This window comes from Anaeromassilibacillus sp. SJQ-1, assembly GCF_046693725.1.
Lineage (GTDB): Bacteria > Bacillota > Clostridia > Oscillospirales > Acutalibacteraceae > Anaeromassilibacillus.
Genome location: NZ_JBKEIV010000005.1, coordinates 1 through 47,323 on the forward strand (window position 1 = coordinate 1; position 47,323 = coordinate 47,323).

The following is a 47,323-nucleotide window of genomic DNA, read 5'->3' on the forward strand; positions in this document are numbered from 1 at the left end:
CGAAAAATGTAGAGATCACGGTGAAATATGAAGCGACGTTTGATACGGAGGACGAAACCGATGACCGTGAAGTAAAAACAGCCACGATTTCTCTTGCGGCTCCGGGAGAATATACCCTTGTGACCGGGAACACTGCGCAAGGAAGAGTGGCGAGAAACAACGGGAATGAACCAAAAGAGATTACGATTCCTGCACCGCCTGCGGGCTTTGCGTATGACCCGGCAGGTCAGACGGTTTCTGTTCAGGTAGATGCAGAAGGGAATGTAACACCGGAAGAAATCATCTTTAAGGTGCGTTCAGAAGAAGCGAACGTTGTGATCCGTTATGTCGATCAGGCGTTAGTGGGGAACGATGCGATTGTGGATAGCTATACAGATACGGTGGAAGCTACCATTGGGCAGAAGTATACCTATTCCACAGATACGCCTGTCGTAAAAGATCATCTTCCGGAAGGTTATGAATTTCCAACGCCAGGGGTTTCTGTGAAGATCACATATCTGGACGATTTTAAAGACGAAGATAATACAGTGGATGGCAAGCGTGTAGCATATGTCTCGTTTGTGGTGAAGAAGGCAGAAGGCGGTGATCCTAGCAAAGATTACGATTATTCTGTAACGGTTCAATATAAGGAAGGAGATTCCATTCGACACACAGAAACAGTACCATTTACTGTTAAAGGGGACGTCACTTCTTATACCATTAATGCCGATTTGAGCTGGGTCAAAAAGTACGATAACGACTATGATAGTCAAACTGGCCAGACACAGTCCCGCTATATGTTAGCTAGTGGGCAGAGTGGTAGCCAGTCTGTTACATTAGATCCTGTAGCAGGGACGGCGACGCCAAATCCAGTTGTATTTGAGCTGCAGACGGGGCTTTACAAGTCTGGTGAGGGTTCTCCTGAAAATCCTTATGTTGTTAGCAGTGCAGTTCAGTTTGATAATATCCGCTGGAGTATAAACTCTCATTTTGTACTGGGAGATTCGATCAATTTAGGGAACAATGAAAATCGAGGCTATTTCTCGACAATCGGTTTGGGAGTAACGGATACTCCTTTTACCGGTTCGTTGGATGGGAACGGACATACAATTTCTAATTTAAAGATTGACTATGGAACAGAATATGGGTGGATTGGTTTGTTTGCTGCTAATGAGGGAGAAATAAAAAATTTGGTTATTGAGGACCCATATTCGTCTGGCGCCAGTACCGTGGGTGTAGTTGCCGGTCTCAACAAGGGACTGATCGAGAATTGCCACGTTGTGAATGGAGGAACGGTGGAAGGCTTGGGAAGATCTACCGTGCAGACAAGTGGCCGCATAGGCGGTATTACGGGGGAGAACCAGGGAACCGTGCGCAATTGTTCTTCCTCTGTAGAGGCAGTAGGATATATTAATGTTGGCGGTTTAGTAGGTATTAATTTTGGTACGATTGAAGGGTGCTATTCAACTGGTGGTGTAAATTCTGCGTCATCGACGGCTACGAGCAGTCAGTTAGCTGTTCAGTATGTTGGCGGCCTGGTTGGCAGCAATCAGCGTGGAGCGACCATCGAAAATTGTTACAACAACACGAGCCAAAATGTTGCAGGTTATAGTGGCGTCGGCGGTTTCATTGGTTATAATGCAGGGACCGTAAAGAATTGCTATTCCAGATCGACTGGGAGCGTATCGTCTAATTCAAATGGGATAGCGCATCGTTGCATTGGCGCAATTGACGCGGCGGCAGGAGCTAATCCGATTGCGACAAATGTCTATTATGAGTCCAATTTTACAACTTCAAATCGCAACAAAGGCATTAATAAAACAGCGGCTCAGCTTCAAAGTGGAACTCTGACAGGCATTCAAGGAAATAATGCATGGGTTTGCGAGAGCGGATCTTATCCGAAGTTGGCGTGGGAAGTTGCATAATTTCGAGAATTTTGGTAATCGATTGGAAGGCCCTGGCGGGAATTATATTCCCGCCAGGGTTTTTTACGTCTATTGGGCCGAAGGGCGCCTCGAAGAGAAATGAAGAAGGGAATGCGCCCTCTATTTCCCAAACTTTATGGGAAATAGAGGGCGTTCCTTGTTTTGATGCCGGGCGGCCGGTATAATGGGGCTGGAACCTTAAATGGAAATGGGAGAGGAAAGGCGGGCGTTTATGAAAAAAGGAATTGGGATTTTCTTGTGTTTGACGATGCTTTTAACCGTTTTGGGACCGATGGGGGCGGGAGTTACGGTTGCCAAGGCCGCAGAAGGCGATCTTCCGGAATCCTATTATGTACAGCCTCCGGTGGGGGAATGTTCGTCCTGTGGGGCGCCCCTGTTTGAGCGGGAAGGCGATTGGGCGGAGGACAGCCGGTGTTACGCCTGCTGGGCTTCGGACAGGAATAAATGGAGTATCATTCTTTGGACGCCGCCTCAGCCGTATTGTATGCACTGTGAGAATTCTACCCTGGGGAATACCTCCGGCCTGTGCGACGACTGCATTATGGCGGGATGCGGCGAACATACCCAAACCGTTGTTGTCAAGGATAAAGCGACCGGGGCGCCGTTGAAGGGCGCGACTGTGATGGGAGGGGTGCTGGGACCGGCACAGACGGATGACTCCGGAAAGGTCTCGAAAAGCGACCCGCATATGCACCTCAATGGGACCACGGATGTGCTGGTCTCCTGCGACGGATATCAAAGCCGGAAGCTTCCTGTAACCATCCGGGAACTGGCCGAAACATTGACTGTAGAGCTGGAACCCTTGCCGGAAGTGTTTACCATCCCGATAAATCCACCAACCTTTGTGGCAGAGGCCTATGGTCCGGTTCTGCTGAACGCGGAATTGCAGCTGGAATCGCTTCCGTTTCCCATTAAGGCCGATCACTTGCTTTCCAACGAGGTGACGCTTACGCGGGATAAGCAAACAGGAGACTATAAAGGATCGTTCAAGCTGAATGGGCTGGCGGAAATGCTGTTTCAGGGAAACGTGTCCGTTGCGGGGGAGGTTGTGGCCCGTTGGAACGAGGACCAAGCCCAGTTGGAGCTGGTAAGCTCGGATGTAACAGCTTCCATCAAGCTGTCGCAGGATTTAAGTTTTCTCTTTGGGGGCGTCGATGGCGAGCTTACACCGCAGATTCGGCTGGTAAGTTCCCACGAAGAGGACGGTTCCCTGCGCTTAGTGCCAGCGATCTCCTGCTCGGGGTCCGCCTACGCCTATTTGGGGAAAAAGTTTGAACAGGGGATTACCATAGGAAAGGTAAAATTAAAACTGGGCGCCGAGTTGACCGGCGGCGTCAACTTTACAATGCGGGCGGACTTGGCCAACGGCGAGGATGTCCTACAGGATTTTGTGCAGTTGGGCGGAAACCTGCGTGCGGTGGTAAAGCTATTGGGATTCGAGCGCACTTGGGAAGGATACTACTGGCAGTACTATCCGGTGATTTCTGATGAAGATGGCGATACCTATGAAATGCCCAAGCCTGTGGACCGGTTCCCAGGGCGGAGTGAGACAGGGACGGCTGGAGAGGACAGCCAACAGTTTCATCCGGACGCGGCACCCTCGATCCCCACCGAAGAGGGCGCTCCAGTGGTGGAAGACGCGGGGGATAATGCGGACCCGGTGTTCGTACCAACGGGCAGTGGCTCTGTTTCATCCGGCGGTTATACGGGTCCGGCAGTGCTGTTTTGGCTGGAAGATGCTTCTGATCGCGCGGATATAAACCGTTACCGGCTGGTTTATTCGGTATTTGATGGCCGGCGGTGGAGCGATCCTGTACCGGTTTACGATGACGGAACCGCGGACTTCGCCCCGCGGGCAGTGGTATCCGGCGGCGATGTGTACCTGCTTTGGCAGAATGCTGACCAAGAATTTTCCGGAACTGTCGATTCCTCCGAATACGCGCGTTCGATGGATCTTTATGCTGCGGTGCTTCGGGATGGACAGGTACAGGAAGTGACAAACCTTACAGAAGGAATCGAAGGGTACTGTGGCATGCACAACCTAGCCGTAGTGGATGGAAAGGTTTGCGCCGGTTGGCTGGTAAACGACCGTGGAGATCTTTTGTTCTCAGAAGGGCAAAATCGCAGCTATCAGGCTGTTTATGAGCAGGGGACCTGGCACGTACAGCCGGAAGATGGAATTGCGGATGCGCATTTTGGGGATGGGACGGCGCTACAGATGATGGTTCCGATGGAGCAGCCGGACGATGCGGATGGTATCGAGATCGCAGGGACACGCTTTTACTGCGGAGAGGATGGCTCTATTGCCTGTGAACAGCAGGGCGAGGAGCGGATTCTGGTCCCGGAAGCGAAGACTTCCTCGTTTGACGCAGTGACCAACGGGGAACTGGTATTCCTCTATTGGTTGCACGCAGGAGAAGAGGGCGCATTCCAACTGAATGGTGCATTTTATAGCCCTGAAACAGGAGCCTGTAGCGCTGTTCAGACATATATCAACCATGGAACAGCATTGCATGGGATAGAGGGTGCGATGGATAGCAAAGGAAATGTACTCATGGCCTATCAGTCATCCGAATGGACCGACACACAGCGGCGCTCCTATTCATCCAACGACCTACTGACAGCAGCCATTGCTCCACCGCAGGATATGGCGGGGGGTGGAATTCCGTGGATAGTGCCCACGGTGGGCGGAGGAATTCTTCTGGCGGCAATTGTTGTAGGGATTATTTGGCTGATGCGCCGAAACCACCGGCTGCAAAAGAAACCATATGAGCCGTTTGTGACCAAAGAAAAGTAGGAATGCAGGGAATTGACCCGGCGTTTAGAGACTTAGAAAGTACGTAGCTTTGAAAAGGGAACCGGGGCAAGAGCCCAGGGGACAAACAAAAACGGATATGCGCTTGAAAATACAAACGCATATCCGTTCTTTTTGGTTTTATGGGGAAGCCTCCTGCAATGGAAAGCCCCCTTCTCAATAATGGATGGCGCCAAGCAACTCGTCCATCTTACTGCGCTGGGCCAGCTTACCGGTTCCATAGAGCACAGTGTCCTCAATACGGGCGACCACAAAATACAACTCGCCGTTTTCAACCGTATATTTGCTATACGCAGCCGAATCCACATTTGTCGTTTTTTCGGCGGTCTTAGGTTCCCCGATAAATTCTTTGAGGCCATTGTAAGTGGTCGTGGCAGTTTCCTGATCCGCACAGACAGCAAAATCGATCTGCATATCGATGGTTTCGTCATAGGCTGTGCGTGCGGAAACATCAGGTTTCAGGATCGACACTGGGAGTTTCTACAGTAAATCCAACCGCAGAGGCCTGTGTTTCGAACTCCTCTGCGGTGATGGGAGAACGTGCAGCACATCCGGTACAAAACAACGCGATGAGAACAATCCATCCAAGCATCCGGGCATATATTGTTTTTTTCAATGGTACCCCTCCTAATTTTGAAAATCCATTCTGATACAGGCCGAAAAGCGGGATGTATGCCGGCCTTTTACAAATTAAAAAAAGTCTGCCTTTTATTATACGACTTTTTTCAAATTTGTATAGAGGCAGAGGGATTTTTGTTGGCCTGTTTCGGAAGATAGCGCATAAACTTCGAAAATGAATTTATTCGCCTGCATTTTTGCCCTGTAGGTATTTTCGTAACCACGTGGGGACAGAACAATGTCCGGGAAGTCCTTTTTATAAAAGAACCTTCAGCTCCTAAAACGATGCAATAGTCAAAATTCATTGATTTCATATGGCTTGTTTAAGTATAGATTTACTGGATAATCTGCCCTGCTTGCCTATATTCAGCACAGGCAAATGCGGCAAACCATCTTGATAAGTCACTTTGCTTGCCTGTATTCAGTATAGACTAATGCGGTAGAGTGTCTTAATAATGTCTTAGGTTCGTCCCTTTGGCATGCGGCCGGCTTCTGACGGTTTATTCCTTTCAATGGATTCCCATGTCCGAAAAATTGCCCAAGCAAAACCTGCATAGTCAGGACTTTCCTGCGGATAATAAGGGCATGACACGCTTTTCGAACATGTAACAGAAAGGTCAAAAAAGGTCAAATATAGATAATCAGGAGGGAATCAACTTTGAAGGCCACAGGAATCGTAAGAAGAATCGACGATCTCGGACGTGTCGTCATCCCAAAGGAAATCCGCCGCACTCTGCGCATTCGGGAAGGGGATGCATTGGAAATTTTTACAGATGCACAGGGGGGCGTTATCTTTAAAAAATATTCGCCCGTGGGAGAAATGTCTACCTTTGCTGGGCAGTATGCAGAGGTTCTCAATAAGGTAACCAACCGGCCGGTGGTTGTATGCGACCGTGACCATGTCATTGCTGTCGCTGGCGTCTCAAAGAAGGAATACCTAGAACGCCGTGTATCGCCGGAATTGGAGGAGTATATGCAGAATCGGATGTCCTATCCGAATGGGGAGGCCGGAGAGATTCGTCCCGTGGGAGGGGATCGACCGGACCGCTTGCGTCCTTTACCCGATTATCGCATCAAGCGATGTCAATGGCGCAGTCGTTCTGCTTTCCAGCGATACGCAGGAGCCAGCGGGCGAGACCGATGAAAAACTCGTTCAAGCGGCCGCCTTCTTCCTCGCAAAGCAAATGGAGGAATAAAAGTTGCTTTGGCGGGGATGGCCGCCTCAGGGGGACAGAGAGACATTTGGTCTTGTTTTGCCCCGAGGACCGTCCACCAGCCAGCTGCGACATAGGGAAGCGTTGGATACGTTCGCATAAATGGGGGATGAAGCGCGGATCATCGCAGAAAAACCGCATATCTCCGCCGCGTACCCTTGCATTTTTCCAACAGTTGTGCTACACTATACAAAGTAATATTATGTGAGGATGAAAGAGTGGGGCAACCCACTCTTTTGTTTGCATTATGAGGTGAAACGATTGGCAGCGAAAAAGAAAGGCGGCAATACCGTCGCCCTGGTGCGGCGGCTGGCAGAGCCGATTGCGCGGGATCTGGGGCTGATGCTCTGGGACGTACGCTTTGTCAAGGAGGGTGCAGACTGGTTTCTGCGCATTTTTATCGACAAGCCGGAGGGGATCGGCATCGAGGACTGTGAGGCGATGAGCCGTGCGATCAACGGACCGCTCGATGAGTTGGACCCAGTCGAGCAGTCCTATTGCCTGGAGGTCTGCTCTCCGGGGATGAACCGTGAGCTCACACGCGACGAGCATTTCGCCGCTTATTTGGGCGCGCCGGTGCAGATCAAGCTGATTCGGCCGGATGAGGACGGACAGAGGGAGATCGCCGGGATTTTACAGGATTACCGGGACAATACGATGATTTTGCGGATGGAGGAAGGAGACGAACGTTCCGTAGCCAGGAAGGACGCTTCCAGCGTCCGGCTGTTGGACGACGACTTTGGAGGGATTGAGGAATGAGCGAAGTTTTTGAGGCGTTGAGCCTGCTCGAGAAGGAGCGCGGCATCCCTGTGGACTTTATGGTGGACCGCATCAAAAAGGCCATTGTGACCGCGTGCAAAAACAGCTATGGCAACGAGGACACCGTGATTAATATGGACCCCGAGACGGGCGCGTTTGAGGTTTATCTGCGCAAAACGGTGGTTGAAGATGTGGAAGAGCCGGGCAAGGAGATCCTGCTGGAAAAAGCGCGCGACATCGATCCAACGGCGGCCATCGGGGATACGGTCAGTGTGCACCTCAATACGAAGGAGTTTGGACGGATTGCAGCGCAGACAGCGCGCAATATCATCCGCCAAGGCATCCGCGATGGGGAACGCGGCCAGATGATGCAGGAATTCCAAAGCAAGCACCAGGAACTGGTGACAGCGCTGGTGGAGCGCATCGATCCCAGAACGGGCGCGGCTACCCTTCGGATTGGCAAGGCAGAGGCCGTTTTACCCAAGAGTGAGCAGGTGGGAGGCGAGGAGCTCAAGGAGGGCGACCATGTCAAGGTGTACGTGGTGGACGTCCGGGAGACTGAGAAGGGTCCCCGTGCAATGATTAGCCGTACCCACCCCGACCTGGTCAAGCGCCTGTTTGAGACAGAGGTGCCGGAGATTTACGACGGTACTGTGGAGATCAAAGCGGTTTCCCGCGAAGCGGGGTCCCGCACGAAATTGGCAGTTATTAGCCACAATTCGGATGTCGACGCGGTTGGCGCCTGCATTGGCGCCCGCGGCGCCCGCGTTTCCAGCATTGTCAATGAGCTGGGCGGGGAGAAGATCGACATCGTGGAATACAGCGAAGATCCGGCGAAATTTATCGCTTCTGCACTCTCCCCAGCGACGGTCCTTTCCGTTGTCACGGCGGAGGACGGTTCGCACGCTTGCCGTGTCACGGTGCCGGACAGCCAGCTCTCTTTGGCGATTGGCAATAAGGGCCAGAACGCACGTCTGGCAGCGAAGCTGACCGGCTGGAAGATTGACATCAAGCCGGAAAGCGGCTTTTATGGGGAAGAAGAGCCCGCTGAACCGAAGACAGCCGGTGAGACGCCTGTAACAGCAGAGGCGGAGCCGGCCGAAACGGAAGAGGAATAAGCTTGCCGGTAAAGGAGTCTTCCAAGAGGGGAAAGAACTTTATTCCTTCTATATTGATGGATGTGTAAGGGCACATTCACAGAAAGCTGGAAACGGCACCGCGCGTCCGATGGACGGTTCGCACCCTGCTCGGTGCAAAAGCGCTGGGGAATCCCTGCCCAAGCCGCGGTTGTTTTCATATAGATTCATCAGCGTACGTTTAAGAAATCACAGTCGGGAAGGGCGGTGTGTGCAAATGCATCAAAAGCGAATCCCCCTGCGTATGTGTGCAGGATGCGGAGAAAGCAAGCCGAAAAAGAACTGGTCCGGGTGGTCCGTTCGCCGGAAGGCGAGATTTCCCTGGACCTTACAGGAAAAAAACCTGGGCGCGGCGCTTATGTTTGCAAGAGTGCGGACTGCCTCCGGGCGGCGCGAAAGGCGAGGCGATTGGAACGAGCCTTCTCCTGTCAGATTCCCGCAGAGGTCTATGACCGTATGGAGGAGGAGATCGGAAAATGAATGAAAACAACAAGCGGCTTCTGTCCCTTTTGGGATTGGCGCGGCGGGCAAACCGGCTCTCATTGGGCAACGATCCCGCCGAGGAAGCGCTGCGAAAAGGCCAGGCGCGCCTGGTGCTGCTGGCAGAGGACCTCTCTCAGCACACCGCAGGAGGCGTTCGGTTTGCGGCGGAGGAAGCCGGGGTGGACGTCTTGAAAACGGCGTGCACCATGGATGAAATCAGCATGGCTCTTGGAAAGCGAACCGGAGTTGTTGCAGTGAATGACGCAGGGTTCGCAAAAAAACTGCACGAGCTATGTGAAGCCGAAACCGGCGAACAAGTGGTGAAATGAGGAGGAATTTCGTATATGATGATTAAATATCGCGTTCACGAGGTGGCAAAGGACCTGGGACTCCCCAATAAAGAGGTCATCGACACCTTACAAAAATACACGGGCGAGACCAAAAAACATATGACGGCGTTGACAGAAAACGAGTTGGATGTCGTTTTCGAGGAGTTCACGCAGAAGAACCGCGTGGAGAGCTTTGACGCTTATTTTGCCGATCAGAAGGAGCCGGCAGTGACCGTGACGGCCGAGCAGGAGCCCGCGGCACCGCAACAGCCCACGGCGCCCGCCCGCCCGGCACAGCCGCAGCCGAACCGGAATCAGGCGGCTCCGGCGAAAGCGCCCCAGCAGAATGGAGGCGCACAGGGACAGCAAGGCAATGCGCCGCGCCGTCCTGCCGTGAAGCCGGGAAAGATTACGCCGGTCCGTCCTGCTCCACAGCAGAATGGAGGCCAGCAGGGTCAGCAGCAAGGGCAACAACAGGGAAATGCGCCGCGCCGCCCGGCTGTAAAGCCGGGGAAGATCACGCCGGTTCGCCCCGCTCCGCAGCAACAACAGCAGAAAAAGCCCGGTGCACCCATTCCGCCTCCGCGTCCGATGCAGACCGGCGCACCGAACACCACCAATGTGAAGCGCGGGGAAGGCCGCCTGGTCGATACGCGCGCTTCCCATGTGGAATTGGATAAATACAACGAGAAGTACGACCGCCTGGCCTCGGAGAAGGTCCGGACGGAGAACATTGTGCAAAAGCAGAAGATCACCCAGCGCAGCAGCCAGTATCGCGGCAAGCCGCGCAACGCCCGCCGCGAGACGGAGGCGGAACGTTTGCGCCGCATTGCGATGGAGCGCAAGGCGAAGCCGATCACGGTCACCATACCGGAGGAGATCACAGTCAACGAGCTGGCTCTTCGGTTGAAGGCGACTGCGGCGGAGGTCATCAAAAAGCTGATGGCGAACGGCGTGTTTGCAACCGTCAACGATACCGTTGATTTTGACACGGCTTCCCTGATCGCCATGGAGTTCCATGCAAAGGTAGAAAAAGAAGTCGTTGTTACGATTGAAGAGCGTATCATCGACGACAGTGAGGACGACGAGGCCAATCTGGTCCCGCGTGCGCCAGTCGTGGTGGTGATGGGACACGTGGACCACGGAAAGACGTCCCTGCTCGACGCCATTCGCCATGCGCATGTAACGGACACCGAGGCGGGCGGCATCACGCAGCACATCGGCGCTTACCGCGTCAAGATCGGCGACCGTGATATCACCTTCCTGGATACACCGGGACATGCGGCGTTTACCACGATGCGCGCCCGCGGCGCACAGGTGACGGACATCGCGGTCCTGGTTGTCGCGGCGGACGACGGCATCATGCCGCAGACGATCGAGGCAATCCACCACGCAAAGGCGGCAAATGTTTCGATCATCGTCGCCATCAATAAGATGGATAAGCCGGGCGCCAACCCGGACCATGTGCTCCAGCAGCTCACGGAGTACGAATTGGTTCCGGAGGAGTGGGGCGGCGAGACGCCGTGCATCCGCGTGTCCGCTAAGAAGAAAGAGGGAATCGACGACCTTCTGGAAATGATTACCCTGGTGGCCGATTTGAAGGAACTCAAGGCCAACCCGGACCGAGCAGCCAAGGGCACCGTCGTAGAAGCGCGTTTGGATAAGGGCCGCGGTCCGATCGCTACCGTTCTGGTACAGAACGGTACCCTGCGTACGGGCGATATTATTGTCGCAGGAACTGCAGTGGGGCGTGTCCGTGCGATGACGGACGAAAACGGAAACCGCATCAATGAGGCGGGGCCGTCCGTTCCGGTGGAGATCACCGGCCTGGACGACGTGCCCACGGGCGGCGACACCATGAACGCCGTCTCCGACGAGCGCCTGGCCCGCGAACTGGTGGAACAGCGCCGCAATGAGCAGAAGGAAGAGATGTTCAATTCGCAGACCAAAGTCACGTTGGATAACCTCTTCGACCAGATGCAGCAGGGCGAGATGAAGGAACTGCAGATCATTGTCAAAGCGGATGTGCAGGGCTCTGTGGAGGCAGTGCGCCAGTCGTTGGAGAAGCTCTCCAATGACGAAGTGCGCGTCAAGGTTATTCACGGCGGCGTCGGCGCCATCAACGAGTCCGATGTCATGTTGGCGAATGCATCGAATGCCATTATTGTGGGCTTTAATGTGCGTCCCGATCCGGTGGCCGAGGACAATGCAAAACGCAGCGGCGTGGATATGCGCCTGTACCGCATTATTTACGATTGCATTGAAGAGATGGAGTCCGCGATGAAGGGCATGTTGGCTCCGAAGTTCCGTGAGGTCCAGCTGGGCCGCGGCGAATGCCGCCAGGTTTACAAGATCTCCAATGTCGGCACCGTTATCGGCGGCCATGTCACCAGCGGCAAAATCACCCGCACCGCCGACATCCGCGTGGTGCGCGACGGCATCGTAATCGCAGAGGACAAAGTGTCGTCCCTGAAGCGGTTTAAGGACGATGTGAAGGAAGTGGCCGATGGCTATGACTTCGGTATGACGCTGGAGAAATTTAACGACGTCAAAGAGGGCGACGTATTGGAAGCCTTCACAATGGAAGAATACAAAGAGGATTGACCGAGGATTCCCGGCGATCCAGGACGGCCGGGGGCGCACAGGTGTGCTGAGGCCGCGGAGGTGAAACGATATGCCAAGCCATAGAATGGGACGGACGACGGAGGACATCCGCAGAGAGCTTGACGGCTATTTTCCGAGAGCTCAAGGACCCACGGGTACAGGGGCTGATTAGCATTGTACGCGTGGATGTGTCGAGCGACCTCTCGTATTGTACCGTCTATATCAGCGCGATGGAGGGCATTGATCACGCCAAGCAGGCGATAGTGGGGTTGAAATCTGCCTCTGGTTACATCCGGAGGGAATTGGGGCAGCGCTTGCGCTTGCGCCATGTGCCGGAGATGCATTTCAAGGCCACGGACTCCATTGAATACAGCGCAAATATTTCGAGAATTTTAAACGACCTGCCAGCTTCGAGAGAGGACGGACAGGGGAAAGAAACCTAACAAACTGCCGGGGAACCCCGGGGGGAACGCGGGGCGGCGGGGACGTGTGCGCGGTCTAAAAGACCGCGCCCGGGAATTCCTGTGGAATTTCCCGGCGGGGATTTGGAAGAATCCCCGCACGTCCCCGCTACAAGCGTTTTAAACACCTTTGTTTTGGGGCGATTGTCAGAGGAAGGGCAACGTACGGCCAGCACATTGTGCTGCCTGTTGCCCGGCACAAACCCGCAGGGCAAAGAGTGTATCATGGAAATGGGCGGATGGAAACATCTGCAAACCGAGAGGGGAGTGTAGCAAACGATGATCAGCCTGGATGACGTGGCAGAATTTCTGCGCCGTGCGGACGACATCGTCATTTTGAGCCATCAGTTCCCGGATGGGGATACGTTTGGCTCTGCCGCCGCGCTTTGTATGGCCCTACAAAGCATGGGAAAGCGCGTAAAGACGCGCTGCCGCCATGCGATCAGTGCAAAATATGCCTTTATGTTCCGTGGCGTTAAGAAACAGGAATTTGAACCAAAGACGGTTGTAGCCGTGGATGTCGCGGATATCGATCTGTTGGGAGAGCCCATTCGGGAGGAATACGAGGGACATGTCGACCTTTGTATTGACCATCATGCGGGAAACCGTACTTTTGCGACATATACCTACGTGGACAGTACGGCGGCTGCTACCACGGAGATCATTTATGCACTGATCACCAAGTTGGGTGCAAAAATCACGCCGGAGATTGCGGAAGCCATTTATACGGGGATCACAACGGATACCGGATGTTTCAAATACACCAATGCCACACCGCGCACATATCGTATCGCGGCCTGTATGATGGAGACGGGGATTGACGCGGCTGCCATCAACCGGGAGATGTTCGATACCAAGACCCGTGCCCGCCTCGAGATGGAGCGCCGGGTGTTGGATTCTATGAAATTTTATTTGGACGACCGGTGCGCCGTCGTATACATCATGCGGGAGATGATCGCCGAGTCCGGCGCTTGTGAAGATGATTTGGAAGGACTGGCCGCAATCCCGCGACAGATTGAAGGGGTGCTCGTCGGGGTGACCCTGCGTGAAAAAAAGAGCGGTGAATATAAGGTTTCTCTGCGCACGCAGGAACCCGTCAATGCGGCGCAGATCTGTGCGTTATTTGACGGCGGTGGACATGCCTGTGCAGCAGGATGTACCCTGGCCGGGCCTGCAGAATTGGCCACAGAGCGGATCGTCGCGGCAATCGGTGATTATCTGGATCAAGGCAAGGGGGACGGCCAGTGAACGGCGTCCTTGTTGTGGATAAACCGGCGGACTTTACATCTTTTGACGTGGTTTCCGTGGTGCGCCGCCTCGCGGGGAGAGAAAAGACCGGTCATACTGGCACATTAGATCCCATGGCCACCGGCGTCTTGCCGGTCCTTCTGGGAAAGGCTACACGGGCGGCATCCCTGCTGGAGGATACCAGTAAGGAATACCGTGCAGAATTTGCCCTTGGTTACGCCACCGATACCCAGGACTCCACTGGGGAGGTTCTCGCCAGGAGTGGGACACGCACGACGGAAGCAGCTCTCCTGGCTTCACTTTCTCTTTTCCGTGGAAATATTCTTCAGGAACCTCCGATGTATTCCGCTGTGCGCAAGGATGGCAAGCGGTTGTATGAACTTGCCCGCCAAGGTGTCACAGTCGAGCGGGAAAAACGTCCAGTTACCATTGAAAGGCTGGAATGCGTGCGTTTTGATGAAACTGCTCAGACAGGGATTCTGGAAGTACGTTGTTCCAAAGGGACTTATATTCGTACGCTTTGTGCGGATATTGGGCAGGCGCTCGGGACATTTGGCGTTATGACTGCGTTACGGCGCACATCAGCGTGTGGTTTTTCCCTTGCGGATGCGGTTCCGTTGGAGGCCGTGCGCGCGCTGGCTGAAACGGGGCAGTTAGAGGCTCGGGTGCTCCCGATGGATCAGCTTTTTTTGGAGCGTCCGGCATTGCGTGTGTCTGCCGCCCAGGCGGTTCGCTTCCGCAATGGAGGTTGCCTGGGTCTGGAACGCACTGCATTGGCAAGGCAGAACCCTCCGGACGGCCTGCGGGTGCGGGTGTACAGCCCTGAGCAGGTGTTTTTAGGGCTGGGGATCGTGGATCGCGGGCAGGATACGTTGAAAATACTGAAGTTGTTTGTTTGACGGCGGTTTATCGGTGCGGGCCGTGTGGTCCAGAAGACCCCAAAGGCCGTCGATTGCGGCAAAATCCGGATAGACAGAACGACAAAAGGAACAAATATATGAAAGTATACCATGATCTAACCCCGGGGGCGCCGCGGGCCGCGGTTGCGCTCGGCTGTTTTGACGGCCTGCATCTGGGACACCGGCGTGTGATCGATGCGGCCCGTGCTCCTGGTTTGGCGCCTTCCGTACTGACCTTCGCGGACCCGCTTGAAGAGCTGGGGGGCAAGTCCGGTGGGCAACTGGTTACAAAGCGCCAGAAGCTTCATCTGCTTGAACAAATGGGCGTCCAACAGGTCTATTCCCTGCGTTTTGCATCCATTCGGACCATGAGTCCGGAACAGTTTGTAGATGAGGTTTTGGTGGGAGTCTGTCACGCGAAGAAAGTCTGTTGCGGGTTCAATTTCACTTTTGGGTACAAAGGTGCAGGTAAAGCGGAAACGCTGAAAGCACTCTGTGAGGAACGCGGCATCATCTGCGAGATTGTACCTGCGGTGGAGGTGGATGGAGAACCGGTCAGTTCCACCCGTATCCGTGCGCTTGTTGCACAGGGCGACGTGGCAGCAGCGGAGCGGCTGCTGGGCAGACCCTTTGGTTTTGACTTTGAGATTGTGCGCGGCCGGCAATTGGGCCGCACCATGGGGACGCCCACAATCAACCAGGTCTTTACGGAGGGCTTTGTGTTGCCGCGCTTTGGCGTGTACGCCTCATTGGTCCGTTTAAACGACGGCGATTATTACGGGGTGACAAATGTCGGCGTCAAGCCGACGGTCGGTGCAGACGCCCCCCTGAGCGAGACCTGGATTCCGGACTACCACGGAGAAGAGCTCTATGGCGAGAACATTCGGGTGGATCTGATTGATTTTATCCGGCCAGAGGTCAAATTCAGCGGGATTGCCGAATTGCAGAAAAACATTTTGGAAAACGCGGAAACCGCAAAAAAGATGATTGCCGCATATTTACAAAAGGGAATCCCCATGCTATAATACCCTTAGTTTTGCCCCAGTGTTGGGGGAAAGATATGGCTACCCTATTCCCGGTTGCAGGGGTAAGCCCGGTCGGGTATACCACCGGCCTGCTTCTGTGAGTATGGGCGCATGAAACGGGGATTGTTCCCCAATTTTTAGAAAAGGTGGAAAGGTACATGCTGAAAGAAGAAAAAACAGCGATTATCCAAGAGTATGCGATGCACGAGGGCGACACCGGTTCTCCGGAAGTCCAGATCGCAGTTCTGACCAAGAGAATTAACGACTTGACGGCACATCTGAAGATCCATCAGAAGGACCATCATTCCCGCCGCGGCCTGTTGAAGATGGTTGGCCAGAGAAGAAACCTGCTCAATTACCTCATGCGTGTGGACATTGAGCGCTATCGTGCGATTATTGCCAAGTTGGGCATCCGCAAATAAGAAAAGTTTGGCTGGGGCAGGCGGCATCGTGCCGTCTGCCCTTCTGCACGTTCAGGCGGTGGTGGGCGCTGCTGAAAAAGCGCCCGCTGGACTGCCGGTGATGGCCCAGACCTCAAAATGGGAAGTACAGGACTTAGCCGTGAAACGAACGCCGCGCCCGGCGCGGGGCTGGTTTCATTGCTAAACCTGTTTCCTCCCAAAGAGGCGCAACCGGAAGAAAAGATCTTGCAGGCCAGGGATTTGAGCGGTGGTGCCCGGTGCTTTGTCCGCAAAACCAATGGGGTTGCAGGAAATGACGAGTGAAAAATGGATTTCTGATTCTAGGAGGAGACAAGATGTTTGAAAATTTTAGAACGTTTGAGACGGATTTTGCGGGACGCCCGCTGGTGATTGAAACGGGCAAGATGGCGCAGCTTGCCAATGGCGAATGTTTGGTTCGTTATGGCGAAACAGTGGTGCATGTTGCCGTTACAGCTTCGGCCAAACCGCGTGAAGGCGTGGATTTCTTCCCGCTTTCGGTTGACTTTGAGGAAAAGCTCTATGCGGTCGGCAAGATTCCCGGTTCTTTCCTAAAGCGGGAAGGCCGCCCGAGCGATAAGGCAATTTTGACCTCCCGTGTGATTGACCGCCCCATCCGTCCGCTGTTCCCCAAGGATATGCGCAACGATGTATCGGTTGTCTGCACGGTGATGAGCGTAGACCACGATTGCCAGCCGGAAATCGCTGCCATGGTGGGTACCTCCATCGCGCTGACTATCTCCGATATTCCGTGGAACGGCCCGATTTCGGGTGTATCGGTCGGAATGATCGACGGCGAATATATCATCAACCCGACGGCAGAGCAGCGTGAAAAGAGCCGGATGGCAGTCACGGTTGCCTCTACGGATGAGCGCATCGCAATGATCGAGGCGGGGGCGAAGATTGTCACCGACGAAGAGATGTATAACGGCATTATGGCGGGCCATGAGGCCAACCAGAAGATCATCGAGTTTATCAAGGGCATCCAGAAGGAGATCGGCAAGGAGAAGTTCAGCTATCCGAGCAATGAGCCGGATGAAGAGATGCTCGCCGCCATCAAGGATTTTGCGATGGAGGATGTAAAGTACGCCCTTGATACGGATGACAAGAATGTCCGCGATGAGCGCCTGAAGCCCATCTATGAAAAAGTACACGAGAAATTTGACCCGATCTACCCGGAGCAGGAGGCAAAGATCGAGGAGTGTATGTATCGCACACAGAAATATATTGTACGCCGCTGGCTGTTGGACGAACAGAAGCGCGTGGATGGCCGCCAGATGGACCAGATGCGCCCGCTTGCAGCAGAAGTCGATCTGTTGCCGCGTGTACATGGTTCCGGGATGTTTACCCGCGGGCAAACACAGGTACTCACGGTGGCCACACTCGGCCCGGTGAGCGACCAGCAGATGCTGGATGGCATCGACGAGGAAGAGTTCAAGCGCTATATCCATCAGTATAATTTCCCGTCCTACTCTGTGGGTGAGACAAAGCCCAGCCGCGGTCCGGGCCGCCGTGAAATCGGCCACGGTGCGCTGGCAGAGCGCGCACTGGTTCCGGTAATCCCGCCGGTGGAGGAATTCCCATATGCATACCGCCTGGTCTCCGAAGTGCTTTCCTCCAACGGTTCGACCTCTCAGGCTTCGATCTGCGGTTCCACTCTGGCGTTGATGGCGGCTGGTGTGCCGATTAAGGCGCCGGTGGCCGGTATTTCCTGTGGGCTCATCACCGAGGGCGAGCGCTGGATGACTATGGTGGACATCCAGGGCGTAGAGGACTTCTTCGGCGATATGGACTTCAAAGTTGCAGGCACCAAGGAGGGCATCACCGCCATCCAGATGGACCTGAAGATCAGCGGCCTAACCCCCGAGATGGTGAAGGAAGCATTGGAAAAAACCCACAAGGCGCGCAACTATATCATTGACGAGATCATCCTCAAGTGCATTCCGCAGCCGCGCGAGGAGCTCTCCAAGTATGCTCCGAAGATGATGAGCACCGTAATCCCGGTGGACAAGATCCGTGAGGTGATCGGCTCTGGCGGCAAAGTTATTCAGAAGATCTGCGCAGAGTGCGATGTCAAGATGGATGTGGAAGAGGACGGTCATGTCTTTATTTCCGGCCTGGATAAGGATAACTGCCAGCGTGCACTGACGATTGTCGACACAATTGTCAACGATCCGGAGCCCGGCGCGTTCTATAACGGAAAAGTTACGCGCATCATGGATTTCGGTGCATTCGTAGAGATTGCACCCGGCAAGGAGGGCCTCGTTCACATTTCCCGACTGGATGTAAAGCGCACAGAGAAGGTGACGGATGTCGTCAATGTGGGCGATGAAGTCATGGTCAAGGTTTTAGAGATCGACGACAAGGGCCGGTTGAACTTGTCCCGCCGGGATGCGTTGATTGAAGTGGAGGGAATGGTGCCGGAGAATACCATTTCGGATGCCCCGCGCCGCCCAGAACGCCGCGATGGCGGCCACTTCCACCGCAGAGACGACCGCCCGCGCGCGAGCAATGGTTTTATTGCAAACACCAATAAGAAGCCCAACAAATAAATTTGTTTTTCAAGCATCCGTTCAGGAAAGCCCTGGACGGATGCTTTTTGATTCGTGCGTTACAATACGGCATTACTCCGTCCATGTCGAGACGGGCCAGTCCATACGACATGCCATGGCCAAAAATTTCTTTTCCATTCTCAAATCCGAATGCATTCGCATTTACAAGCCTGAGACCATCCTTGAAGTACAGACGTTCATTGATGAATACATCACTATTTATAACAACGAGTCCATTCCACTCAGCACGAAGCGCTCTCTTTTTGAAAAGCGGCGCCTGTTTGCTCAATTCGCCGTTATCCTACGTTTAGACGTTTTATTTCTGTCTTTTCCTTCTGGAACCGTTCAATTGCTAGGGGGATTGGCTCTCTTCTTACAGGGGACAGAAAAAGGGAAGCATTTTCCGAAATATCTAGGACTAGGAAAACTTTTTGCAATTTTTTTATGGATACTTCGATTTAGCACTTGTAACGGTAGATTGGAATGTCGTATAATAATGATGAATAATATTATCCTCTATATGGGTGGGGATGGTATTTGCAGAAGGAGTGTGAGAGGATGGGCAAGATTAAAAATCATCTTGTTTTATCGGTTGTCTCGTTTCTGCTTGTGTTGACCGTGTTGGGAAGCGGGACCTTTGCATGGTTCATGGATACAGAGCAGACAAGCGCCAATTTCCAGTCGGGGATTTTGGATGTAGAATTGGTGGTCGATCATACGGATGAAACGGTTCCCCTGAATTTTACCAATCTTCGTCCGCTAACCATTGAGCAGCTCCGCGACGAATTTCAGATGGACGAGAATGGTGTTATTACCAATAAGAATGAGGATGGATTTGCAGGAAATCCTTTGTATTTCTTTCAGGTGAATGTGGAAAACAGAGGCTCGCTGCCGATGCAGGTGAAGTTGGCGGTTCGCGAGCAGAAAAAGGACGAGGGTTCCGATCTGCCGTATGGGGATAAAATTCCCAACCTTGTTGATAATGGACATGGCGGTGTAAAGGTTGATGAGGACGAGCCTGAAATTGCCTGTCAAAACGATCTTCGGGAGTTTTTGCATGTCCAGCTTTATCAAACAGAGCTCACGGATAACGGTTATGTACTGACGCCGGTTCTAGAGGAGGCCGACGATGCGGCGGCCCAGAAGAACGATGAAGTTTCCGATGGGACGGTGACCCTGTGGAAGAATGGAAAACCGTTTGATTATGTGGTCCCGGAGGTTCTCCCTGCGGGAGGGAAAACTTCTTATATATTGGCCGCGTGGTTGCCACAGACGGTCGGCAATGAGTGCCAAGGGAAACACTTCCACGGAGCTCTATGTGAATGCGGGACAGGTGGACGAAGGAGCGACCATGACGGCGATGCCGGATTGGAGCGAGCCGGAAAGCACGGTGGAAGCAACGGTCAAAGTCCGCTATGAGCTGGCGGATGGCAAACCTGTCAAAGAGGTAGAACGGGTTATCCAGGAAAAGCCAGGCGAGGTTGTCCTGAAACCGCTTGCCAGTGAGTTGGAGGGGACTGGGTTTCGTCTGACAGATGCGGATGAAACTTACACAGTAAGCTTGTCACCAGAGGGTAAGGTTACTTATCAAGCGAACGATACAGCGGCAACTTTTACGGTAGAAGATACATATGTGGATGATCCCAGCAAAGAATTCGATGATGGCGATGGGACGCAACAAAATCCATATATCATCATGAATGCCCGCCAGTTGGACAATGTGCGCAACCATTTGGATGCCCACTATAAACTTGGCCGTGACATCGATCTGACCGGTTATTATGGCGCGACTTGGGTTGAGCAGGGTTGGACTGAGGAAATGGGTTGGATGCCGATTGGACGGACGGCGTCTCAAACACAGTGCGAAATGTTTAAGGGTAGTTTGGATGGGCAGAATTTCACCATTACCGGACTGAAAATAACCGATTCAAAGCAGCAGGTAGGGCTTTTTGGCCGTGTTGTGAAAGACACAGGCGTAGAAGGAAGCGGTGTTATTTGTAATTTAAATGTACAGGCTCCCGAAGTGTGGGGGTGCACGTCGGAAGGAAACTCTTATGATGGAAAAGTAGGCGTGATTGTTGGCCAGACCAATAATGGTGCAGCCGTTAGAAACTGTACGGTATCCGGCGGCTCTGTAAAAGGCGGAAAGGAAGGGGAGCCTACAAAATCGGTTGGTGGAATTGTTGGTTATCAAGGCTCGGCAAGTGACCAAATAAGCAATTGTACGGTTGAAGATTTGAATGTCACGGTACATATTTTGGATTCTGAATTGAAAAAAGATTCGGATGCTTATGCCAAGCGGTTGATCCTTGGTTATAAGCCCAATTCAGCGAGCTGGCCGACTGCTTGCCTTGGTGCAGGATGGGTAAATGGTGAAGAGAAAACCGTTACCTTTTCGTAACAAGGCATTGAAAAAAGACAGGGCTTATTCTTAATACAAACCAGAAAAGGGACAGATTGCTATATCTGCCCCTTTTTCTTATAAATATTATGGATTGTACGGAATGTGAAATTGAAAAATATTCAAAATCATAGTAGTGACAGGGATACCCTGCAATTTGGTGGGGACTGTCATTTGATATATCCCCATTACAAATAAACAAACGGATATTGATAATAGGGATAACTGTGGTCAAACGGCAGCTGTAAAATGATGGATGATTCCTCTCACTAATTGACTAATGAATATTTTTAATAGGGACAGTCATCGCAAAAGGCAGGTTGTCCCTCTTGCTAATATACTAATGAATGCTTTTAATAGAGACAGTCACCCGAAAAGGTAGGGTATCCCTATCGTTATTAAGCTAATCTGTATGTTTAAAGATTTTTATGATATAAACACATGAACAGCAGAAGGGCGTGTGCAGCCCCCTGTGGTTCGATAAGAGATTGTTTTTGTTTGATGTTTTTAATAGCAGCTGAGATTAAGCAATTATTACAATATTGTTTACTATCTGACAAAATGCGAGAAGGCTCTTTTCCTTTTATCCTTTCTATGCTATATTGTAAAAAATTAAAGGGAGGATTAAGCGATGAAAAAATTTATACAGGAATTTAAAACCTTTGCATTGCGGGGAAACATGATGGACATGGCTGTCGGTGTTATCATTGGCAGCGCCTTTTCCGGAATTGTAACCTCATTGACAGACAATTTTATCAATCCTATTTTGAACCTGGTGACCGGCGGACAAACGTATACGTTGCAGGATGTAGCAGGCTTTGCTTCTGCATTTCTTTCATCGCTGGTCAATTTCCTTATCATGGCATTTGTATTGTTCTGTCTGCTGAAGGGAATCAACAAACTGATAACCTTGGGACATAAAAAAGAAGAAGTGCCTGCTGTGACAGTGAAAAAATGCCCTTACTGTAAAACGGAGATTGCAATCGACGCGACGCGGTGCCCACACTGCACTTCGGAACTCGCAGTGGAAATAGAGAGCAAATAAGTCGATCAAAAGGTTACATAACAAATACGGTTGCCTACCAGGGGGCTACTGGGAGAGAAAACGCCTGATTCCTTACATTGCATGTGATGCAGGAATAGAGCGTTTCGACTTTGTAGGAAGAAATATCTATTGAAAGTGCAATTTTCAAACAAGAAAACCCGGAAAATAGAGATCAAATAAAAGAAGAGAGGGGACCAAAATCTACGAATCTTTGGATTCATAGGAAAGGGGCTCCTCTTTCTGTTTAGAAAAAATCTAAGTTTCCAAAAAACAAGGGTATCCGAAAGTCATTTCGTGACTTTTGGGATACCCTCAGATAATTCATAAATGCTTGTTTGGCCTAACAGGACAATCAAGCGTTCTGTGTTAACCGTATGGAGTCCATGTCCGAACCAAGCTCCATACTGTTGCTAGTTAGGACTTGGTAGTTTGTCTTTAGCTGGTCTTCAGGGGAACAGGTGTATCCCCTCCCTTATCGTTACGGAAAGCAAGCTTCAACAGAATGGGCGCGACAATCGTCGTGGGCAACCACCATGATGATTACGGGGCCAAAGAACACCGAAGACATCAGTCCCAAAGCAGCGCCCTTCGTGGCAACGATCAAGGCAACCTCACCACGGGAAACCATGCCGGCGCCGATCTGTATGGATTCATGGTTCGTGAATTTACACATCTTTGCGCCGAATCCACAGCCAACGATTTTGGTCAGGATTGCGACGATAACCAACAAGACAGAGAACAGAATGATGGAACCCGTCATGTCCGGCAAAGATACCTTTAAGCCGATACTTGCAAAGAAGATCGGGGAAAGGAAGATATAGGAAAGGGTTTCAAATCGCGCCGCAATGTATTTGCTGTGCTCTGTGTTCGAAATAACCATACCGGCGATAAAAGCGCCTGTAATGTCTGCCACACCGAAAAACTGTTCTGCACAGTAGGACAGAAGCAAGCAGAACACAAAAGCCAGGATTACAAACCGCCGCATATCCTTCTGATAACGCGCCTGGAATTTCTTGAACAATACGTAAAACAGGAAACCGCCGCCAGCGGATACAATGAAGAAAGCGACAATTTTGAGCAAAACAACGACGATGTTCACGCTCGAATCGGCCAGACTGGTGACCACTGTCAAAGCGACAATGCCGAGAATGTCGTCAATGATCGCCGCGCCCAAAATCGCATTGCCTGCACGGGTGTTTAATTTTCCCATTTCCTTGAGGGTTTCCACGGAAATGCTGACAGAAGTGGCGGTCAAAATGATACCAATAAAGATGTTTTGCAGGAAAATATTGGCCCCGGGGCCAGCAATCGCCTCATTGTTAAAGAAGTGTGCCAAAGCGAATCCACCGCCGAGTGGAACCAGAACACCGATCAACGCGATAACAAAAGACGCCTTGCCCGTGTTTTTCAGTTCTTGAATATCGGTTTCCAAACCCGCGGTAAACATCAGAACGATGACGCCCACCTCGGACAACTTGGTGATGAAGTCCGTCTCCTGCAACACATTTAACATAGCCGGACCCAGGATCAAACCGGCAGCCAGCGCGCCGACAACCTGCGGCATCTTAAACTTGCGGGTGACCAGGCCAAACAGTTTTGTGCTGAGAAGAATCAGTGCTAAATCGAACAGAAAGCCATACCCTTCCATTTGTCGTGCCTCTTTCCTTCATAATTTTGTCATATCTTTTATTGAATATAGATTATATCCCGAATCAAAAAGCTTGACAATATGGCGAATCGACAAATATTTTGATGGAATTGTAAATTTTTTAACCAGGATACCAACCGGTTACAACTTGTTCCTCGATTGTCATAGGATGATGTTAAAATTGCATTAGGATTTTGGGTAAAACAGGCACCCGTGTCGAAATCTGGCTTTATTCTTGTCAACGGACATGGTATAATAATCTCACGCCGTTCAAAGGAATAAGGGCTATTGCCCGTGATGTGGCTCTACAATTGGGAAGAGAATAGACGCTTCCCGTTGCCGGATCTGAATCGGATGAAACGACGGCACGACTGGTATAAATCCACGGGAAAACTTGAGGGAAAAGAGGACAGAATCGTATGTCGGCAATCACACAGGCAAAGCGAGTGGTCATCAAGGTAGGGACCTCTACCCTGACTTATGAAAATGGAAAGATCAATTTACGGCGAATGGAATCCCTGTGTAAGGTACTCAGCGACCTGCAAAACTCCGGTAGGGAGATCATTCTGGTGACTTCCGGAGCGATCGGCGTTGGGGTTGGAAAGTTGGGTTTGACAGAACGCCCACAGGAGACGGAAAAAAAACAAGCCCTTGCTGCTGTCGGGCAGTGTGAGCTGATGTTCATGTACGACAAGTTTTTCGGAGAACACAACCGCACGGTGGCCCAAGTGCTACTGACCGGGGATGTTGTTTCCAATCCGCATAGCAAGCAAAATGTTGTCAATACATTCCAGGAACTGATTGGGATGCAGATCATCCCGGTTGTCAATGAGAATGATACCGTCGCAGTGGACGAGTTGGTCGGCATGCAAATCGGTGACAACGATACGCTCTCGGCGATTGTGGCCAAATTGACCGACGCGGATTTATTGGTGATTTTGACCGACATTGACGGTCTGTATGATGCGAACCCGCGTGCGGACTCCAATGCGAAACGAATTCCGTTTGTGCGGGAGGTCACGCCGGAGGTTGTTGCATTGGCGGGTGGGACAGGTTCCAACCGGGGCACAGGAGGAATGCGGACCAAGGTGAGCGCAGCTGCCATCGCCAATGAGGCGGGTATTTGCTGTTGTGTGATGAGCGGAGCGAACCCGAAAAACCTGTACCATCTTTTCGATGGCGAGCAGATTGGGACAGTTTTCGGCACAGGAAAACAGTAAAATAAAATTGGGCTTCGTCCCGGAAAAAGAGGTGGACTGGATGACCATTTTGGAGCAAATGGGGCAAAAGGCAAAAGAGGCATCGCGGGCTCTGGCAGTGGCCGGAGCAAAAAAAGATGCAGCTCTTATGAAAATGGCGGATGCCATCGAAGCACATGAGGCAGAAATTCTCGCGGCAAATGAAAAGGATCTCTGCACGGCACGTGAAAGCGGGATGCGTGAAAGCCTGTTGGACCGGCTGGCGCTCTCATCAGCGCGCATCACGGGGATGGCGCAAGGCGTGCGTGGGGTGGCCGCCCAGGAAGATCCGGTTGGGCAGGTTGTAAACGGATTTGTCCGCCCCAATGGACTACAAATTCAGCGCGTGCGGGTACCCCTCGGGGTGATCGGGATCATCTATGAGGCCCGGCCCAACGTGACAGCGGATGCGGCAGCCCTCTGTCTAAAGGCGGGCAATGCTGTGATTCTGCGCGGAGGAAAAGAGGCAATTCATTCGAACACCGCGGTGGCAGAAGTGATGCGAAACGCAGTGGAAGATGCGGGATTGCCCGCGGATTGTATCCAACTGGTACAGGATACCACGCGCGCGTCTTCTATCGAGATGATGGGGTTGACCGATTATCTTGACGTTTTGATCCCGCGCGGCGGCGCGGGGCTGATTCGTTCCGTAGTGGAAAATTCCCATGTGCCGGTGATTCAGACCGGCGTGGGCAATTGCCATGTCTTTGTAGACGCGTCCGCAGACATCGATATGGCAGTCAACATTATATTTAACGCAAAGACTTCCCGCCCGTCGGTCTGCAATGCGATGGAGAAACTGTTCGTCCATAGGGATATTGCCGAGAAAGCGTTGCCTGCCATTAAGGCGCGTCTGGACGAGAAGAAAGTGGAACTGCGCGGTTGCAAACGGACATGTGAAATTTTGGGGGATGCTGTACTTCCTGCGCAGGAGGAGGATTGGAGCTGTGAGTACCTTGACTACATCCTGGCGGTCAAGGTGGTGGATTCCTTTGAAGATGCCCTCGTACACATTGCCCGATACTCATCCGGACACAGCGACGCGATCATCACCAATGACTATACGAATGCCCGTGCGTTTACAGAGCGGGTGGATTCAGCGGCGGTCTATGTCAATGCTTCGACCCGCTTTACAGATGGCGGTGAGTTCGGTTGTGGCGCCGAGATCGGGATTTCTACCCAAAAATTGCATGCCCGCGGTCCGATGGGAGTGCGGGAGTTGACCTCCACCAAGTTTATCATCACAGGGGATGGTCAAATCCGATAAGTACATAAAACAGGCGATTATACGGAGAGGATTCATGAATAATAAACTGGAAAATCGAAAAAACCGGGCGCGAAAGAACCCAAAACCGGAAGGGGTATCAACCGAGGGGACGGAGCAGGAAAAGCTACCTGCAGCGGGAAAACGGCGCAGGGAAAAGATTGCCGACTTTACGGCCGATTACCGCGAAGCCTTTACAGAACGGCCGACGGTTTCTCCGACAGAGGACGATGCGACGGAGATCGATGATTTCTATCCGGATGCGGACGAGGATGACGCATTGTTGACAAAATGGGCGCCCGAGCCGGAGGAAGAGAACACGATTCCTTCGGTGCCAGAACAGCCTGTACGCCGGAAGGGGCGCAGGCGGTATGGGGTTGCAGTGGGCGCTTTGGTTCTTCTGCTGGCGCTGGTGGGCGTGGTATTTATCGCCGGGACCATTGGCAACCGTATTTACACCACGATGACGGACGATTCCCAGTTGCGCGAGTATGACACGTTCCTGACGCCAGTGGTTATGCAGGACCCCGCCCCATTCGAATCCATCGAGGAAGCGGACGAAGATTTCATTCTGAACGCATCCCTGTGGAAAACCATTACGGCGAACAACGGGACAAACTATACCGAGTACGATGAGGCTGGCCGCGCGTTGGTTCCTCTGGGGGATGTAGTGGATGCCTGCCGGGAACTATTCGGCCCCGATTGCCAATTACAGCCCAAAACTCCGGCGGAAGAGACTTTTTTTGAGTACGATTCGGTTCAAAATGAATTCCATGTGGCACTGTACAGCTCTGACAGCAGCTATACCCCTTATACGGAGAGCGAAAACAAAAACGGTGGAAAGGTCCATCTGCGCGTGGGTTATGTATCCCCAAGCGACGAATGGCGAAATCAGACCAGTAGTACCATCGAGGGACCTACGCCTACCAAGTATATGGAGTACGAGTTGACTTTGGACTCCTCCACACAGCAATACTATATCTCAGCAATCCGGTCGTTGGAAGAGGAATGAGTGCACGAAAGAGGGCGTCCCAAAAGTCATGAAATGACGGAAGGATACCCTCTTTTTTTAGAAACGCAGATGTTTTTCCAAACAGAAAGAGGATGCCCCTTTCCTATGAATCCAAAGATTCGTAGTTTGGGGACACCCTCTGGCGGTTGCCATGACGCAAGGTCACAGTGCAATATACAGAAGTGCAAACAGCAGACCGGGATCAGATTTTTCCTCACTGAGAATTAAAATCAGAGCAAGAAGGAGCGTCCGGTCGCTTTCCCGAAACAGCATTTGAAAGATGTCGGTCACAGGATTGGCCGGCCGCACCATGGCTGGCGGGATGGAGGCCGTCTGCTGTGGCCGGGGAACCTGCGCCGGGTGCTGGCCGGCATTCGCGGTTTCTCGTCCAGAAGGGGCCGGTTCTGAAGCCGTGTGAGGATTGGAAGAATCTGGCTGTGTGTGTGGCGTAGATTCTGTATGCGACGCCGACCCTTGACGCGGCGTAGGGTGTTGGCTGTGTGAATTTGTTGCTTCCCGCCGCTCTACAGAACCATTGCGGGCAGGCGGGGAAGGCTGCCGCTGTTGCACTTGTTGGGGATGCGTATCGCTGCGGCGCGGTTCCGGCTGTGTGCCGGATTGGTACTGCATAGCGCGCGCCTGCATTTCGCGAACACGGCGGATGGCATCCTGTTGCATCCGGTTCATCTCGCTGTCGTTGATCGCCATCTCACCACCTCCAAAGGACGCGCGTCGTCGTTCCACAGGGGTTTGCACAGTGTGCAAAAACGATGGCCTGTGGACGATCGGAATACATGGGGTTCAATAATTGCATATTGGCCGCTCGACAGCATTTGGGCCAGCCGGTTTTCCACAGGTTACAGAGGGCACGTATTTGGTAGGTTAGGTTTGGGTGCAGGACAAACCGACGGGAAAAAGACGCACATAAAGCGCTTTTTGGTCCAGAGCCCCAGACCGTCCAGAAATCGGGGAAAACCGGTTGCTAGAGAATACCTTGGCTGCGCAGAATGGGCAACATGCGCATGAGCTGTAGAATTTTGGTTGCCTGGTCCAGTTTTGTCTGGCGTTCGTCACTGAGCATAGGCCGCAATGCGTGTAGAAATCGGGTGCTGTCGTCCTCCTGATTCATACTGGAGAGCAGCGGCGCGAGTTTCATAACGGTTTGAAGCATATCGCCGTCCAATCCCAAACCTGCAAGCGGGTTTCCCTGTGCGGGCGGTTGCGGCGCGGCGGGCGGTTGCGGGGGCGGGGCGCTCTGTGGCTGCGCTTCCGGCGTATCTCCCTGCGGCGCGCCGAACTGGCTGAGAAGGCTCGCTATGGCTGGATTTTGCAGCAGTTCGCTGATCTTTCCGGTTAAGTCATCCATCGCGGTACCTCCTTTCTGGATGGGCCGTACGGCTTGCGCGGGAATTCCGGGCGGTTCAGCCCTTACCGGTCAGTTTTTTCAGGAGCTCCTGCGCTTGTGGGGTGCTCAGCACGCGGTTGGTTGCTTCCTTGTCGTTTAAGATCTGGTTTAGTTTTGCTGTGTCAGCGGGGCTGAGGCTTTTTAATAGATTGTTGAGCATGTTGGCCTGCTCAGCATTTGGCGGATTGACTGCCATCGTTCGACCACTCCTTTTTTGATGACATGCGGATATTGTTTGATTGGTCATCAATAATATATGTCGGTATAAGATAGTATATGAAAGAAATCGGAATGCGGTTCGGCATGTCCGGGAATATCTTACAGGGAAGGGAAAGAATTTATATGCGAATCTTAGTAGTATCGGACACCCATAGGGACCAGTATTCACTGGAACAAGCGGTGCTCCGCCAGCCGAAGGCCGAGGTGGTCATTCATCTGGGCGACGGCGCGGACGAAGCAGAAATGGTTAAAGCAAAATTTCCCGAGAAAACGTTTTTACAGGTTCGTGGCAACTGTGATTGGGGGTGTGACCTGCCGGTTGAGGGAGAGATCACTTTGGAGGGAAAGAAACTTTTTTATACGCATGGGCATGCGTATAATGTAAAATACGGATTGTATAATATTTGCTGTGCAGCCCGAGAAAAAAAGGCAGACATCGTGCTGTTTGGACATACGCATCAGGCCTTAGCAGAATATGACGAGGGCCTGTATATTTTGAATCCGGGAAGCCTGCACGGAAGCTTGGGAACGTACGGGATCATCGACATTACCCCTGCGGGGATTGTGACAAATATTATCCCGATTGGATGAAGGGTTATAATATTGAAAGGAAAAGAGCTTGTTTAAATGGGACGATTGGTTTCAATCGGTCCCTGTACGAGAGGGCCTTTTGGGGATATTTCATCAAGGACAATCTCTGACAGTATGCTGGTTGACAGCGGCAAAAACACATGGTACTCTATACGTAGAAACCAATAAATCCCCCGCGGGAGCGGGAAACATAGATAGAGCTTTACAAAATGAAAGGGGATTATAGGATGAGTGAATACGAAAGATGGCTGGCCCAGAAGTTGGATGACCCCGATTTGACGGCGGAGCTTGAGGCGATCCGCGACCAGCCGGAAGAGATCAACGACCGGTTCTATTGCAACCTGGATTTCGGTACGGCGGGCTTGCGCGGTGTGATCGGCGCGGGCACCAACCGCATGAACGTCTATATTGTGCGCAAGGCCACCCAGGGCCTCGCGGATTACCTGAATGCGCATGTGCGCAATGCAAATGTGGCGATCGCCTATGACAGCCGTATCAAGTCCGATGTGTTTGCGAAGGAGACAGCGGCGGTTTTGGCGGCAAACGGCATTCATGCCCACATTTATCCGTGGCTTTCCCCAGTGCCGACCCTCTCTTTTGCCACGCGCTATCTGAAGTGCGATGCGGGTGTGTGCGTCACAGCGAGCCATAACCCCGCAAAATACAATGGATATAAGGTCTACGGCAGCGATGGCTGCCAGATCACCAGCGAAATGGCCAAGGAAGTTTCCGATGCGATTGCCAAGACGGATGTCTTTGAAGGCGTAAAACGCATGAGCTTTGAGGACGGCGTAAAGGAAGGCCGTATCAGCTATATTAAAGATGAGGTCATCAATGCCTTCTTGCAGGAGGTGTTAAACCAGAGCGTCATCCCGGAGCCCTGCAAAGGATTGAAAGTGGTCTATACCCCGTTGAACGGTTCCGGCCGCGTCTGCGTGACGCGCATCCTCGACATGATCGGCGTGGACGACGTGACCGTCGTACCGGAGCAGGAGATGCCGGACGGCCATTTCACCACCTGCCCGTTCCCGAATCCAGAGGTCAAAGAGGCCCTGCAGAAGGGCTTGGAGCTCTCGGAGAAGGTACAGGCCGACCTGTTGGTTGCAACCGACCCGGACTGCGACCGCTGCGGCATCGCCGTCAACCAGAACGGCGAATATGTGCTGATGAGCGGCAATGAGGTGGGCGTGCTTCTTCTCGACTTCATTGCACAGGCGCGCATCAAAAACGGGAAGATGCCCAAGGACCCGGTGGCTGTCACCACGATCGTCAGCACGGACATGGCGGACGCGGTGGCCAAATCCTACGGCATTGAAATGCGCCGCGTACTGACAGGCTTCAAATATATCGGGGACCAGATTGCTTCTTTGGAGGCGGCGGGACATCCGGAGCGCTATATCTTCGGCTTTGAAGAGAGCTATGGCTACCTCTCCGGCGGTTATGTGCGCGACAAGGACGCGGTGGACGCGAGCATGCTGATTTGCCAGATGGCATACTACTACAAGCAGCAGGGCAAGACTTTGGTCGACGCGATGAACGAGCTGTATGCAAAGCACGGCTATTATAAGAACGGCCTGCTGAACTTCGCCTTTGAGGGAGAGGACGGCATGAAGACTATGAACCGCATCATGGACACCCTGCGCGCCAATGCGCCAGCGGAAATCGCGGGCTATCGGGTCTCCGGCTGGTCCGATTACGAGGCGAGCAAGCGCTATGACGGCGGCGCGGAGAGCGAAATCTCCCTGCCGAAATCCAATGTGCTGGAATACCGGCTGGAAAACGGCAGCAAGGTGATTGTCCGTCCGTCCGGCACGGAGCCGAAGATCAAGATCTATCTGTCTGCCAAGGGCGCAGACCAGGCGGCATCAGAAGAGGTTGTCGGAAAGCTGGAAGCGGCGATCAAGCCGTTGCTCGGCATTTGATCTCGGATGTTCTAGGATTTGCCACTCGATTGTAAAAGCGGAACAGATAAAGAATATAAAAGAAGGAGGCGGATGGGGACATCCGCCTCCTGTTGTTAGGAGGAATTAAGCATGTTAAAACGGCTTTTGGATTGTAATACCACCGATCTGGAGACCATGAATAAAGACCAGATTTTAAAGTCGATTGCCATGAGCGAGGGCCGCATACTGGCGTGTGAAACAATCGGCGCAGTACAGCCCATGTTGGGAAACATCACCAACGCGGAGTTCGTCTGTGCCATGGGTGCGGACGTGGTCATTCTGAACATGTTCGATGTGATCGAGCCCCAAATTTGGGGTCTCCCGAAGGTTGAACCGAAGGATACCATCCGGGAAATCAAGCGTTTGACGGGCCGCTTGGTTGCGGTCAACTTGGAACCGGCGGAACAGTCCTTTTCGGCGGGCTCGGATGAGGACATCTGGAGTTTGACAAACGGCCGCAAAGCCAGCCTGCAAAATGCGAAGACGGCTGCCGCCATGGGGGCGGATATGCTCGTCTTGACGGGGAATCCGGGGATCGGTGTCCAAAACAAAGCGATCACAGAATCCCTTGCAGCCATTGCGCCGGAACTGGGGGACAAGGTAATTCTGGTTGCGGGCAAGATGCACGCATCGGGCATCCTGTCTGAAGCGGGGCGCGGGATCATCACCCGCGAAGATATTTCCGAATTCGCCGACGCGGGCGCCGATGTGATCCTTCTGCCCGCGCCGGGGACTGTGCCGGGCGTGACCATGGAATATATCCGAGAGCTTGTCAGCTATGCGCATTCCCTGGGCTTGTTGACGCTCACCGCGGTGGGGACGTCCCAGGAGGGCGCGGACCAGCAGACCATCCGGCAGATTGCCCTCATGTGCAAGATGACCGGCACCGATATGCATCATCTGGGCGACGCGGGCTATATCGGCATGGCGCTGCCGGAGAATATCATGGCCTATTCCTCTGCAATCAAGGGAATTCGCCACACTTACCGCCGCATGGCGCGCTCGATCAACCGGTAAGAATCAAATAGAGGCGGCGGACCAAAGCGCTGTCTCTGCTTTCGCAAATACAGGAAATGAGATCTCGACCGCTCAATAAGAATTCTGACTCCTATTTAGAAGCTCTTGGGAAACCTGTGGGCCTGTTTCGTAGACGGCGAACAAGAAAAAATGGTTTCTTCGGGAAATCTTCCAGGGTATATACGATGCGAGGAAAAGAGTCGGTTGCGCTCTATGCGGGCGCCCGCTTACGCCGCGCGCGTGAATCCGACCACCCGGCCGTCCCGGTAGGAAAGAGTACCCTGGTCACCCACCTGTAAATCCGTATAGAGCGCTTGCCCGGCAAACAGGGAACGGGTTTCCCCGCCGATGGAGAACAGGATGATATAGTCCGTTTTTACATCCGAGGCGCGCGCTGTATGGGTGAGGCCGGAGGGGGCGGTGTTTTTTTCGATGACCACAGCCTGTGCGCGTTTGAGGTTCCGGCGGTTGTTATGTACAACCATGACAAACGAGAGGACGCTGAAAAGGGCGACGGTTCCCCATAAAATGCAAACAAAGATTCCGAATGGATTCATGGATTCCCCTCCTGAGGACGTCTGACGTTTTTACCGCATGTGGCGGCAGTTTTATGACGATGGGACATTGAAAAAAGCGGGACAGGTTCCACAACAGAACGGCGGCGGTGTAACCCCCGTTGGCCGCCGGTTGTACAAACGAAAATAGGCGTTGTTGTTTTTGGCTCAAAATTTTCTTTTGTTCATTAACAACGAAGAATTTTGACGAAAAGGGACACATGTGATAAATTCTTACGCACAATGTCCATCGTCCCGTATTCCCATTTATATTGAAAAAAGGGCTGCGTCATGTCTCGACGCAGATCCCCGGTCAGAATGCGGACGCACAGCGTCTTTCGCGGACCTCCGGTCGGGGCGCACCTACGGTGAGAGCTATATGGGCAGACGGCTGGGGATTTTGCTTTCTGCTCGGGAGGGGAAGTCCTGTGGAGAGAAAACAGATGTTTTGCAAGAAGGGACGGCATTCCGTATTGCGAGCGGACCTCCGGTCGGGACGCACCTACGGTGAGGTCTATATGGGCAGACGGCTGGGGATTTTGCTTTCTGCTCGGGAGGGGAAGTCCTATGGGAGAAAACAGATGTTTTGCAAGAAGGGACGGCATTCCGTATTGCGAGTGGACCTCCGGTCGGGACGCACCTACGGTGAGGGCTATATGGGCAGACGGCTGGGAATTTTGCTTTCTGCTCGGAAGGGAAAGTCCTATGGGAGAAAACAGATGTTTTGCAAGAAGGGACGGCATTCCGTATTGCGAGCGGACCTCCGGTCGGGACGCGCCTACGGCGAGGACTATATGGGCAGACGGCTGGGGATTTTGCTTTCTTGCCCGGAAGCGGAAATCCTGTGAAAGCAGGCGGACCATGTAAAGAGAAGGAGCGGCCCGTCATATGGGCGGATAGGCCGCTTTTCAGTTGACAGGAATGCGATTGCATGAAAGCGCTATCGCCTTTCTCTGTTAGGCCGGGCGTTGGATTTAATAATGAAAATAGCGCTCCTGGCGGGAAAACCGTCCGGAAGCGCTGTCCAGATGTGCTTTTTTGATATGCAACTCTTGTAGTCTGTACTTGGATTGCGGGGCGGGAGTTCCGAAAGACTGTCGGAAAGGCGGGCGGCATTTGCTAGAAAGCCGCGGCTGTTTCCTCATGAATCATTTGAAATGGGGATAGCCCTATTTTTACTGATTCCAGGAATAATAATAGATGGCGTTATCCTGCAAATCGACCATCCCCACGACGATGTTTTGAAACAAGGGGATATCTTGGTCAAAATGCGCATGGTTCAGCACGGCCCCAGGCTGTTTATACCACGAGGAAAGGATGCAGTAGAAGCCCTGCCGGTTCCCGTTCTCGCCAAAGATGTTCCTTGCCAGTTCTTTGCCGGGGAGCGAACCGATGGCCTGTACCCGTTGCCGCAAGGACTGCGCAACGTCCTCCGGCAGCGGGAGGGGCGACCAGCGCGCCATAGCGCCCTGGGAGAGGAAAGCGTCCAGTTCGCCGGGTGGGAGCGAAAAGGCATAAAGCCGGTATCCGTCGCCCATAGCGCCATAGGTATCCTCCTCGAACAGAACCTCCGTGTGATCTGGCAAGGCCAGGCCAAAGCTGTCCGAGAAGAAGGAGTAGGGGGTCTCTTCCGGCCGGGTCGTTAGGAAGATGGCTATTGCCGCAACGATCAACAGAACGAACCCCAAAAGAATTTTAGGATGTGCAAAACATCCGGTTTTGTTGAGCTTCATAGGTGTAACCCCATCATGGTTTTTGCCTTTGCAGATCGAGTCCTGGTGGCCCTAAAAGAAAGCCTCTTATGTGTTCTCTTCCCAGTTATTCGAAAGAATGGCCTTTCCTTTAAACATCATACCGCTCCAGTGCGGACTGATACCATGCGGCATACTGCTCTTCACCATGGGCACTCAGATGTTCAGGGAGGACGAGTTCGCCGTCTTCAGGGACAGCAAAGCTGGCGCACCAGGGATGTGTCTCAGAAAATGCTCCGCTCCATGGTCGGCCAACGTCCGCTGCGTGATTTCCTGGACAAATAAAAAGGATGTACTCCCGCCCTTGTATAATGGGCTGGTGCCCAAAATAGGAGACAACGGACGGGTTTCCAAGAGAATCCTCTTGGATAAAGTAGCCTTCTATAAAGGGGATGGTGTCCCCCGCTTTTAAGTCTCCTTTGAAGGACTCCGTGATGGTGAGGGTGGAGTGCGTAAATCCCGTTGTTGATCCGTACTCCGGATCATCCTCAATGGGCAGGTAATTTTTCGCATCCGATAGAACGCCTTTTACAATATAGGGAGACCGCTCTACAAGGCTCGCAAAGGTTTCTGGTTCGTTTACGATAAAACCTTCGATCGAATGGAACGGCAAGCTTTGGATATCCATTTCCTCAGCATGAACGCTGGGAATTACGACCATTGCCGTCAACAGAACGGCCATACACAGGGAGATAAAAAGCTTTTTCATCATGTTGATTCCCCTCCTATTCATAGATCGCCTGAAGAGACTCGATGTCGTGGTCGAGGATGACGTAAGCGGCCGTAGCTGTAGTTGGCTGCATGACGGCTGTCTCCGTACAAGACGGATGTTTTAGACCAAGCGCATGACCAAATTCGTGGATAATTGTCTGGGCCTGGATTGCAGAGCTGTAATTTAGAATGGCGTTGGAGTTTAAGGAAACGGTTGCACGTACAATAGAATCTCCCAGTTTCCATTCATGCTATCATCGTCGCCTTCTAAGACTTGGCCGTTTTCGTCCATGGTCATTGCATATCCTAGAGCTTGATAACCTCCAGGAGTAATGATAGAGCCGCACGTCATTCGAATGTCCATCCCCAGGTCCTCGTCCGTGTCCGATACCTCGATGTCCCCAAAGGATACGCCGTCCGCAACATCGTTCCATGATTCAATCTGGGAGACAATCCCATCCATGCTGAGACGGAAATCTTCTTTGTCAACCAGGCTTTTTACTTTGTCGAGGATTTGCACGGAGATGCCGTCTGCGTTTTTCCACTTTCCACCAAAGCTATTGGAAAAGGAGAGCACCTGGAACGTTCTTGACAGCTCGTTGTCGTCCGGATCGATGTCGGCGCTCGTATGCTGCGGGTCCACGGACATACCAAGAGAAGCTTGTCCGGAATTTTGAAATTTTGCTTTCACAGAGAAGTTTAAAACCTTTCTTGCGGGAATGCTGACCCTCGCGGCTGCGCCAAGGTCTTTTCCATTTAAAAGGAACCGGACGGGAATATCCACCGCATCCAAGTTCCCCAGGTTTGCGACGCTCACTTCATATTCGTGGTTGACTCTGGGTTCCACGCTGCTGGGCCCGTTAATGGCATAGGCCCTTACGGAAACGGCGTCCGCCCATTGAAAATCTTTGGAGACCGTGTTGTTCGCGGTGTTGGTCTCTGTCACACCGCTGGGCAGCCAGGCGTCTACCAACAACGTGTGCGTACCGCCAATGCGGTTCTTAAAGTTTAATTTCAGAGTAGCAGTTGTATTTGGCGCCAATGTGACCTGAACGGTTTTGGTGGTCAGAATTTGCGCATCTAAGTAAACCGCATAAGAAAAGCTGGAGATCGTCGTGGAACCGAGATTTTGAATCGTGACCGCAATCGGTACATCTACCATGTTGGGAAATGGCTCTGTATGATTGGTGGCGCGTGGATTGGATACAGCCAGATCGGTTCCTGTTGCCCTTTGCGAAAGAAGGGCGGCTGTCTCCGGAACGGTTTCTTCCAACACCTCAATCCCCATTTCTTCGATTTCCGGAAGAGGTTCTTCGAAATCTTCAGGAAGCTCTTCTTCCGTCATGGTGGATGCAGGAATCTGGATCTCGTTCGGCCTGGCCAGCTGAAAAGGTGAGGCCCGTATCTGTTTCATCATGGGAGTCAATTGTTTTTTCAGAGGTGGTTTCCAAGGGTTCTTGGATAGATTCGTGTTCTGCGCCGGCCTGTCCTGTGAAACAGTCGATGCAGGCGATACACAGAATACAAGCTAAGATTCTTTTCTTTACTTGTGTTTTTATAAAAATTTCCCTTCCTTGCTTTCCAAAATCGTTGCGTTATAAGGTTAAATGGTATATTGGAATCTCCTCCCTAAAATGAATCTTTTGATTTATCCTTTAAGGTTTGAAGGCATAGAAATATAAATGAACCTATAAATCCTAAACTATAATAATATAAAAATAGTTTCTAATAATTCATAACGATTCGATAATCCCAAAGTGGACGACTTTTTAAAATGATTTAAAAATAATTATAGAGAAAATATATTGTATAATTTGTCAAATATACATAAAATTCTTAACAATACGCAAAGAAAGGACCCATCCCATGTCTGAAACACCTCTTTACACCGCGTTGATGGAACACCGCGCCCTGCACCGCGCGGCCTTCCATACACCCGGACATAAAAACAATCCAGCTGCATTGCCGGACGACCTTTTAACGCTCGATTTTACAGAATTGCCGGATACCGACAGCCTTTTTGAGGCCGAAGGGCCCATTCTGCGCGCGGAGCAGGCTGCATCGCGGCTCTTTGGTACAAAGCGCACGTTGTTCTCCGCAGGGGGGTGTTCCCTTTGTATTCAGGCCATGCTGCGCCTGGCCGCGCCAAACGGGGGGAAGATCCTGTGTGGGCGTGTGGTGCACCGCTCCGCGGTGAACGCCATGGCACTGTTGGGCCTGGAACCCGTCTGGGCTCTTCCAGAGGAACTCGCGGATGCGGCTGCCTTGCATCCCGATGCGCGGGCGGTCTACGTGACCAGTCCCAATTATTACGGGGAGTTGACAGACATCCCCGCGCTTTCCGCGGCGTGCCGGGAGCGGGGAATCCCCTGCTCGTGGACAATGCCCACGGCGCGCACCTCTTCTTCACGGAGCCCGTCCTGCATCCAATTGCACTGGGGGCCTCCATGACCGCCTGTTCGGCGCACAAGACGCTCAATGTCTTGACCGGCGGCGCCTGGTTGAACATTGCGGACGAACGATTTGTTCGTGACGCAAAGAATGCAATGGCCCTGTTTGGTTCGACCAGCCCGTCCTATCCGATCATGGCCTCATTGGACTGGTGCCGGGCATGGCTGGAAGAGCATGGCCGGGCGGAGTTTTGTCATTTACAGGCCCGTGTCCGCGAACTTAAAAAGCAGGCGGAGAAATCCGGGCTACATGTTCCTGGAATGGGTTGGTGGGAAGATCCGCGCCGCTGGGACCCAACGCGCATTACGTTGGACGCTTCCTCCGTGGAATTGTCCGGGCTGGAGGCGGCGGAGATCCTCCGGCATGCGGGCTGTGAGCCGGAATATGCGGATAGCCAGTTTGTTGTGTTGATTGTTACGCCATTTAACAGGGAGCGGGACTTTGAACGGTTGGAAATCGGGATTCGCCTGTTGGCAGACCGCGAGGCGAGGAAGGCGGTTCCGCTTCCTAGGGGGCTGGAGAGGAAGCCTGTTCCCCATACGATCGGGATACCGCCCCTCCCTCCTGCGCGGATTTCTCTTCGGGAGGCCGTATTGGCCCCGTCCGAATGGATTTATCTGGAAGAAAGCGCTGGGAGGATTGCAGCAGAACCGGCATGTCCGTGCCCACCGGGGGTGCCCGTTGTAATGCCGGGAGAGGAAATTACAAAAGACGCGATGGACTTTTTGCGCGCCTATGGCTTTTCATCCATAAAAGTGCTAAAATAAGAAAGAAACTTTCTGCATACTTAGGTACAGAAAGGATTCACTTGCCCACAGTGGGCGATTGGCATGCATTTTGAAACCGCAAGGTTCAGAAGCGGTCAAAGAGAACATATCGGCAGAGTTTTAGGAATAACCTTGCCACATGGGCCGCCCGTTTGGGTTGGCCAAGAATCAACGGAGGGATTTTCGATGAAACTGGTACTTGCAATTGTGAGTAAGGATGATAGCAGCATGGTCTCTTCTGCGTTGACACAGGAGGGATTCTCTGTCACAAAATTAGCGACTACAGGCGGTTTTTTGATGGCTGGCAATACGACGTTTATCTCCGGTGTGGAGGACGATCAAGTCGAGAAGGTCATCGACATCATCCGGAAACAGAGCAGCAGGCGTACACAGATTGTACCCAGCACCTCCACGATGGATGCAGGGCTGTACACCTCTGTGCCGATTGAAGTTACAGTCGGCGGCGCGACCATCTTCGTGCTCGACGTGGATCGCTTTGAAAAGGTATGAATTTTGAAGGAATTAGCTGTAGTGAGGGGGTCAAGCAAAGCCTTTCGCGGGCTTTTGCGGAATCCCGCCTACCGCATGCGATGATCTTGGAGGGCCCGGCAGGCTCTGGAAAGGCGGAACTGGCGCGGTGGATCGCCAAAGCAGCGGTGTGTACGGGGGAAGGGGAACGGCCCTGTGGGCGCTGTTCCGGCTGCATGAAGGCAGCGGCAGGTGCCCACCCGGACATTACCATTGCAGGCGGTGGAACAGCAGCGCGCTCTTTCCATGTGGACACGGTGCGGCAAATCCGTTCCGACGCCTATATTAAGCCCAATGAAGCGCCGCTTCGCGTATTCCTTTTGGAAGGAGCGGAGGCGATGTCGGAGCAGGCGCAGAATGCCCTTTTGAAAGTGTTTGAAGAGCCGCCGGAACGGGTAATGTTTATTCTGACCGTGACTTCAGCGGTAAAGCTCCTGCCAACGGTGCGTTCGCGTGCGCAGATCTTCACTTTGGAAGGGGAGGAACAGCCGTCCGATACTGACTTGGCGCTTACTGCGGCGATTTCCCAGGCAATTCCGGCCTCGGGGGAAGTCATGCTATTGGAGCTGACTGCACCGCTGATAAAAGATAAGGAGCGGTTTCGCCGTGTTTTGCAGCAGCTTGCTTTGTTGTTCCGCGATGCGTGTGTTTTGCGCGCCGGCGGGACTTCATGTCTTTCGCACCAACCAGAGGACGCCGAAGCGTTGGCGCATGCATTGACACGCGGCCAGTTGATGCGTCTTTTGGAATATGTTCAGGGCGCGCAGAAGGCACAGAACCAGAATGCCAACGCAGCACTGTTGGTGACGACATTTTGCGCCCGTATACGAACCGCCGCCCACGGGCGAAATGTATAAAAATTGGGCATCCTAATTCGGAAAAGAAAGCCATCGGTCCCGCGATGGTTGGGAGGTTGTATATGGCTGAAGTAATTGGCGTTCGTTTTAAAAACATGGGTAAGGTGTATTACTTTGACCCGGAAGAGTACGAAATAAAAATCGGTGACAATGTGATCGTCGAGACCGCACGCGGCGTGGAGTGCGGCGAGGTTGCAATGGAGCGCAGGGAGATTGCGGAGGAGGATATTGTCCAACCGCTGAAAAAACTCATCCGGCTTGCAACGAAGGACGATATGAAAAAAGTGGCGGAAAACTCCATCAAGGAGAAGACCGCTTTTGACATCTGTGTCAAGAAAATTGCCGCACATAAATTGGAGATGAAGCTGGTCGATGTGGAATACACATTTGACAACAGCAAAATCTTGTTTTACTTTACAGCGGACGGGCGTGTGGATTTCCGAGAACTCGTCAAAGACTTGGCGTCTGTTTTCCGAACCCGCATTGAATTGCGGCAAATCGGTGTGCGCGATGAAGCCAAAATGCTGGGAGGGCTTGGAATTTGCGGCAGGCCATTCTGCTGCTCCTCTTTTTTAAGCGGATTCCAGCCCGTGTCCATCAAGATGGCAAAGGAACAGGGCCTGTCGCTCAACCCTGTGAAGATTTCCGGTACTTGCGGGCGGCTGATGTGTTGTCTGAAATATGAGCAGGAGGCGTATGCGGATCTTTTGCGCCGTACGCCGTCGGTGAACTCTGTGGTAATGACCCCGGCGGGCAAGGGCGTGGTAGTGGACCAAAATATTATCACGGGCAACTTGCAGGTTCGTTTGGATTCCGCTCCAGAGGCTGCGCCACAGACTTTCCAGGTGAAACAGGTTAAACTGTTGCGTGGAAAGGGCGGCGTGGAAAAGAAGGAGCCAGAAGCGGATATAGAGGACGATGAGGAGGTTCTCGATGTGGAAGGCCTCCTGGATCTGGAGGAGGAAAAGCCGGAAAAATCCGAGCAAAAGGAACGCACGGCGGATCGGCGGCCACCGCGGGACCCAAATACGGTGGCACGCCGGGAGCAGTCGCCGAAGGACCGTGAAAAACGTCCCGCGCAGCAGAACAACCGGACAACCGAGCGCCGTGAACGTCCGCAAAAGAAGGAAGGGCGTCCGCAGCGCGCGGCAGGAGAAGCTTCGAAGTCCGTGAGTGAGGGGCGTCCTTCACAGCAGGGGCGCAGTGGTAATGAGCACCCAACCGGCGCGCCGAAAGGAATGCATCGGGCGTCTCGTGGAGGACAACCGCGGGAGCACCGCCCAGTTGAGCCTCCAAAGCCCCTTGTAGCAGAGGCCCCGGAAAGGGCGAAAGAGGCCGAATCGAGTACGGACAAACCATCTGAATAATTGTGAAGGGCTGCATTGCTGGATACTCTGCAAGGCGGCCCTTTTGATTCCTCTCGATCGGAGAAGGCGGTTGTGCTTAGGGGATGAAAGGACCGCAGGGGTCTAAGCTTTTGGGACAAAGGCTTGTTTGCGTCCGAGGAGACAGGCATCGTTTTAGCCCAACGGTCTTATTTTCAAAGGGAATCCAAAGGAGAAAAAGGTTTGAGGCTGTATAAATGGAGTATGGTCTCGAAGAAGGCCCACACAATCAATTCCCTGAAAATCGCAGGCGTGCTTAACATCTAAGCGGTAGATGGAACAGTCGCCAGACCATCTTGGGGTGGAAAAGCCGTGGCTGCTGCTTCTACAGCAGCTGGATGTGTGGAAGGACGGCAGCATGTATTTGGAATGGGGGACAGTAAGGGACCATCCATATTGCACTCGTTTCCATCCGCGTGCTCAGGAGTGTACCTGTTTCCTCAAGATGATTCGAACAATTACAGTATTGTTGCGCCCGAGGCACTACGTTGCAGCATTTTTTGCACCTCGCAGCGCGACAGAAAGAAATGGTTATATATGAAAAGAAAATGGTGGATTTGGCTGTTGGCTTCCGTCTTTGTTATGATCGTGCTGCCTGGATGTGTGGCCGCTTTTGCCCCTAGCGATGCGGGACTGTTTTTTGGAATCCTGTTGTTGTTTGCCGTCAATCCGGCGTATTCGGCGGTGGCAGGCACTTTTGCGGGAGGAAACATTTCGAAAATGTGGGGATTTCCAGCCGCGAATGCCATTCTGTTTTTATTTGGCGCGTGGTGCTTTTTTGACATGGGAGATCCGGCCTTTTGGGGATATGCGGCAATCTATTTGATGATCGGAATGGCTTCCATGCTGATTCGTAGAAAAGTACATCTATAAGAGAAAGGGTGAAAATAAGAGACGAACCGGCAAGAGGTTCTCGGAAAACAGAAGGAAGCTTTCGGCGACGCCTTGTAAGCAAAACTCTACACCAGCAGACGTACACTTCGGTTTTATATCGAAAGAAATGACATTCTATTTTAAGTGTCATTTTTTAAACGCTGTATTTCTCTTTATAAGTCGATAGATGGGGCTCTTTCATTTGTTGTAATTTTCTTTATTTTTCTTTCGCTGTTTTACTGATAGATACTGTACTTATGCGAATATACTCCATTGCCTGTCTTTTTTCGATAAAAAAACGCAAGGGATGCTTTCCGAGAAGGTTGTCGGAGGTTCCACCCCTTGGCGCCATTTGAAATGGACAAATGAGGAGAAGCCGGTGGAGTTGGATTGTGCCAGAGAGTAAGGAGGTACGCCTTTTTTCTCCCGGTTTTGCTATTTCAGCGGTAATTGTTTCTTCACAGAAGTTCTCTGGAATATCGACAAAGTAGCCGATGGAAGCCAATGAAAATTTTCCCAAACCACCAATAAACTGTTGCTTTTTTGGTATTCTGTGTTAAAATAGGCTTGTAAAACTTAATGGAGGTGTTACCTTTGGCATACGCAATTAGTGATGAGTGCATTTCCTGTGGCGCATGTGCTGCGGGCTGCCCTGTTAACGCGATCTCTGAGGGAGACGGCAAGTTTGTGATCGATCCCGACACCTGCACCGAGTGTGGCGCATGTGCAGAAGTTTGCCCAGTTGGCGCTCCTGCTCAGGCATAATTCATTCGTCAGAAAGCTGAAAGGCGAAGCGTCCAATGCGCTTCGCCTTTTTTGCGTTTTGAACAAGATGCCGCTTGCTTTGAAGGAAGCGGGACGAATCTTGTTATATATTTTTTGAAATCAGAAAGGAGGGCCTCCCTTGGCCAATACCTCTCCCCACTGGGAACCTCTTTCTTCTAAAGTCTCTGTGCTCGTCTCTTCTACGCATCGATTTAATACAGATACGGTTTTGCTTGCGTGGTTTTCTGCACCGAAAGAGGAGAAATCTGTGCAGATTTCGGTACGGGTTGCGGTGCCATTCCGTTGATCTGGTGTGCAAAGGCGCAGTCCGGAGAAGGCTTTATGCCCGAAAAAATTTATGGGGTTGAGATACAGAGCGATGCTTGCGAGCTGGCGTCGCAATCCGTGGAAAGAAATCAGTTGAAAGATACCATTTGTATCGTACATCATGATATAAAAGCGTTACCCTATTTACATCCGCCCCGCGGGCTTGATCTGGTCGCCTGCAATCCTCCTTATAAACCGGAGGGTACAGGGATCAAAAATCCCCAAGAGGGCCTTTCGATTGCGCGGCATGAGGGAACCTGTACCTTTGCAGAAATTGCTGCCGCGGCTGCATATCAGTTGCGGTGGGGTGGGCGTTTTTGTTTCTGTTTACGCCCAGAACGGCTCGCCGGCGCCATGGAAGACCTTCGACATGCAGGATTGGAGCCGAAACGGCTGTGTTTTGTGCAGCAGCGGCCGGACAAGGCCCCGTTTTTGTTCCTGCTGCAGGCCGTGCGTGGCGGAAGGCCCAGCCTTCGCGTGGAGCCGGTGCTCTTGGTGGAGGATGGCACAGGTGGTTTCTCTTCGAAGATGTTGCAGATTTACGGTTCTTATAAGGAGGGACATGTATGACGGGAACACTCTATGTTGTCGGCACACCGATTGGAAATCTATCGGATTTTTCCCCACGCGCCATAGAAACGTTGGCAACAGTAGACTTTATCGCGGCAGAAGACACGCGCGTCACGCTGAAGTTACTGAACCACTTCGGCGTAAAAAAGCCCCTGGTCAGTTACTTCGAGCACAATAAGCGCGACCACGGGGAGAAGATTCTGGCCCGGTTAGAGGCAGGCGAGAGTTGTGCCCTGGTGTCAGACGCAGGAATGCCCGCCATTTCCGACCCTGGGGAATTGTTAGTGGCCCAGTGTGCCGAACGGGGAATACCGGTCCTTGTGGTGCCGGGGCCCAGTGCAGTCGTTTCTGCGCTGGCAATCTCCGGGCTTCCGACGGGGCGGTTTACCTTTGAAGGCTTTTTGAGCGTCAATAAAAAGAGCCGTCGGGACCATCTGGAGGAGGTCAAAACAGAGCGCCGCACCATGGTTTTCTACGAAGCGCCACACAAGCTTTACGCAACCCTTCGGGACATGCTGGACGTTTGGGGGGACCGGCGTATTGCGATTGTTCGGGAACTGACCAAAATTCATGAGGAAGTCGTACGGACAACCCTGGCGAAAGCTGTGAAGCGCAGCAAGGATGATCCGTTTAAGGGAGAAATCGTGCTTGTGATCGAGGGGGCCTCAGCACCAGAGGCAGCAATCTATACCTTGGAAGAGGCGGTGGCGCTGGCTCAAGAAACTGGAGCAAGGTTTGACACCATCCGAGGCAGCAAAACAGGCGGCAGGAGAGAGCGGTCTGGCCAAGCGCGACATCTATCGCGCCATTCTGCATCAAGGAGAAAGCAAGGGATATGGAGATCATGAAGGTTGAGCAGCGCAAAGATGCCTTTATGCCGCTGTTCTTATTGGCGGACCCCAGCAAGGATATGGTGGGGAAATATCTGGACCAGGGCGATTTGTTTGTACTCTATGCGGATGGTGTGGCAGCTTGTGTGGCCGTGGTGGTGGAGTATGGACCGGATGCATGTGAGTTGAAAAATCTGGCCACAGCTGAGCCTTTGCAAAGACGCGGTTATGCAGGGCAAATGCTTCAGTTCCTTTTTCTACTTACGCGCAGCGATATCGAACGATGTATGTCGGCACTTCGATGCAGATGCTCCCATATTACCGACGATTTGGATTTGTCCCTTCCCATAAGGTTGCAAATTTTTTTGTGGATTTCTATCCGGAACCTATTTACGAGAATGGAATTCAATGTGTGGATATGGAATATTTGAAAAGATCTCTTTGAATATATGTTTTTTCTCTAAAATTCGACTGGATTTTCCGATTGATTCTATGGAAATGTCCATGTATAATAGATGGTAAGAGATGGCAGACTATCTATGTCCCGAGTTTTATTGCAATCAGGCCCGCGTATGGAACGGGGCTGAAATATATTGGGTACTTAGACAGGAGGAAAAAACGATGGAGTTAAAAGGTAGCAGAACAGAAGCAAATTTGATGGCAGCATTTGCGGGAGAATCGCAGGCTCGCAACAAGTACACGTTCTATGCGTCCAAGGCGAGAAAAGAGGGGTACGAGCAGATTGCAGCAATTTTTGAGGAGACTGCACGCAACGAGAAGGAGCATGCAGAGCTGTGGTTTAAAGCCCTGCACGACGGCGGAATTGGTACAACGCTGGAGAATCTGGAGGATGCAGCGACCGGCGAAAATTATGAGTGGACTGAAATGTATAAGAACTTCGCAGACGTCGCTGAAGAAGAGGGATTCACTGCATTGGCTGCACAGATGCGCCTGGTGGCAGGCATCGAGAAAGCGCATGAAGAGCGCTATCGGAAGCTTGCACAGAACATCAAGGAGGACATTGTATTCAAGGCTGGTGAGGAGACGGTATGGGTTTGCCGCAATTGTGGTTATATTCACATCGGGAAGTCGGCCCCCGCGGTTTGCCCGGCGTGTAAACATCCACAAGCCTATTTTGAGCGCCGTGCGGTCAACTATTGATCGCTTGTATACAAAAGAAAGCCGCCCCATGCTATTTAGCATGGGGCGGCTTTTGCAATCAGGAAAAAATGAAAATACCGCTTGTGGATGCGCGAATATACATAAGATTCCTGGACTGAGAGCTACATAGAATACCCGCTGTGGGGACGAAAATCCGGAAGAGAATCCTTGCCTCTTTTTCGATGTGGGCAGCGGCTCTCAGGCGCGGCCCAGGCCATCCCTGCTCCATCTTTTCCTCTGCAACCATAAACGTATCACAGTTTGACAAGTTTGTCAATTTTTAGAAGCGCTTCTTTATGTATTTTGCAAATATTATTTGACATAGATATACTACAATTACATCGAAGGTGTGATGTGTAGTGTATGACTTTGGCCTAAGGCTCAGGCAACTGCGGGAAAAACAGAATTTATCGCAATCGCAGGTGGCCCAAAGGCTGGGGATAACTAGAGCTGCAATATCCAGTTACGAAAACAACATTTCTTTTCCTTCGGTCAATGTGCTCGCAGAGCTGGCCCTGCTGTATCGCGTTTCTGCTGATTACCTGCTAGGCCTGGACAACCGGACTACCATTGTGTTGGAGGGCCTGACACCGCGCCAAAGCGCAGTGATTCAGGAGGTCATGGATACACTCGTCACAGAGTTTAAGCTGTCCAACCGGGAACTCTCTATCAAAAAACGGTCATAAAATGAAAAAGCCTGCGGTGGAATCCCATTCCTAGGCTCGGGAGGATTCCGCCGCATGCGCCACAGGGCCCGACTGGAACACCGGACGAGAACGGTCACCCGTTGTTGCCGAATGTTTTCCTCTCCAGTCGGACCCAAATCGCTGCTTTCACCGGCGCGAAAGCCCCGCGCGGAAGGGCCTTGGGCGGGCGCTTTATATACCCTGGTTTCATTCCAAGGCTTTCAGCGCATGCGGATAAAAGCGCATTTATTTTATCGCGGTCTGCTTTTATGCGCAAGATGCGGCAAAATTTGTGGCAAATTAAGGGAAATAAATCATACGAATTTTACTGGATTGTGGCAGAATATGTTCCTTTTTATAAGAGATGATAGGTGAATAATATTCACATTAAATGTAGATTTTCATACAGGAAAAAGTTCATAATTATGCAGCAAAAGCCGTGTTTTTATGAAAGCCAAGGGAACAGATAAAATTTTGTCAGTGCAAGCAATTCGCGGCCGTAGCTGGCGGATAGAATATACCAGGGCGTTTTTGCCGGTACGGCGTATGCGGTTACCCTGTGTTCCTGCGCAATCTGTAGTGCGCGGAACATATGATAGCGCTCAGTGACAATGATGATAGTTGGGTTAAGCGATTGCGATTTGAGAATCTCACAGGTATATGCTAAATTTTCCTTTGTGTTGGTGCTTTGATCTTCCCAAGTAGACGCGCTCAGAAGAGATGCCGCGCTGTTCCAAGCCGCTGCGAATGGCCTCGGCTTCAGACCGCCATTCTTTTGCACCCAGTCCACCGCTGGCCACTGCAACGGTATCCGGA

The 47,323-nt window shown here is 52.3% G+C and carries 45 protein-coding genes and 5 pseudogenes; 37 read left to right on the top strand and 13 right to left on the bottom strand.

From position 1 onward, the window contains the following. Together ACGCCZ_RS15785 and ACGCCZ_RS00935 are read left to right on the top strand one after the other, a co-directional pair. The coding region (locus tag ACGCCZ_RS15785) for a GLUG motif-containing protein (protein ID WP_425117352.1) at positions 1 to 1,904 on the top strand (1,904 nt) is incomplete at its 5' end. Positions 1,905 to 2,136: 232 nt separating this feature from the next. Continuing rightward, complete coding sequence (locus ACGCCZ_RS00935; RefSeq protein WP_411655067.1) at positions 2,137 to 4,722, top strand: hypothetical protein; 2,586 nt, start codon at positions 2,137 to 2,139, stop codon at positions 4,720 to 4,722. A 174-nt stretch (positions 4,723 to 4,896) separates the two neighbouring features. On the opposite strand, the gene ACGCCZ_RS00940 is transcribed toward ACGCCZ_RS00935, so the two are convergent. Together ACGCCZ_RS00940 and ACGCCZ_RS00945 are read right to left on the bottom strand one after the other, a co-directional pair. Beyond that, positions 4,897 to 5,211, bottom strand: coding sequence for a hypothetical protein (locus ACGCCZ_RS00940; RefSeq protein ID WP_411655068.1), 315 nt, complete (start codon positions 5,209 to 5,211; stop codon positions 4,897 to 4,899). Then, complete coding sequence (locus ACGCCZ_RS00945) at positions 5,192 to 5,356, bottom strand: hypothetical protein (protein ID WP_411655069.1); 165 nt, start codon at positions 5,354 to 5,356, stop codon at positions 5,192 to 5,194. The genes ACGCCZ_RS00940 and ACGCCZ_RS00945 overlap by 20 nt, the downstream gene beginning before the upstream one ends. 660 nt (positions 5,357 to 6,016) lie before the next feature. On the opposite strand from ACGCCZ_RS00945, the pseudogene ACGCCZ_RS00950 reads away from it, so the two are divergent. From ACGCCZ_RS00950 to mscL, 16 genes and pseudogenes are all read left to right on the top strand, one after another. Beyond that, positions 6,017 to 6,554: pseudogene (locus ACGCCZ_RS00950) on the top strand (stage V sporulation T C-terminal domain-containing protein). 270 nt (positions 6,555 to 6,824) lie between these two features. After that, positions 6,825 to 7,331 (top strand): ribosome maturation factor RimP, encoded by a 507-nt coding sequence (rimP, locus tag ACGCCZ_RS00955; protein ID WP_242967390.1) that lies wholly within the window; start codon positions 6,825 to 6,827, stop codon positions 7,329 to 7,331. After that, complete coding sequence (gene nusA / locus ACGCCZ_RS00960) at positions 7,328 to 8,449, top strand: transcription termination factor NusA (RefSeq protein WP_411655070.1); 1,122 nt, start codon at positions 7,328 to 7,330, stop codon at positions 8,447 to 8,449. Before rimP ends, nusA begins: the two co-directional genes overlap by 4 nt. A gap of 235 nt (positions 8,450 to 8,684) precedes the next feature. Continuing rightward, a pseudogene (rnpM, locus tag ACGCCZ_RS00965) lies at positions 8,685 to 8,947 on the top strand (RNase P modulator RnpM). Then, a complete protein-coding gene (locus tag ACGCCZ_RS00970; protein ID WP_054324815.1) occupies positions 8,944 to 9,279 on the top strand; it encodes a L7Ae/L30e/S12e/Gadd45 family ribosomal protein in 336 nt (111 codons plus the stop codon). Before rnpM ends, ACGCCZ_RS00970 begins: the two are co-directional and overlap by 4 nt. A gap of 15 nt (positions 9,280 to 9,294) precedes the next feature. Then, positions 9,295 to 11,883, top strand: coding sequence for a translation initiation factor IF-2 (gene infB / locus ACGCCZ_RS00975; protein WP_411655071.1), 2,589 nt, complete (start codon positions 9,295 to 9,297; stop codon positions 11,881 to 11,883). A gap of 119 nt (positions 11,884 to 12,002) precedes the next feature. Next, a complete protein-coding gene (gene rbfA / locus ACGCCZ_RS00980) occupies positions 12,003 to 12,326 on the top strand; it encodes a 30S ribosome-binding factor RbfA (protein ID WP_411655072.1) in 324 nt (107 codons plus the stop codon). 297 nt (positions 12,327 to 12,623) lie between these two features. Further along, on the top strand, positions 12,624 to 13,592 hold the full coding sequence (locus ACGCCZ_RS00985) for a DHH family phosphoesterase (protein ID WP_054324812.1): 969 nt from the start codon (positions 12,624 to 12,626) through the stop codon (positions 13,590 to 13,592). Then, a complete protein-coding gene (truB, locus tag ACGCCZ_RS00990) occupies positions 13,589 to 14,491 on the top strand; it encodes a tRNA pseudouridine(55) synthase TruB (RefSeq protein ID WP_054324811.1) in 903 nt (300 codons plus the stop codon). The genes ACGCCZ_RS00985 and truB overlap by 4 nt, the downstream gene beginning before the upstream one ends. Positions 14,492 to 14,589: 98 nt before the next feature. After that, positions 14,590 to 15,516 (top strand): riboflavin biosynthesis protein RibF, encoded by a 927-nt coding sequence (gene ribF / locus ACGCCZ_RS00995; RefSeq protein ID WP_054324810.1) that lies wholly within the window; start codon positions 14,590 to 14,592, stop codon positions 15,514 to 15,516. Positions 15,517 to 15,674: 158 nt separating this feature from the next. Beyond that, complete coding sequence (gene rpsO / locus ACGCCZ_RS01000) at positions 15,675 to 15,938, top strand: 30S ribosomal protein S15 (RefSeq protein ID WP_054324809.1); 264 nt, start codon at positions 15,675 to 15,677, stop codon at positions 15,936 to 15,938. Between the two features lie 28 nt (positions 15,939 to 15,966). Continuing rightward, a complete protein-coding gene (locus tag ACGCCZ_RS01005; protein WP_153802359.1) occupies positions 15,967 to 16,122 on the top strand; it encodes a hypothetical protein in 156 nt (51 codons plus the stop codon). A 151-nt stretch (positions 16,123 to 16,273) separates the two neighbouring features. Continuing rightward, positions 16,274 to 18,508 (top strand): polyribonucleotide nucleotidyltransferase, encoded by a 2,235-nt coding sequence (locus tag ACGCCZ_RS01010; protein WP_082402290.1) that lies wholly within the window; start codon positions 16,274 to 16,276, stop codon positions 18,506 to 18,508. A gap of 115 nt (positions 18,509 to 18,623) precedes the next feature. Next, entirely contained in the window at positions 18,624 to 19,124 is a 501-nt protein-coding gene (locus ACGCCZ_RS01015; RefSeq protein WP_411655073.1) for an IS3 family transposase, read from the top strand. Beyond that, positions 19,067 to 19,927 carry a TasA family protein gene (locus tag ACGCCZ_RS01020; RefSeq protein ID WP_411655074.1) on the top strand — a complete coding sequence of 287 codons (861 nt, stop codon included), beginning with the start codon at positions 19,067 to 19,069 and terminating at the stop codon, positions 19,925 to 19,927. The genes ACGCCZ_RS01015 and ACGCCZ_RS01020 overlap by 58 nt, the downstream gene beginning before the upstream one ends. Before the next feature lie 1,613 nt (positions 19,928 to 21,540). Beyond that, positions 21,541 to 21,954: a large conductance mechanosensitive channel protein MscL gene (gene mscL / locus ACGCCZ_RS01025; protein WP_054324805.1), complete on the top strand. Its 414-nt coding sequence runs from the start codon at positions 21,541 to 21,543 to the stop codon at positions 21,952 to 21,954. A gap of 435 nt (positions 21,955 to 22,389) precedes the next feature. On the opposite strand, the pseudogene ACGCCZ_RS01030 reads toward mscL, so the two are convergent. Further along, positions 22,390 to 23,602: pseudogene (locus ACGCCZ_RS01030) on the bottom strand (cation:proton antiporter). A 419-nt stretch (positions 23,603 to 24,021) separates the two neighbouring features. Between ACGCCZ_RS01030 and proB the strand changes: the two are divergent. Genes proB through ACGCCZ_RS01045 form a run of 3 tightly spaced genes read left to right on the top strand, consistent with a single transcriptional unit; the run spans position 24,022 to position 27,116 of the window. Further along, positions 24,022 to 24,822: a glutamate 5-kinase gene (gene proB, locus ACGCCZ_RS01035; protein WP_411655075.1), complete on the top strand. Its 801-nt coding sequence runs from the start codon at positions 24,022 to 24,024 to the stop codon at positions 24,820 to 24,822. A gap of 40 nt (positions 24,823 to 24,862) precedes the next feature. Further along, positions 24,863 to 26,107 (top strand): glutamate-5-semialdehyde dehydrogenase, encoded by a 1,245-nt coding sequence (locus ACGCCZ_RS01040; protein ID WP_411655087.1) that lies wholly within the window; start codon positions 24,863 to 24,865, stop codon positions 26,105 to 26,107. A 34-nt stretch (positions 26,108 to 26,141) separates the two neighbouring features. After that, positions 26,142 to 27,116, top strand: coding sequence for a hypothetical protein (locus tag ACGCCZ_RS01045; protein WP_054324802.1), 975 nt, complete (start codon positions 26,142 to 26,144; stop codon positions 27,114 to 27,116). 162 nt (positions 27,117 to 27,278) lie between these two features. Here the strand turns inward: ACGCCZ_RS01045 and ACGCCZ_RS01050 are convergent, their stop codons facing one another. The 3 genes from ACGCCZ_RS01050 to ACGCCZ_RS01060 form a co-directional block, all read right to left on the bottom strand. Beyond that, entirely contained in the window at positions 27,279 to 27,824 is a 546-nt protein-coding gene (locus ACGCCZ_RS01050) for a hypothetical protein (protein ID WP_054324801.1), read from the bottom strand. Positions 27,825 to 28,098: 274 nt separating this feature from the next. Then, on the bottom strand, positions 28,099 to 28,482 hold the full coding sequence (locus ACGCCZ_RS01055) for a hypothetical protein (RefSeq protein WP_411655076.1): 384 nt from the start codon (positions 28,480 to 28,482) through the stop codon (positions 28,099 to 28,101). Between the two features lie 55 nt (positions 28,483 to 28,537). Beyond that, positions 28,538 to 28,717: a hypothetical protein gene (locus ACGCCZ_RS01060; protein ID WP_085534279.1), complete on the bottom strand. Its 180-nt coding sequence runs from the start codon at positions 28,715 to 28,717 to the stop codon at positions 28,538 to 28,540. A 146-nt stretch (positions 28,718 to 28,863) separates the two neighbouring features. Here ACGCCZ_RS01060 and ACGCCZ_RS01065 point away from each other — a divergent pair, with 146 nt between their 5' ends. The 3 genes from ACGCCZ_RS01065 (at position 28,864) to ACGCCZ_RS01075 (ending at position 32,291) form a co-directional block, all read left to right on the top strand. Continuing rightward, entirely contained in the window at positions 28,864 to 29,331 is a 468-nt protein-coding gene (locus ACGCCZ_RS01065) for a YfcE family phosphodiesterase (protein ID WP_411655077.1), read from the top strand. A gap of 227 nt (positions 29,332 to 29,558) precedes the next feature. Beyond that, the gene (locus ACGCCZ_RS01070; RefSeq protein ID WP_054324799.1) at positions 29,559 to 31,253 is read left to right on the top strand and encodes a phospho-sugar mutase; all 1,695 of its coding nucleotides are present in this window, start codon (positions 29,559 to 29,561) and stop codon (positions 31,251 to 31,253) included. A gap of 111 nt (positions 31,254 to 31,364) precedes the next feature. Then, on the top strand, positions 31,365 to 32,291 hold the full coding sequence (locus ACGCCZ_RS01075) for a PEP phosphonomutase (RefSeq protein WP_085534275.1): 927 nt from the start codon (positions 31,365 to 31,367) through the stop codon (positions 32,289 to 32,291). Between the two features lie 227 nt (positions 32,292 to 32,518). Here ACGCCZ_RS01075 and ACGCCZ_RS01080 read toward each other — a convergent pair whose 3' ends face one another. After that, on the bottom strand, positions 32,519 to 32,848 hold the full coding sequence (locus ACGCCZ_RS01080) for a DUF2500 family protein (protein WP_085534273.1): 330 nt from the start codon (positions 32,846 to 32,848) through the stop codon (positions 32,519 to 32,521). Between the two features lie 425 nt (positions 32,849 to 33,273). On the opposite strand from ACGCCZ_RS01080, the gene ACGCCZ_RS01085 reads away from it, so the two are divergent. Then, positions 33,274 to 33,693, top strand: coding sequence for a hypothetical protein (locus ACGCCZ_RS01085; protein ID WP_411655078.1), 420 nt, complete (start codon positions 33,274 to 33,276; stop codon positions 33,691 to 33,693). A gap of 327 nt (positions 33,694 to 34,020) precedes the next feature. On the opposite strand, the gene ACGCCZ_RS01090 is transcribed toward ACGCCZ_RS01085, so the two are convergent. The 4 genes from ACGCCZ_RS01090 to ACGCCZ_RS01105 form a co-directional block, all read right to left on the bottom strand. Next, positions 34,021 to 34,578, bottom strand: coding sequence for a hypothetical protein (locus tag ACGCCZ_RS01090; RefSeq protein ID WP_054324467.1), 558 nt, complete (start codon positions 34,576 to 34,578; stop codon positions 34,021 to 34,023). Positions 34,579 to 34,687: 109 nt separating this feature from the next. Next, on the bottom strand, positions 34,688 to 35,308 hold the full coding sequence (locus ACGCCZ_RS01095) for a hypothetical protein (protein ID WP_054324468.1): 621 nt from the start codon (positions 35,306 to 35,308) through the stop codon (positions 34,688 to 34,690). A 13-nt stretch (positions 35,309 to 35,321) separates the two neighbouring features. Beyond that, positions 35,322 to 35,546, bottom strand: coding sequence for a matrixin family metalloprotease (locus ACGCCZ_RS01100; protein WP_082402257.1), 225 nt, complete (start codon positions 35,544 to 35,546; stop codon positions 35,322 to 35,324). After that, positions 35,510 to 36,724 (bottom strand): CARDB domain-containing protein, encoded by a 1,215-nt coding sequence (locus ACGCCZ_RS01105; RefSeq protein WP_411655079.1) that lies wholly within the window; start codon positions 36,722 to 36,724, stop codon positions 35,510 to 35,512. Before ACGCCZ_RS01105 ends, ACGCCZ_RS01100 begins: the two co-directional genes overlap by 37 nt. 449 nt (positions 36,725 to 37,173) lie before the next feature. Between ACGCCZ_RS01105 and ACGCCZ_RS01110 the strand changes: the two genes are divergently transcribed. From ACGCCZ_RS01110 to ACGCCZ_RS01135, 6 genes and pseudogenes are all read left to right on the top strand, one after another. Further along, positions 37,174 to 37,758 carry a hypothetical protein gene (locus tag ACGCCZ_RS01110; protein ID WP_411655080.1) on the top strand — a complete coding sequence of 195 codons (585 nt, stop codon included), beginning with the start codon at positions 37,174 to 37,176 and terminating at the stop codon, positions 37,756 to 37,758. Further along, positions 37,683 to 38,525, top strand: coding sequence for a hypothetical protein (locus ACGCCZ_RS01115; RefSeq protein ID WP_411655081.1), 843 nt, complete (start codon positions 37,683 to 37,685; stop codon positions 38,523 to 38,525). Before ACGCCZ_RS01110 ends, ACGCCZ_RS01115 begins: the two co-directional genes overlap by 76 nt. Positions 38,526 to 38,711: 186 nt before the next feature. Continuing rightward, the gene (locus tag ACGCCZ_RS01120; RefSeq protein ID WP_085534260.1) at positions 38,712 to 39,035 is read left to right on the top strand and encodes a cyclic-di-AMP receptor; all 324 of its coding nucleotides are present in this window, start codon (positions 38,712 to 38,714) and stop codon (positions 39,033 to 39,035) included. Continuing rightward, positions 39,032 to 39,910 carry an ATP-binding protein gene (locus ACGCCZ_RS01125; RefSeq protein WP_054324471.1) on the top strand — a complete coding sequence of 293 codons (879 nt, stop codon included), beginning with the start codon at positions 39,032 to 39,034 and terminating at the stop codon, positions 39,908 to 39,910. The genes ACGCCZ_RS01120 and ACGCCZ_RS01125 overlap by 4 nt, the downstream gene beginning before the upstream one ends. A 62-nt stretch (positions 39,911 to 39,972) precedes the next feature. Beyond that, positions 39,973 to 40,845 (top strand): annotated as a pseudogene (locus tag ACGCCZ_RS01130) (PSP1 domain-containing protein); the annotation flags it as partial. A 987-nt stretch (positions 40,846 to 41,832) separates the two neighbouring features. Further along, a complete protein-coding gene (locus ACGCCZ_RS01135; RefSeq protein ID WP_082402251.1) occupies positions 41,833 to 42,168 on the top strand; it encodes a hypothetical protein in 336 nt (111 codons plus the stop codon). Between the two features lie 217 nt (positions 42,169 to 42,385). On the opposite strand, the gene ACGCCZ_RS01140 is transcribed toward ACGCCZ_RS01135, so the two are convergent. Then, positions 42,386 to 42,688, bottom strand: a complete 303-nt coding sequence (locus tag ACGCCZ_RS01140) for a hypothetical protein (protein WP_411655082.1) — start codon at positions 42,686 to 42,688, stop codon at positions 42,386 to 42,388. Between the two features lie 74 nt (positions 42,689 to 42,762). On the opposite strand from ACGCCZ_RS01140, the gene ACGCCZ_RS01145 reads away from it, so the two are divergent. From ACGCCZ_RS01145 to ACGCCZ_RS01170, 6 genes and pseudogenes are all read left to right on the top strand, one after another. Further along, the gene (locus ACGCCZ_RS01145) at positions 42,763 to 42,933 is read left to right on the top strand and encodes a DUF362 domain-containing protein (protein WP_054324474.1); all 171 of its coding nucleotides are present in this window, start codon (positions 42,763 to 42,765) and stop codon (positions 42,931 to 42,933) included. Between the two features lie 237 nt (positions 42,934 to 43,170). Then, entirely contained in the window at positions 43,171 to 43,830 is a 660-nt protein-coding gene (locus tag ACGCCZ_RS01150; RefSeq protein WP_411655083.1) for a tRNA1(Val) (adenine(37)-N6)-methyltransferase, read from the top strand. Beyond that, positions 43,827 to 44,685, top strand: a pseudogene (rsmI, locus tag ACGCCZ_RS01155) (16S rRNA (cytidine(1402)-2'-O)-methyltransferase). The gene ACGCCZ_RS01150 and the pseudogene rsmI overlap by 4 nt, the downstream one beginning before the upstream one ends. Then, a complete protein-coding gene (locus ACGCCZ_RS01160; RefSeq protein WP_411655084.1) occupies positions 44,666 to 45,091 on the top strand; it encodes a hypothetical protein in 426 nt (141 codons plus the stop codon). The pseudogene rsmI and the gene ACGCCZ_RS01160 overlap by 20 nt, the downstream one beginning before the upstream one ends. A 190-nt stretch (positions 45,092 to 45,281) precedes the next feature. Next, positions 45,282 to 45,821 carry a rubrerythrin gene (gene rbr / locus ACGCCZ_RS01165; protein ID WP_054324477.1) on the top strand — a complete coding sequence of 180 codons (540 nt, stop codon included), beginning with the start codon at positions 45,282 to 45,284 and terminating at the stop codon, positions 45,819 to 45,821. Positions 45,822 to 46,180: 359 nt separating this feature from the next. Next, on the top strand, positions 46,181 to 46,507 hold the full coding sequence (locus ACGCCZ_RS01170) for a helix-turn-helix domain-containing protein (RefSeq protein WP_054324479.1): 327 nt from the start codon (positions 46,181 to 46,183) through the stop codon (positions 46,505 to 46,507). Positions 46,508 to 46,952: 445 nt separating this feature from the next. Here the strand turns inward: ACGCCZ_RS01170 and ACGCCZ_RS01175 are convergent. Continuing rightward, the coding region (locus tag ACGCCZ_RS01175; RefSeq protein ID WP_411655085.1) for a YdcF family protein at positions 46,953 to 47,323 on the bottom strand (371 nt) is incomplete at its 5' end.

What these genes read in the sequence shown, in the direction of transcription:
- ACGCCZ_RS01040 (WP_411655087.1), top strand. Translation starts at nt 24,863, where the DNA reads ATGACCATTTTGGAGCAAATGGGGCAAAAGGCAAAAGAGGCATCGCGG.
- ACGCCZ_RS01090 (WP_054324467.1), bottom strand. Translation starts at nt 34,578, where the DNA reads ATGAAGCTCAACAAAACCGGATGTTTTGCACATCCTAAAATTCTTTTG.
- infB (WP_411655071.1), top strand. Translation starts at nt 9,295, where the DNA reads ATGATGATTAAATATCGCGTTCACGAGGTGGCAAAGGACCTGGGACTC.
- ACGCCZ_RS01065 (WP_411655077.1), top strand. Translation starts at nt 28,864, where the DNA reads ATGCGAATCTTAGTAGTATCGGACACCCATAGGGACCAGTATTCACTG.
- ACGCCZ_RS01060 (WP_085534279.1), bottom strand. Translation starts at nt 28,717, where the DNA reads ATGGCAGTCAATCCGCCAAATGCTGAGCAGGCCAACATGCTCAACAAT.
- ACGCCZ_RS01095 (WP_054324468.1), bottom strand. Translation starts at nt 35,308, where the DNA reads ATGATGAAAAAGCTTTTTATCTCCCTGTGTATGGCCGTTCTGTTGACG.
- ACGCCZ_RS01015 (WP_411655073.1), top strand. Translation starts at nt 18,624, where the DNA reads ATGGCCAAAAATTTCTTTTCCATTCTCAAATCCGAATGCATTCGCATT.
- ACGCCZ_RS01045 (WP_054324802.1), top strand. Translation starts at nt 26,142, where the DNA reads ATGAATAATAAACTGGAAAATCGAAAAAACCGGGCGCGAAAGAACCCA.
- ACGCCZ_RS01135 (WP_082402251.1), top strand. Translation starts at nt 41,833, where the DNA reads ATGAAAAGAAAATGGTGGATTTGGCTGTTGGCTTCCGTCTTTGTTATG.
- ACGCCZ_RS01050 (WP_054324801.1), bottom strand. Translation starts at nt 27,824, where the DNA reads ATGGCGATCAACGACAGCGAGATGAACCGGATGCAACAGGATGCCATC.
- proB (WP_411655075.1), top strand. Translation starts at nt 24,022, where the DNA reads ATGTCGGCAATCACACAGGCAAAGCGAGTGGTCATCAAGGTAGGGACC.
- ACGCCZ_RS01080 (WP_085534273.1), bottom strand. Translation starts at nt 32,848, where the DNA reads ATGAATCCATTCGGAATCTTTGTTTGCATTTTATGGGGAACCGTCGCC.
- ribF (WP_054324810.1), top strand. Translation starts at nt 14,590, where the DNA reads ATGAAAGTATACCATGATCTAACCCCGGGGGCGCCGCGGGCCGCGGTT.
- ACGCCZ_RS00970 (WP_054324815.1), top strand. Translation starts at nt 8,944, where the DNA reads ATGAATGAAAACAACAAGCGGCTTCTGTCCCTTTTGGGATTGGCGCGG.
- ACGCCZ_RS01075 (WP_085534275.1), top strand. Translation starts at nt 31,365, where the DNA reads ATGTTAAAACGGCTTTTGGATTGTAATACCACCGATCTGGAGACCATG.
- ACGCCZ_RS01105 (WP_411655079.1), bottom strand. Translation starts at nt 36,724, where the DNA reads ATGATGAAACAGATACGGGCCTCACCTTTTCAGCTGGCCAGGCCGAAC.
- ACGCCZ_RS01125 (WP_054324471.1), top strand. Translation starts at nt 39,032, where the DNA reads ATGAATTTTGAAGGAATTAGCTGTAGTGAGGGGGTCAAGCAAAGCCTT.
- ACGCCZ_RS01120 (WP_085534260.1), top strand. Translation starts at nt 38,712, where the DNA reads ATGAAACTGGTACTTGCAATTGTGAGTAAGGATGATAGCAGCATGGTC.
- rpsO (WP_054324809.1), top strand. Translation starts at nt 15,675, where the DNA reads ATGCTGAAAGAAGAAAAAACAGCGATTATCCAAGAGTATGCGATGCAC.
- rbr (WP_054324477.1), top strand. Translation starts at nt 45,282, where the DNA reads ATGGAGTTAAAAGGTAGCAGAACAGAAGCAAATTTGATGGCAGCATTT.
- ACGCCZ_RS01160 (WP_411655084.1), top strand. Translation starts at nt 44,666, where the DNA reads ATGGAGATCATGAAGGTTGAGCAGCGCAAAGATGCCTTTATGCCGCTG.
- ACGCCZ_RS01110 (WP_411655080.1), top strand. Translation starts at nt 37,174, where the DNA reads ATGTCTGAAACACCTCTTTACACCGCGTTGATGGAACACCGCGCCCTG.
- ACGCCZ_RS00935 (WP_411655067.1), top strand. Translation starts at nt 2,137, where the DNA reads ATGAAAAAAGGAATTGGGATTTTCTTGTGTTTGACGATGCTTTTAACC.
- mscL (WP_054324805.1), top strand. Translation starts at nt 21,541, where the DNA reads ATGAAAAAATTTATACAGGAATTTAAAACCTTTGCATTGCGGGGAAAC.
- ACGCCZ_RS01010 (WP_082402290.1), top strand. Translation starts at nt 16,274, where the DNA reads ATGTTTGAAAATTTTAGAACGTTTGAGACGGATTTTGCGGGACGCCCG.
- ACGCCZ_RS01020 (WP_411655074.1), top strand. Translation starts at nt 19,067, where the DNA reads ATGGGCAAGATTAAAAATCATCTTGTTTTATCGGTTGTCTCGTTTCTG.
- ACGCCZ_RS01055 (WP_411655076.1), bottom strand. Translation starts at nt 28,482, where the DNA reads ATGGATGACTTAACCGGAAAGATCAGCGAACTGCTGCAAAATCCAGCC.
- ACGCCZ_RS01070 (WP_054324799.1), top strand. Translation starts at nt 29,559, where the DNA reads ATGAGTGAATACGAAAGATGGCTGGCCCAGAAGTTGGATGACCCCGAT.
- nusA (WP_411655070.1), top strand. Translation starts at nt 7,328, where the DNA reads ATGAGCGAAGTTTTTGAGGCGTTGAGCCTGCTCGAGAAGGAGCGCGGC.
- ACGCCZ_RS00985 (WP_054324812.1), top strand. Translation starts at nt 12,624, where the DNA reads ATGATCAGCCTGGATGACGTGGCAGAATTTCTGCGCCGTGCGGACGAC.